Here is a 40,884-nt window from a genome sequence, read left to right as displayed (position 1 = left end):
ACAAAAATGCCCCGTATCTTTCGATGCGGGGCATTTTCTTAAACCGCGATGCAGATTGCTAGGTTTTCACACAGTCTGTTCGGCGGGTTTTTTTTGGCCTGCGATTTGAGCGCAACGGTCATGTTTACTGACACATCCGGTGATTGCTGCATGGCGGTTAGCTGCCTAGGCTGAGTGCATCGCACAAGGAGTTCGCCCATGTCCGCACCGCTGGCCTCACTTAAAATTCTGGATTTCTCGACATTGTTGCCGGGGCCGTTCGCCTCGCTGCTGCTGGCGGACATGGGCGCCGACGTGCTGCGCATCGAATCGCCCTCGCGCATGGATCTGTTGCGGGTGCTGCCGCCCCATGACAGCGGGGTATCAGCCAGTCACGCGTATCTCAATCGCAACAAGCGCAGCCTGGCGCTGGACCTCAAACAGCCCGCAGCGCTGGACGTGATCAAACAGTTGCTGGGCGATTACGACATCGTGCTTGAGCAGTTTCGCCCCGGTGTGATGGAGCGTTTGGGGCTGGGTTACGAGGCGTTGAAAGCAATCAATCCGAAGCTGATTTACGTGTCGATCACCGGTTACGGCCAGACCGGGCCTTACAGGGATCGCGCCGGCCACGACATTAACTATCTGGCCCTGGCCGGGCTGTCCAGTTACACCGGCCGCGCCGACAGCGGGCCTTTGCCGCTGGGCATGCAGGTGGCAGACGTCGCCGGCGGCTCGCTGCATGGAGTGATTGGTCTGTTGGCGGCGGTGATCGCGCGTCAGCAAACCGGGCAGGGCACGCATCTGGACGTGAGCATGACGGACTGCGCCTTCAGCCTGAATGCCATGGCCGGCGCCGGCTATCTGGCTTGCGGCGAGGAGCCGGGATGGGAAGACCAGATGCTCAATGGCGGCAGCTTCTACGACTATTACCGTTCCCGCGATGGGCGCTGGATGTCGGTGGGCAGTTTGGAGCCGGGTTTCATGCAGCCACTGTGTACGGCGCTGGGCCGGCCGGAGCTGGCGGCGCACGGATTGTCCCCCAAGCCTGAGCAACAGCAGGCGCTCAAGGAGGCGTTGAAGGTTGAATTTGAGAAGCATGACTTTGCCGAACTGTGCGCGTTGTTCGCCGGGATCGATGCCTGTGTCGAACCGGTGTTGAGCCTGGGTGAGGCGGTGCAGCATCCACAGTTGCAGGCGCGGGAACTGGTGACGCAGGTGCCGCGGGGGGATGGCACGACGCAGACGCAGATGGCTTGTCCGCTGAAGTTTTCCGAGGCTTTACCAGCGCCGCGGCATGTCGGGGCGGTGTTGGGGCAGCATACGGATCAGGTGTTGGGGGCGTTGGGGTTTAGTGCTGAGCGGATTACCGAATTGCGTGTAGCCAAGGTAATTCTTTAGTGCCTGTGCAGGCTCTATCGCTGGCAGGCTAGCTTTCACACTGGATGTGTCTGCGGCGCAGTCAATGTGGGAGCCAGCCTGCTAGCGGTGGGGCCAGTTCTAACAACACTTATTCCACCCGCATCTCACCACTGAACACCAACGTGTTGCGGCATCTGCGGCACAAATACCGCCGCCCCTGCCGTACCAGGCTATGACGCTGCGCCGAAAACGGAAAATCGCTGTCTGCACACGGGCATTTATAGATATAGCGCGTCACGCTGCGGCGTTTGACTTGATAGGTATGGCAGCGATCCGGCGGCAGTTCATAAACGCCGCGCATGATCAGTTGCCACTCCTCGCCGTGGGGCTGAATGCGGTCGCCAAACAGTTGATGGGCGATCAGGTGCGCGACTTCATGGGCCACGGTCTGCTTGAGGAAATGCTCGGTGTTTTCCCGGTACAGCTGTGGGTTGAAGCGCAGCAGGTTCTCGTGCAGATGCGCGACCCCGGCTTTTTGCCCGCGCAGCTTGAGGCTCACCACAGGGCGTTGGAAGTGACGTTTGAAAAAGGATTCAGCGAGTTGGTAACAGTCTTCGACGCGGGTATTGAGTTGCTCGGGCATGCTTGATGGATCTCCAGAGGTGTCGAGTATGCCGCAACCCTTGGGACTTGCGAATCGCCGAACTGCCGAATGGTCGTCACCCTCACGAGAAGGCCGCCTTGCGGCGGCCTCTATTGGCAGGTCTGGTTTTTCTCAGGCAGGACGCTTTTCTAGTTGGTATAGACCGGGCCGACGCCCAGCCCCCAGACGATCACGGTGAAAGCCATGATGGCCACGAGCACCACCAGGCCCACCGCCAGCACCGAGCTGGAAAACAGAAAACCCTCGTCGGATGGAATATTCATGAAGGTCGGAAGACCGACATAGAGCAGATACACCGTGTAGCAGATGGCCGCCGTACCGACGATCATCCCCAGCCACATATGCGGATACAACGCCGCCAACCCGCCGACGAACAGCGGTGTCGCGGTGTAAGTGGCGAATGCAACACAACGGGCCAGGCTCGGGTTGGCGTCATAGGTGCGCGCCATCCAGTGCACGAAGGCCCCCATGACCGCGACGCCGCCAAGCATTGCCAGGTATGACATGACCGTCATCCAGATCGCGCTTTCGACCGTGAGCATCACGGGGGCGCGGTTGCCGATCACCCAGCCGACCTGGGTGGTGCCGATGAAGGCCGAAACAGCCGGGATGGCCGCCAGGATCAGCGTGTGCGTCAGATACATGTGGCTGATGCTTTCCTCTTGGTCGCCACGGATTTCTTTCCATTCCTGATCGGGGTGGGTAAAAAGTCCCACTACGTGATGGATCATGCCAGTCACTCCTCTTGTTATTGCCATCGCCCCCCAGCGGAGCGCCTACGGGCCAATGAGGCCGAGCAAGTTCAGGTCTTCAAATGTGTGCGACCTTACGACGCAGTATAGAAAGGTCTTAACCGCACCGGGACTAGGGGCTTAGAGCAAATCGCGCTGTAAACACAGGGGTTAATCGCCGTGGGGTCTGTAAAGGACGAATCGGCCAATGGCGACAACCTGTGACCACAAACTCAGGGTTTTTGCGTAAAATGCCGGCCTTTCGTCACACCTCACGGATTTCGCGTCATGGGCACTCTTACGGTCAACCAGAACAAACTGCAAAAGCGCCTGCGCCGCCTGGCCGGCGAAGCGGTCGCCGATTTCAACATGATCGAAGATGGCGACAAGGTCATGGTCTGCCTGTCCGGGGGCAAGGACAGCTACACCATGCTCGACGTACTGATGCACCTGCAGAAGGTTGCACCGATCAAGTTCGAGATCGTCGCCGTGAACATGGACCAGAAGCAGCCGGGGTTCCCCGAGCACGTGCTGCCGGCCTACCTCAAAGAACTGGGCATCGAGTACCACATCGTCGAGAAAGACACTTACTCGGTGGTGAAAGAACTGATCCCGGAAGGCAAGACCACGTGCTCGCTGTGCTCGCGCCTGCGTCGTGGCACGCTGTACACCTTCGCCGATGAAATCGGTGCGACCAAAATGGCCCTCGGTCATCACCGCGACGACATCGTCGAAACGTTCTTCCTCAATATGTTCTTCAACGGCTCGCTCAAGGCGATGCCGCCCAAGCTGCGCGCCGACGACGGTCGCAACGTGGTGATCCGCCCGCTGGCGTACTGCAACGAGAAAGACATTCAGGCTTACTCGGACTTGAAGGAATTCCCGATCATCCCGTGCAACCTCTGCGGTTCGCAGGAAAACCTGCAGCGTCAGGTGGTCAAGGAAATGCTTCAGGACTGGGATCGCAAGACCCCGGGCCGCACCGAAAGCATCTTTCGCAGTTTGCAGAACGTGGTGCCGTCGCAACTGGCTGACCGCAACCTGTTCGACTTCACCAGTCTGAAGATCGACGAGACGGCGGCTTCGCGCTTCGTCAATATCGTCAACCTGTAAACATCATCCCTGTGGGAGCGGGCTTGCTCGCGAAGGCGTCGTCTCAGTCGACATATGTGCTGAATGACACAACGCCTTCGCGAGCATGCCTGCACACATTGGTTTCTTCGCTTCATTCAATAGGAGAGGGCATGCGCGATTACAAGTGGCTGCACGAATACTGTCTGAACCGCTTTGGTTCAGCGGCTGAACTGGAAGCCCATCTGCCCGTTCCCAAGACCCCGGCGCAACTGCGCAAGATCAGCGACGACCGCTACCTCTCGACCATGGCGCTGCGCGTGTTTCGCGCCGGGCTCAAGCACAGCTTGGTCGACGCCAAGTGGCCGGCGTTTGAAGAGGTGTTCTTCAAGTTTGACCCGGAGAAAGTCGTGCTGATGAGCGCCGAGCACCTTGAGCGGCTGATGCAGGACGCGCGGATCATCCGCCACTTGGGCAAGCTCAAGAGTGTGCCGCGCAATGCGCAGTTCATTCTGGATGTGGAGAAGGAGAAGGGCAGTTTCGGCGCGTTGATTGCCGAGTGGCCGGTAACCGATATTGTCGGTCTGTGGACCTACCTGAAAAAGCACGGCCATCAGTTGGGCGGACTGTCGGCGCCGCGCTTTTTGCGCATGGTCGGCAAGGATACGTTTGTGCCGAGCTACGACGTGGTCGCGGCTCTGAATGCACAGAAGATCGTCGACAAGGCGCCGACCAGTCTGCGCGATCTGGCCATTGTGCAGAATGTGTTCAACCAGTGGCATGAAGAGAGTGGCGGCCGGCCGATGAGCCAGATTTCGATGATGCTGGCTTATACCGTCAATCACTGACACCGAGTCCGCCCCTTCGCGAGCAGGCCCGCTCCCACAAAGGATCTGTGGCGTTCACAAATCCCCTGTGGGAGCGGGCTTGCTCGCGATGGCGCCGGCTCAGGCGACGGAAATCTCGCCTTCACCCGCCAGCTTGCGATTCAACTGATACCGCCACCGCACATACAGCAGCGCCGAGCAGAACACCGCCAGGCTCGCGAGCATCTCCAGAATGCCGAACAACTGCCGGTTCGGGTCATACGCCGCCAGCGCGCCTTTGATGAAATAAAGATTCACCACAAAGCACATCCACGAATGGCCGCGAGCGCTGCCCATGATCATGGCCGGTGCGAGGACGATCCACGGGATCAGCTCGACCAGCAGAATCACCCACGGTCGCGCACCGTGCAGGTCGGCAAAGATCAGGTAGTAAGCGGCGAGCAATCCGGCCAGGCCGAAAAAGCACAACAGACTGATAATCCGCATCGCTTTGACGCGCGGCTCGAGCCACGCGACGGAGGGCAGAATCTTCGGCTTCCTGGCCATGTCAGTCCTCCAGTTTTTGGGCAGTCTTGGCCAGACGCAGGCCGAGTGCGCGACACAGTGCCACTTCGTGCTGATCGAGACCGCTTTTACCATCAGCCCCGGCATGATGGCTGGCGCCGTAAGGCGTGCCGCCGCCCTGGGTTTCCAGCAGCGCCGATTCGCTGTACGGCAGGCCGGTGATCAGCATGCCGTGGTGCAACAGGGGCAGCATCATCGACAGCAACGTGGTTTCCTGACCGCCGTGCAGGCTGGCGGTGGAAGTGAACACGCCGGCTGGTTTGCCGACCAGTGCGCCGGTCAGCCACAGATTGCTGGTGCCATCGAGGAAGTACTTGAGCGGTGCGGCCATGTTGCCAAAACGGGTCGGACTGCCCAGCGCCAGACCGGCGCAGTTCTTCAGGTCATCGAGGGTGGCGTAGAGCGCGCCTTCATCAGGGATGTCCGAGGCCACGGCTTCGCATTCGGTGGAGATCGCCGGCACGGTACGCAGGCGTGCTTCAAGACCGGCCTGCTCGACGCCGCGGGCAATCTGCCGGGCCATCTCGTTGGTCGAGCCGCTGCGGCTGTAATACAACACCAGAATGTAAGGCGCGCTCACGGCAGCAACTCCAGGATCTGTTCCGGTGGACGGCCGATGACGGCTTTGTCGCCGACTTCGAGAATCGGTCGCTCCATCAGTTTTGGATGCTGGGCGATGGCGGCGATCAGTTGATCTTCGCTGAGGCTACTGTCGGCGAGTTGAAGCATTTTGTATTCATCTTCCCCGGTGCGCAGCAGTTGCCGTGCGCTGATCCCCAGCTTGCCGAGCAACGCCTTGATGTGCGCCGCGTCCAGCGGGGTTTCGAGGTAACGCACGACGTTCGGGGTCAGGCCGCGGGCTTCCAGCAGTTCCAGTGCGCCGCGGGATTTCGAGCAGCGCGGATTGTGATAAAGCGTCAGATCGGTCATGGCGGGTCGCTTCTGGCGTAAAGTGGCGGCTATTCTAACTGTGCAGCGCACAATCCAGAACCTTCAGAGACGATGGGTCGCAGGCGCATTCAAATTTTCACAAGGAACACGACATGACACGGCGATTGGCAGCGGCATTGACCATAATCGGGGCGTTGATGCTGGGGGGCTGCGGCAATGATTACGGCATCGACCAGAATGGTCAGAAGGTGGCGTCCCAGCGCCTGGACAAACAATGGGTGGTGCTCAACTACTGGGCCGAATGGTGCGGGCCGTGCCGGACCGAAATCCCGGAGCTCAACCATCTGGCAGACGAGCTCAAGAGCAAGAACGTCGGCGTGTTCGGGGTCAACTTCGACAACGTGCAGGGGGAAGAGTTGAAGAGCGCCAGCGAAAAACTGGGCATCAAGTTCACCGTGCTGGCGCAGGATCCGGCGGAGTTGTTCGAGTTGCCGCGCAGCGAGGCGTTGCCGGTGACTTACATCATCGACAACAAAGGCAAGGTGCGGGAGCAGTTGCTGGGTGAGCAGACGGCGGCCGGGGTGATGGCCAAGCTTGAGGCGTTGCAGGCCACCCAGTAGGCACGCCGAGCCTCTGTGGCCAGTGAGCTTCTGTGGTGAGGGGGTAAATCCCCTCACCACAAATGATCAACCCTCTTCCAGCCACCAGCGCAGCGGTTTGCCTTGCGCCGGCCAGAAGCGCATCTGCTCGATGGGCGAGATGTCCCAGCGCTGCACGCCTTCCAATGCCTGCAGGAAACGCTGCTCCTGCTCCATCAGTGCCGGCGCGCACAGTTTGCGGGTCTTACCGATCTTGCCGAAGCTCAGCTTGTCGCCATCAAGCGTGTAAGGCGCGAACCAATGGTTGCAGCCGCCGTTGCCATAGGCGCGACCATCATCGCCAAGGGTCACGGTCAGATGGCTGTAATCCATCAATGGCCGCTCGCCGATCCACTCCAGAATGTAGCTGCGGTTCTGTTGCAACTGCACAGGCTCCGCGGCGCAGCCCATCAGGCCAACACCGACCAGAGCGGTCAGGGCAAGGCGTTTCATCACGCAGGCTCCTGGCATTTCGGGCACAGGTGCTTGTCGCCAACGGCTTTCCAGCCCAGATCGGCGATGCGCGCGGTGGCGGCCGGTTTTTCTGCGGTTTTGCCCAGCTTGGCGTCGACGGCGAATTCAAAGCTCAGCTCTTTGGCGCAGCTGTCGCAGTTGACCTGCCAGGTGTGAATCGCCAGTTCGCCGAACACCGGGCCTGTGGTCATCGCGGTCCATTGTCCCGGCGGATTGATCAGGTGGCGGACGGTTTCGACGGTCAGGCGCATGGACAAGTCCTTGCTGCCTTTGAGGGTGACCAACAGGGCATCACCGATGCGGATCGAGCCACCATTGCCGGTGACCTGATAGCGGCCCGGAACGAGGGCGCGGCATTCGGTGAGGGTGTGTTGCGGGTTCATCAGGTTGTAGCGGAAATCGTGTTCGACCATGGGTCCTCCAAATATGCGCGACATGCTAGCACGGGCCACGTTGCAGAATGACGCACGCATGTGACCTTCGATCAGGTTCAAATCGGCTTGCACACATGGCAAACTGCCGCCCTCGACTCTGAAGGAACGGAACATGGCGCTTATCGAATGTTATGAATGCAAGCGCAGCATCAGCTCAGAAGCCTCGGCGTGCATTCATTGCGGGGCTCCGATGGCAGAGCAGCCAACCCACGCACAAGCGCAGACCGCAGCGGCACCCGTTCAGCCTTCGACGATTTCATTCGGCAGTCTGCCGCGCAACCAGGCTGTGCCCGAGGCATTTGTCCCTCCCGCGCCTGAGCCTTTGCCAAAAGTCATGCCGGCCGCAGCGGGGCGTCGGCGGCGTCAACAGGCTGAACAAACGGTTGCGCCGCCCATCAATGAAGATGGCAGCCGTCCGGTGGAAAGCTGGCTGAAGATCATGGTGTTCCTGTTGCCGATGGTTTTCGTCTGGTTCCTGCTGCGCAGCGGGCACTCGGCGAAGCAGCGGTTTTTCGGCTTCGGCTGGCTGGCGCTATTGATTTTGGCGTCCTCGCTATCACCGAAATAAAACGTTAAACCCTCAACCCTCGACCTGGTTTTGCGGCGATCCTGCCGCCCAGCTCGCGATGTTGTGCAGGGTCGTTGCGGCAATCGCGCCCAGCGCCTCGTGCGTCAGAAACGCCTGATGCGCGGTGATGATCACGTTCGGGAAGGTCAGCAATCGCGCCAGCACGTCGTCCTGCAACGGCAGGTCGGAGCGATCCTCGAAAAACAACTGCGCTTCTTCCTCATACACATCCAGCCCCAGATAGCCGAGCTGGCCGTCCTTCAAGGCGTCGATCAACGCTGGAGTGTCGACCAAAGCGCCGCGTCCGGTGTTGATCAGCATGGCGCCGGCTTGCATGTGCGCCAGTGAATCACGGTTGATCAGGTGTTTGCTCTGCTCGTTGAGCGGGCAGTGCAGGCTGACGATTCGCGATTGCGCAAGCAACTCCGGCAGGCTCAGATAGCGTGCGCCGAGCGCCAGGACGTCGGGGTTTGGATACGGATCGCAGGCCAGCAATTCACAGCCGAAACCGTGCATGATTTTAGCGAACGTGGCGCCGATCTGCCCGGTGCCGACGATGCCGACCGTCTTGCCGACCAGATCAAATCCGGTCAGCCCATGCAGGCTGAAATCGCCCTCGCGGGTGCGGTTGTACGCGCGGTGCAAGCGCCGGTTGAGGGCCAGGATCAGCGCGACAGCATGTTCGGCCACGGCATGGGGCGAGTAGGCCGGGACACGCACGACGGTCAGGCCGAGACGTTTGGCTGCGGCCAGATCGACATGGTTGTAACCGGCCGAGCGCAAGGCAATCAATCGAGTGCCGCCGGCGGCCAGTCGCTCCAGCACCGCGTCGCTGAGATCGTCATTGATGAACGCGCAAACCACGTCGTGTCTGTCGGCCAACGCGGCGGTGTCGAGGCTGAGCCGGGCAGGTTGAAAATGCAGTTCGATGTCCGCCGGGCAGTCGGCCGCGAGAAAGCTGTCGCGGTCGTAGGCCTGGCTGCTGAAAACGATCGTGCGCATGAAATCCTCCTGGAACATCGACTCGGGTTGAAGCACCCGAGTCCACTTTAGCCGGGGCTGCATCGAACGGCATTGCGCTGGATCAGGCGCTGATCCTCGCTTGCGCTGCCAGTCGGTTCATCGCTCGCTCCAGTTCATCGAGGGCCTGCGCGGCTTTCGGGTCGTCCTGTTTGAGCAGGGTTTCGCTGCGCTGACAGGCGGCGCGCAATTGCGGTACGCCGCAGTAACGTGTGGCGCCGTGCAGGCGATGGACACGTTCGATCAGTGCATTCTGGTCGTGGCTGTCGCGTGCATTGCGGATGGCTTCGCGGTCGGCCTCCAGCGAGGCCAGCAACATCGCCAGCATGTCTGCCGCCAGATCGGCTTTACCGGCAGCCAGACGCAAACCTTCCTCGTGATCGAGTACCGGCAGTTCGTTTTGGCCGGCAGTGTTTTCGCTGGCCCGCTCCGGCCCCTGATTGCGCAGGGCCAGACCGGTCCACTTCAACACGACCTGCGCCAGTTGCCGTTCGCTGATCGGTTTGGTCAGGTAGTCGTCCATGCCGCTTTGCAGCAACGCACGTTTTTCGTTGGCCATGGCGTGGGCGGTGAGGGCGACGATCGGCAGCGGCGTGCAATGCCGCTCACTTTCCCACTGGCGGATGGTTTCGGTGCTCTGGCGACCGTCCATACCCGGCATCTGCACGTCCATCAATACCAGGTCGAAGGATTCGGTCTGCACCGCTTTGACAGCGGCGTAACCGCTTTCCACGGCGAGGACCTTGGCGCCCATGTCTTCGAGCAAGGTTTGCACCAGCAAGAGGTTGGCCGGGTTGTCATCGACGCAAAGCACTCGCGGCGCGCGACTCGACAGCGGCTCGCCGGGTTCGGTGCGCGGTTGGCGCGGGTTGGCCAGATCCGACAGCGCCCGGCGCAGTTTGCGCGTGCAGGCCGGTTTGGCTTGCAACTGGCTGTGCGGATTGGGCACCGACAGATGGAACAGCGTCTGCTCGGTGGTCGGGCACAGTACCAGCACTTTGCAACCCAGGTGTTCGAGGTCCCAGATATGCTGGTTCAGACGTTCCGGCAACATGTCGTTGCTGGTGATGCCGATCACCGCCAGATCAATCGCCTGATCGGTCTGATGCGCGCCGGTGACGCCATTGGTCAGGCTTTCCAGGGTATTGAACGGTGTGACGTTGAGGCCGCAGTCTTCCAGTTGATGCTGCAAGGCCTGACGCGCCAGTTCGTGGTTTTCCAGTACCGCCACCCGACGTCCGAGCAGCGGCGCCGAGGGCAGGTCTTCGGCATCGTCGCGGGCCTTGGGCAGGCTCAGGCTGATCCAGAATTCCGAGCCTTCGCCCGGCGTGCTCTCGACGCCGATTTCGCCGCCCATCTGTTCGATCAGTCGCTTGGAAATCACCAGACCCAAACCGGTGCCTCCGGGTTGGCGCGACAACGAGTTGTCAGCCTGACTGAAGGCCTGGAACAACGCCCGTACGTCCTGGCTCGACAAGCCGATGCCAGTGTCCTGAATGCTGATGCGCAGTTGCACGCTGTCCTCGTGCTCTTCCTCAAGCATGGCCCGGGCGACGATGGTGCCTTCGCGGGTGAACTTGATCGCGTTGCTGACCAGGTTGGTGAGGATCTGCTTCAGGCGCAACGGGTCGCCGACCAGCGACAGAGGCGTGTCGCGGTACACCAGGCTGACCAGTTCAAGCTGTTTGGCGTGGGCGGCCGGGGCAAGAATCGTCAGGGTGTCCTGCAACAGATCGCGCAGGTTGAACGGGATATGGTCGAGCACCAGTTTGCCGGCCTCGATTTTCGAGAAATCGAGGATCTCGTTAATGATGCCCAAGAGGCTGTCGGCGGACTTTTCAATGGTGCCCAGATAGTCGAGCTGACGCGGCGTCAGTTCGCTTTTCTGCAATAGGTGAGTGAAGCCGAGAATGCCATTGAGCGGCGTGCGAATCTCGTGGCTCATGTTGGCGAGGAACTCGGATTTGATCCGGCTCGCCTCCAGCGCCTCTTTGCGGGCCAGGTCCAGTTCGATGTTCTGGATTTCGATGGTTTCCAGGTTCTGGCGCACGTCTTCGGTGGCTTGATCGACGCTGTGCTGCAATTCTTCGCGGGCGTTTTGCAGGGTACCGGCCATGCGGTTGATGCCCGACGCCAGTTCATCGAGCTCCTGGCTGCCAAGGGGGGGCAGGCGGGTTTCCAGATGACCGTCCTTGAGTTGCGCGACGGCTTGTTTGATTTGGCCCAGCGGGCGGTTGATGGTGCGCCCCATGCGCAACGCGAGCAAAGCCGCGCCGGCGAGGCCTGCGGCGATCAGCAGCAGGCTGGCGAACAGGCTGCGATAACCGCGCAGCAGCATGCCGTTGTGGGACAGCTCCAGTTCGACCCAGCCCAGCAGGCGGTCGGACTCTTCGGGGATCACCTCGCCGGCAAGGTTGCGGTGTTTGCCGAAGACCGGCATCAGGTAACGAGTTGCGTCATTGCCGCTGCGCCGTTGCAGGTGGGCGCTGTCGCCGCTCGGCGCCTGATTGAGCATGGTGGGGCCGGCGTGGGCCAGCGGCGTGCGATCCGGCGCGAGGAAGGTCACCGCGCGCATGTCCGGTTGTTCGAGGGACTGGGTGGCAATGCGTTCGAGCAATTCGTTGTTGCCATGGCCCATGGCGGGAGCTACCAGCGGCGCCAGTTGCTCGGCGATCATTTCGCCACGCTGCATCAATTGGGTCTGCAAGTCGGACTGCTGCGTCCAGGTGAAATAACCACCCAGCACCAGCGCCATCAGGCTGGTCGGCAACAAGGTCAGCAGCATCACGCGACCTTTGATTCCCAGTTTCTTGAGCACACCTGTCTCCCGCATCCCGCTGATCTGTTGACTCATGCGTGCATCCGGCACGCGGCATGGGCGCAGTGTAGCGATTTGCTCGCGGGCAATCTCCGGAAAAATGGTGTCGTGGTCGGTCTGTGCATCGGTGCGCGTTTGTCCGGCAGGTCAAGCTTGGGTTGCCCGATGTCCCTCAATCTTGAATAATTGCGCTCAACTGAGAATTATTTGCAGATAGTCATGAATCCTGTTTCCGTCGTTCAGCCACGCATTCTTTCCATCGAAGACGATCCGGTCCTGGGTGCCTACGTTCACGAACACCTGGGCCGCAGCGGCTTTCAGGTGACGTGGTGCCAGAACGGCCAGGAAGGTCTGAACATCGCTCAGCATCAACCGTTTGACGTGGTGCTGATGGATATTCTGCTGCCCGGGCTGGACGGTCTCAAGGTGCTGACCCAGTTGCGCCAGAGTCATTCGACACCGGTGTTGCTGATGTCGGCGCTGGGAGCCGAGGCTGATCGCATCAGTGGTTTCCGCTTGGGCGCCGATGACTATTTGCCCAAGCCGTTCAGCATGGCCGAGTTGCATGTGCGCATCGAAGCGATTCTGCGGCGGGTGGCCCTGGATCGTCGCCCGGCGGCTGTCGCGGTGCCCATGGCGCTGGGTACGCTGCGTTTCGCCGATGAACAAAGCGATGTGTTCTTTCGCGAACAACCGGCGGGGCTGACCCGCAGCGAATTCCGTCTGCTGGAAACCCTCGATCGCAATGATGAGGAGGTGCTGAGCAAGGCCTTCCTTTATCAACATGTTTTGCAACGCGGTTACGCGGCCCATGACCGCAGCCTCGACATGCACATCAGCCAGATCCGCCGCAAACTCAAGGCCATCGGTTATACCGAGCGCGAAGTGCGCACGGTCTGGGGCAAGGGCTATGTGTTGAGTGCCGCTGATGAGAGTGTCTGAGCTGCCGGGGCGTCATTCGCTGTTCTGGAAGCTGGCCTTTCTGTTGGTGGCGTTCTGTTTGCTGATGATCTGGCTGAGCTGGTCATGGGGCCGGTACATGGAGCAACGCAATCAGTTTCTCTCCAACGAGGCGCGTGGCACCTTGATGCGTTATGCCAGCGAAGCCGAGCAGGCGTGGCAGCGGAGCCGGCGCGAAGGCGTCGATAGCTGGTTGCAGAGCATGGAGTTGCGCGAAGCCGCCTGGGTCGGCGTCATAGGCAGCAACTTGCAGTCGTTGAGCAATGAGCCGCTCAATGATCAGGAAATCCAGCACCTGACCTTTCTGCGCGGGCTCGACTGGCCGATACATAAGCAGGGCCGGCCGTGGCTGCGCATACCGTTTCCCCAAGAACCCTCCGTTGGCAGTCTGGTGATTGAACTCCCCGAGCGTTTTCTGCCGGGCAAATATCGAGTGTTCTGGCGGGTGATCACCAACGGCGTGATTCCCGGTCTGTTCACTTTATTACTGTGCGTTGGCTTATATCGCTTGCTGGTGGTGCCGCTGAACAACCTGCGTGAACAGGCCAACGCCTGGCGTGCCGATCAATTGAATGTGCGGCTGTCGAGCGGTATCACCCAGCGACCGGACGAACTCGGCGAGCTGGCCCGAGCCTTCGACTCGATGTCCGAACGTTTGCAATCGAGCGTCGCCCTGCAACAGCAATTGCTGCGCGACCTCTCCCATGAACTGCGTACACCGCTGAGTCGACTGCGCGTGGCCAGCGAAAGCGAGCAAAGCCTGGTGCAATTGCGCGAGCGCATCGGCCGTGAAGTCGACGGCATGCAACGGCTGGTCGAAGACACGCTGCAACTGGCCTGGCTCGACACTGATCGGTCGCCATTGCCGGATGAGGCCATCCAGATCCAGGCACTGTGGGAAATGCTCACCGATAACGCCTGTTATGAAAGCGGCTGGTCGAGTCTGCAATTGCAGTGCTCCGTCGAAGCGTCGTGCTGGGTGCGCGGCAATCTCAATACGCTGGCGCAGGCGCTGGAAAACATTTTGCGTAATGCCATTCGTCACTCGCCTGAGGGCGGGATCGTGCGCCTGGATGGGCGGCGGGAGGGGAATTATTGGCATCTGTGGCTGGAGGATCAGGGTGGCGGGGTGGCTGACGGGGATCTGCAGCGGATTTTTGATCCGTTCATTCGACTGGATGGGGCGCGGCCGGGCAATGGCGGGTTCGGGTTGGGGTTGAGCATTGCCAGGAATGCGGTGCAGCGCCAGGGCGGGACGTTGTGGGCGGAGAACAGCGGGACGGGGTTGCGGCTGAATTTGCGGTTGGTTGCTGATGAGGGGGTTGCTTCGACTGACGCTTTCGCGAGCAGGCTCGCTCCTGCATTGGGGTTGTGTTCGCCGCTGACTGTGTGAAGGAAACGGTTCTCTTGTAGGAGTGAGCCTGCTCGCGATGTAGTCCCATGGAATGTCCATTTCCGCCGACTTTGCGGGAGTGCTCTCGTATTTTTGTACGATATTTCCCAAGCAGGATCGGCGGTCATTTGAAGGTTCGTTGAGCGTTTAAGCTCGCGCTTCACCTCATCTTCAAGGAATTGCGCATGAATGCCTCCAGCGTTACCGGTATCTCGGATGGCGATCGTTTTAACGAAGTGTTAGCGCTGATCAACAGTGCCAGGCACCAGGCCTGCAGACCGTCAATACACAACTGATTGAGCTGTATTGGCAGGTCGGTGCACATATCAGTCGCAAGATTGAGCGGGCGGAGTGGGGGGATTCAGTGGTTGGTCAATTGGCTGAACATTTGGCTCTGACCCAACCGGGACTGCGAGGTTTTACCCGGTCCAATCTATTTCGTATGCGCCAGTTTTATGAAATTTATCGCTGCGAAGAAAAAGTCGCGCCACTGGCGCGACTATTATCCTGGTCGCACAACGTGATCATTTTCGGCCAAAGCAAACGCCCGGAAGAGCGGGAGTTCTACCTGAAAATGGCGGTTCAGGAAAAATGGTCGAAGCGCGAACTGGAGCGCCAATTCAAGGCAGCGCTGTTCGAACGAAGTGTCACCGATCCGGCGAAGGCATCTGCTGCTTTAAAGCAAGCTCACCCAGCAGCACTGGAGATATTTCGCGACGCCTACATGGTCGAATTTCTCGACTTGCCCGGCGTCCATGCCGAGACCGATCTGCACCTGGGATTGCTGAGGCGACTGAAGGCGTTCCTGACCGAGCTTGGTCGCGACTTCTGCTTTGTTGGCTCTCAATACCCCCTGCAAGTCGGCAGTCGGGATTTCGCGCTCGATTTGCTCTTCTTTCACCGTGGGCTCAACTGTTTGGTGGCCATCGAACTCAAGGTTGGGCGCTTTGAACCAGAGTACCTCGGCAAGCTGGATTTTTATCTGGAGGCGCTGGATCGCACTGTCCGCAAGCCCCACGAAAACCCGGCCATCGGTGTGCTGCTCTGTGCCAGCAAAGAGGACGAGGTCGTCGAGTACGCCCTTAATCGCAGCCTTTCGCCTGCCTTGATTGCTGAATACCAAACGTGCTTGCCGGATAAACAATTGTTGCAAGCCAAACTGCACGAGTTTTATGTATTGGATACGGCGCACGCAGAAAACACGGACTAGCGTTTCCTTATTCCCATAAACCATAAGCACCGCACTTTGCGTGATATGGCCTGCGCGGGTTTGCCGGTATGATAGGCGCCCCCGCACGTCTGGATTGCGAATACGCCATGACCTTGCAGTACCCAACCATCGCCGATTGCGTCGGCAACACTCCGCTGGTGCGTTTGCAGCGCCTGCCCGGAGCCACCAGCAACACCCTATTGCTCAAGCTCGAAGGGAATAACCCGGCGGGTTCGGTCAAGGACCGTCCGGCGCTGTCGATGATCACCCGTGCCGAGTTGCGCGGGCAGATCCACGCCGGCGACACGCTGATCGAAGCGACCTCGGGCAACACCGGGATCGCTCTGGCCATGGCTGCAGCGATCAAGGGTTACAAAATGATCCTGATCATGCCGGACAATTCCAGCGCCGAGCGCAAAGCGGCCATGACCGCCTACGGTGCCGAGCTGATTCTGGTCAGCCAGGAAGAAGGCATGGAAGGTGCTCGCGATCTCGCCCAGCGCATGGAAGCCGAAGGCCGTGGCAAGGTGCTCGATCAGTTCGCCAACGGTGACAATCCTGAAGCCCACTACACCACCACCGGTCCGGAAATCTGGCGTCAGACCCAGGGCAGCATCACTCATTTCGTCAGCTCTATGGGCACAACCGGCACCATCATGGGCGTGTCGCGCTACTTGAAAGAGCAGAACGACAACGTGCAGATCGTCGGTCTGCAACCGATGGAAGGCTCGGCCATTCCCGGCATCCGTCGCTGGCCGCAGGAATACCTGCCGAAGATCTATCAGGCTGACCGCGTCGACCGCATCGTCGACATGGCACAAAGCGAAGCCGAGGACGTGACCCGTCGTCTGGCCCGCGAAGAAGGCATCTTCTGTGGCGTGTCCTCGGGTGGCGCGGTGGCAGCGATGCTGCGTCTGTCCCAAGAAGTTGAAAACGCGGTGATCGTCGCGATCATCTGTGACCGTGGCGACCGTTACCTGTCGACCGGCATTTTCGACGCGCCCAACTGATGGCCAAACACGAGAGAGGCCTGCGCTTCCAGCCCACGGGTGGCAGCAAGGCCCCGCAAATCCCGACCGGCAAAAAACAGCGCTTGAACATCGAGCGTCTGGCCAATGACGGTCGCGGCATCGCGTTTTTCGAAGGCCGCACCTGGTTCGTCCTCGGCGCCCTCGCCGGTGAAGAGGTCGAGGCGCGGGTGCTCGGCGCCCACGGTAAAGTGGTCGAGGCGCGTACCGAACGCGTGTTCAAGGCCAGCGAGTTGCGCCGCCCGGCGCCGTGTCAGCACGCGGGCCGTTGTGGCGGTTGCAGCGTCCAGCATTTGCCCCACAGCGAACAGCTTGCCCTGAAACAGCGCATGCTCGCCGAGCAATTATCGAAGGTCGCCGGTGTCGAACCGCAAGAGTGGGCGATCCCGTTGACCGGCCCCGAGTTCGGCTATCGCCGTCGCGCCCGTATTGCCGTGCGCTGGGACATCAAAGCGAAGCAACTTGAGGTGGGTTTCCGTGCTGCCGGCAGTCAGGACATTGTCGCGATCAGTGAATGCCCGGTGCTGGTACAGCCCTTGCAGCCGATCATGACTTCTTTGCCGCAGATGCTCCGTCGTTTGAGCAAACCGCAAGCGCTGGGCCATATCGAGTTGTTCAGCGGTTCATCGCTGGCGGTGTTGCTGCGGCACATGGCGCCGCTGTCGGAAGCGGATATGACGATCCTCAAGGATTTCTGCCAATTCCATGAAGCGCAATTGTGGCTGCATGGCGAAGGCGGGCCGCAACCGATTGATGCGAACCAGTCGCTGGGTTATCGCCTGGCACAATGGGGGCTTGATCTGGCTTACCGGCCGGGGGATTTCATTCAGGTCAACGCCGGTGTTAACGAAGCGATGGTTGCGCAGGCGCTGGATTGGCTGAAACCGACGAGCGAAGAGCGTGTGCTGGATCTGTTCTGCGGCTTGGGCAACTTCGCTTTGCCGCTGGCCAGAACCGTGCGCGAAGTGGTGGCGGTCGAAGGCGTGCAGACCATGGTCGAGCGTGCCGCCGCGAACGCCGCTAGTAACAATTTGCATAACACAAAGTTTTTTCAAGCCGATTTATCCCAGCCTTTGACCGATGCTCAGTGGATCGGAAGCGGCTTTTCTGCGGTACTCTTGGACCCACCGCGTGACGGTGCTTTCGAGGTGGTGCGCAAGCTCGCGACCCTGGGTGCCAAGCGGTTGGTGTATGTGTCGTGCAACCCGGCAACGCTGGCGCGCGATACGGTCGAATTGATCAAGCAGGGCTACCGGTTAAAACGTGCCGGGATTCTCGATATGTTTCCTCAGACGGCACATGTCGAAGCCATGGCGTTATTTGAAGCGAGCCAGGATGGCTCGTCTGATCCGTCCGGTCTGTCCGTGACGCGCTCGCGTTAGCCCCGCGAGTGCCCAGGGGCATAGAAGACCAGCGATTTGACGCATTGAATCTGCGTCGTAGGGAAGGTAAAGCAAGATGGTACAGGTGAGAGCACACCAGCCGATCAACAATGACGGCAGTATCAATCTCGAGGCTTGGCTCGATCACGCGGTCAGTGTCGATCTGGCACTGGATCGCGAAGCCTTGAAAGAAGCCTGCGAGTTCGCTCGCGAGGCTGAACAACAGTCCAACGCCGCCAAGAATCTGTGGGCCGAGGGCTCCGGCAGTTTCCGCACCGGGCTTGAGATCGCCGAGATCCTTGCCGACCTCAAGCTCGATCAGGATTCGCTGGTCGCTGCGGTCTTGTATCGCGGTGTGCGCGAAGGCCAGATCGAACTCGCAGCCGTCAGCCAGCGCTTCGGTCCGGTGGTCGCCAAACTGATTGACGGCGTGCAGCGCATGGCCGCCATCAGCGCCAGTCTGAGCCCGCGCCAGTCGATGGTCATGGGGGCGCAAGGTCAGGTGGAAAACCTGCGCAAGATGCTCGTGGCAATGGTCGACGACGTGCGCGTTGCCCTGATCAAACTGGCCGAACGGACCTGCGCAATCCGCGCGGTGAAAACCGCCGACGATGAGAAGCGTAACCGTGTCGCCCGGGAAGTCTTCGACATCTATGCGCCGCTCGCGCACCGGCTCGGCATCGGTCATATCAAATGGGAGCTGGAGGACTTGTCCTTCCGCTACCTGGAACCCGATCAATACAAACAGATCGCCAAGTTGCTCCACGAGCGACGGCTGGATCGCGAGCGTTTCATCGCCGACGTGATGACCCAGCTCAAAGACGAATTGCAGGCCACGGGTGTCGACGCCGACATCAGCGGCCGAGCCAAACACATCTATTCGATCTGGCGCAAAATGCAGCGCAAGGGTCTGGAATTCAGCCAGATCTACGACGTGCGTGCGGTGCGCGTGCTGGTACCGGAAATGCGCGATTGCTATACCGCGCTCGGCATCGTCCACACCCTGTGGCGGCACATTCCGAAAGAGTTCGACGACTACATCGCCAACCCGAAAGAGAACGGCTACCGCTCGTTGCACACCGCAGTGATCGGCCCGGAAGGCAAGGTGCTGGAGGTGCAGATCCGCACCCATTCCATGCACGAAGAAGCCGAACTCGGCGTCTGCGCGCATTGGCGCTACAAGGGCACCGACGTCAAATCCGGCTCCAATCACTACGAAGAGAAGATCTCCTGGCTGCGTCAGGTGCTCGAGTGGCATGAAGAACTGGGCGATATCGGGGGCTTGGCCGAACAACTGCGCGTCGATATCGAGCCGGACCGGGTCTACATCTTCACCCCCGACGGTCACGCCATCGACTTGCCCAAAGGCGCGACGCCGCTGGACTTCGCTTACCGCGTGCACACGGAAATCGGTCACAACTGCCGTGGCGCGAAGATCAACGGGCGCATCGTACCGCTCAACTACAGCCTGCAAACCGGTGAGCAGGTCGAGATCATCACCAGCAAGCACGGGACGCCGAGTCGCGACTGGCTGAACTCGAACCTGGGGTACGTCACCACTTCCCGTGCTCGGGCCAAGATTGTTCACTGGTTCAAGTTGCAGGCCCGTGATCAGAACGTTGCGGCGGGCAAAACCCTGATCGAGCGCGAACTCGCGCGTCTGGGGCTGCCTGCGGTGGATTTCGACAAGTTGGCGGACAAGGCCAACATGAAAACCGCCGAAGACATGTTCGCCGCCCTCGGTGCTGGCGATTTGCGTTTGGCGCAACTGGTCAACCTGGCGCAGCAACTGGTCGAGCCGGAACGCGGCAACGAACAACTGGAGCTGATCCCGCGCAAAGCCACTGGCTACAAGCCGGGCAAGCGCGGCGACATACAGATCCAGGGCGTCGGCAACCTGATGACGCAGATGGCCGGTTGCTGCCAGCCGCTGCCGGGCGATGCGATTGTCGGTTACATCACTCAGGGCCGTGGCGTGAGCATTCACCGCCAGGACTGCGCCTCGGTGCTGCAACTGGGCGGGCGCGAGCCTGAGCGGATCATCCAGGTCAGTTGGGGGCCGGTGCCGGTGCTCACCTATCCGGTGGACATCGTCATCCGTGCCTACGACCGGTCCGGTCTGCTGCGAGACGTTTCGCAGATATTGCTCAACGAGCGGATCAACGTGCTGGCGGTCAACACCCGCTCGAACAAGGAGGACAACACCGCACTGATGTCCCTGACCATCGAGATTCCGGGTCTGGATGCGTTGGGGCGGTTGCTGGGGCGGATTTCGCAGTTGCCGAACATCATCGAAACGCGGCGTAACCGTACTCCGTGAAGACCAACGCCGATCAACTGTGGGAGCGGGTTGGCTCGCGAAAAGGGCGTCTCAGTCGACATCATTGTTGCTGACACACCGTATTCGTGAGCAAGCCCGCTCCCACATGGGTTTTGTGGTGAGAGATAAATGATGTACAGCCTTGAAGACCTGCTCCACCTGATGAGTCGCCTGCGCGATCCGCAGTACGGCTGCCCGTGGGACATCAAGCAAACCTATGCAACCATCGTCCCGCACACCCTCGAAGAAGCCTACGAAGTGGCCGACGCCATCGAGCGTGGCGACTTCGATCACTTGCAGGGCGAGTTGGGCGATCTGTTGTTCCAAGTGGTGTATTACAGCCAGCTTGCACGGGAGGAGGGGCGATTCGAGTTTGCCGGGGTGATCGACAGCATCACCCGCAAGCTGATCCGCCGTCATCCCCACGTCTTCCCCACCGGCGATCTATATGCGCCGCTCGACGTACCGCGTTTGAGTGAAGAGCAAGTCAAGCAGCGCTGGGAGGAGATCAAGGCGCAAGAGCGCGCCGAGAAATCCGCTGCGCCAGAGCAACTGTCGCTGCTTGATGACGTACCGGCGACGCTGCCTGCGCTGTCACGCTCAGCCAAATTGCAAAAGCGTGCGGGGCAGGTCGGCTTCGACTGGCCAGACGCCTTGCCGGTGCTCGACAAGGTGCGTGAAGAGCTCGATGAAGTGCTTGAAGCCATGTCTGAAAACGATCCCGCCGCGGTGGCTGACGAGATCGGTGATCTACTGTTTTCCGTGGTCAATCTGGCCCGGCATCTGAAGGTCGATCCGGAAACCGCACTGCGTGGTGCCAACGGCAAGTTTGAAAGACGTTTCCGTTTTATCGAACAGGCATTGCGCGACACCCACCGTCCCATGGAAGATTGCACCCTCGAAGAGTTGGACGCCCTCTGGGGTGAAGCCAAACGCCAGGAAAAGAATTTGCCCAGCTGCGGCTGAGCAACTGCCCAAGTGAGTAAGCACCATGAGTATTTCCCTTCGCGATCAGTTGCTCAAAGCAGGGCTGGTCAACCAAAAGCAGGCCAAGCAGGTCAGCAAGGACAAGCAGAAGCAGCAGCGTCTGGCCCACAAAGGTCAGGTCGAGCTGGATGACTCGCAGCAGCGTGCCGCTCAGGAAGCCATGGCCGAGAAGGTCAAGCGTGACCAGGAGCTGAATCGTCAGCAGAAAGAAAAAGCCGAGGCCAAGGCGCGTGCGGCACAGGTCAAGCAGTTGATCGAAGTCTCGCGTCTGCCGAAGCTGACCACCGAGGACTACTACAACTTCGTCGACGACAAGAAGGTCAAGCGCCTCTCGGTCAACACGCTGATGCGCAACAAGCTCAGCAGCGGTTCGCTGGCGATCGTGCACCATGCCGGCGGCTATGAAGTGATCCCTCGTGAAGCGGCCCTGAAGATCCAGGAGCGCGATCCGCAGCGCATCGTTCAGCTCAACGTACAGACCGAAGAGGTCATTACCGAGGACGATCCGTACGCGGCCTACCAGATCCCTGATGATCTGATGTGGTAAATCGGTAAAGCTGTCACTACGACAAACCCCGCCATGGCGGGGTTTGTCGTTTTCAATGCTGTGGGTGGTTCAGGCGGTTCGCAAATCCCGTTGCTGTTCTTGCAGTTCCAGTTCGGCCTTGTAGTTGTGGGCATCGATTTCGTTGTGGAACATGCCGACCAGCAAGTCTTGTTGATGCACATCCCAGATTCGTACACCGGCGGCTACGCCTTCATGGGACATGTGTGAATCGTCGCGTTCAGTTACTTTTACAGTCATCTGCTAGCTCCAAATCTCAAGTTATCTGCAGCAAGGCGTGTGCAGGACTCTTTTATATGATTTGTTAGTTTGCTAAGTAAACGGCTGATTCGTGCAAGGTATAGTTGCGAATTCTGCAACAGTGCTGGAGGCCGCTAAAACCGCGACATTCGGTCGCAGGGTGGGAAGTTGCATGACAGAAGTTTCATTTTCAGAAGCTCCGCAAGCCCACTTGTGGGAGCGAGCAGGCTCGCTCCCACCGGGTTTTACGGTGTAACTGCCATTTCCTTCAGGCCAAAAAAAACGCCCCGAACCAGTCGGGGCGTTTTCATGTGTGGCTCAGCAGCGGGGAATTACTTGCCTTCCCAGCGCTTCAGTACCAGCGTGGCATTGGTGCCGCCGAAGCCGAAGCTGTTGCTCATCACGGTGTTGATGGTGGCGTTCTCACGGGTCTTGGTCAGCACCGGCATATCGGCCACTTCTGGGTCCAGCTCGTCGATGTTGGCGGAACCGGCAATGAAGTTGCCTTCCATCATCAGCATGCAGTAGATCGCTTCGTGAACGCCGGCGGCGCCCAGGGAGTGACCGGACAGGCTCTTGGTCGAGCTGATGGCAGGTGCCTTGTCGCCGAACACTTCACGCACACCTTTCATTTCCGCGACGTCACCGACCGGAGTCGAAGTGCCGTGGGTGTTCAGGTAGTCGATCGGGGTATCAACGGTGGACATCGCCATTTGCATGCAGCGGATCGCGCCTTCGCCGCTTGGAGCGACCATGTCGTAGCCGTCGGACGTCGCGCCGTAGCCAACGATTTCGGCGTAGATTTTCGCGCCACGGGCCAGAGCGTGTTCCAGCTCTTCAACCACGACCATGCCACCACCGCCAGCGATGACGAAACCGTCACGGTCAGCGTCGTACGCACGGGAGGCTTGTTGCGGGGTGTCGTTGCGCTTGCTGGACAGGGCGCCCATCGCGTCGAACAGGAACGACTGGCTCCAATGCTCTTCTTCACCGCCACCGGCGAAGACGATGTCTTGCTTGCCCATCTGGATCTGTTCCATGGCGGTACCGATGCAGTGAGCACTGGTGGCGCAGGCAGAAGCGATGGAGTAGTTCAGGCCCTTGATCTTGAAGGGCGTGGCCAGGCAAGCGGAAACGGTGCTGCTCATGGTCCTCGTGACGCGGTATGGGCCAACGCGCTTAACGCCTTTCTCGCGCAGGATGTCCAGCGCTTCCATCTGGTTCAGCGTGGAAGCACCACCGGAACCGGCGATCAGACCGGTACGCGGGTTGGACACTTGCTCTTCGGTCAGGCCAGAGTCAGCGATAGCGTCTTTCATGGCCAGGTAGGCGTATGCCGCTGCGTGGCCGACGAAGCGATAGATCTTGCGATCGATCAGCTCTTCAAGGTTGAGGTCGATGGAGCCGGAAACCTGGCTACGCAGACCCATTTCGGCATATTCCGGGTTGAACCGGATGCCAGGGCGGCTTGCACGCAGGTTAGCGGAGACGGTCTCTTTGTCATTGCCCAGGCACGAAACAATGCCCAGACCAGTGATAACGACGCGGCGCATGCGGATAACCCTTAGAAGTTTTCAGTGGAAGTGAACACGCCGACCCGGAGGCCTTCGGCGGTGTAGATTTCGCGGCCATCGACACTGACCGAACCATCGGCAATGGCCAGGTTCAGCTTGCCCTTGAGGACGCGTTTGATATGAATGTTGTAGGTGACTTTCTTGGCGGTCGGCAGCACCTGGCCGAAGAATTTCACTTCGCCCGAACCCAGCGCACGGCCGCGGCCCGGCAGGCCTTGCCAGCCCAGGAAGAAACCGACCAGTTGCCACATGGCATCCAGACCGAGGCAGCCCGGCATCACCGGATCACCTTCGAAGTGGCAAGCGAAGAACCACAGGTCAGGATTGATATCCAGTTCGGCGACCAATTCACCTTTGCCGTACTTGCCGCCTTCTTCGCTGATCAGGGTGATTCGATCCACCATCAGCATGTTCGGGGCGGGCAGTTGCGCGTTACCTGGGCCGAACAGCTCACCGCGACTGCAGCGCAGCAGATCTTCCAGAGTAAAGGCGTTTTGTTTGGTCATGCGAGCTCCTCAATAATCCCATGCGGCAGGTGGGGCAAATCTTCCCGACCGTTCGAAGCGTTCATGCCTCGAACCGGCAGCCTACTCATAGACTATTGCGTTGTGGTGAAAGTCACAGCACCAAGGACATGAATGTACACTTGTGCACTGAAATTTTTATTCAAGCCCCTTTTGAGGCTCGTTCGGGTGCCTAAGACTGCCGCACTTTCGCTTTTCACGCCAGTCGCAGATGGTCGAAAAGCCGTCACTACGACACCCAGCGCTGCAGAATCTGCTGTAGGTCATTGCGTTTGAACGGCTTCGCCAGATAATCGTTCATGCCCGCCGACAGGCAGGCCTCCCGGTCACCCTGCAAGGCGTTGGCGGTCAATGCGATGATCGGCACCGCGTTGCGTCCGGGCAAGCGGCGAATCTGCCGGGTCGCTTCGTAGCCATCAATGATCGGCAGACGGCAATCCATGAGAATCATTTCGAAATCGCTTGCTTCGGCATTTTGCACCGCTTGTGCGCCATCGGTGGCAACACTGACAGTAAAGCCCAAACTGCGCAGCATCGCTTCAATCACGGTTTGGTTAACCGGATTGTCTTCCACGAGCAACACATGACGCCCCTCGCCGTGACCGCTGCTGTTCAATGCGCGTGGCGCGGTCAGTTGAGGCAACGCCTGCTTATAAAGAGCCAGCGGAATTTCCAGGGTGAACACCGAGCCACGACCTTCCTCGCTCTGCGCGCGCAATGTCCCGCCCATGCGCTCGGCGAGGGTACGGGCAATCGGCAGGCCGAGGCCGGTGCCGCCGTAACGCCTTGAAATAGAACTGTCGGCCTGCTGGAAGGCGTTGAACATCAACTCCAGGCTCTCGGACGAAATGCCGATGCCGCTGTCGCGCACCGAACAGGTGAACCACAGCAGTTCGTGATCCAGTGACTGCCACTGCGCCTCGATGCTGACCCGACCCTGTTCAGTGAATTTCAAGGCGTTGCCGACCAGGTTGACCAGAATCTGCCGGATCCGCGTCGGATCGCCCTGTACCTGCAAACCGCGCATGTCTTCGGGAACCCGCAGGTTGAGCGCCAGGCCACGCTGCACCGCGCTGTGCTGGAACGACTGGGCGCAGGCTGCGATGAGTTCGGCGAGATTGAACGGGATGTGCTCCAGTTCCAGTTCCGAACGCTCGATGCGCGAGAAGTCGAGAATGTCGTTGATGACCTTGAGCAGGTGTTCGGTGGACTCCGAGGCAAGCGCGGCGTACTCGACCTGCTCCTCGGTCATGTCGGTGGTTTCGAGCAATTGCAACATGCCCAGCACGCCGTTCATGGGGGTGCGCAGTTCATGGCTCATCATCGCCAGGAAATCGGATTTGGCGCTGTTGGCCTTTTCCGCTTCCTCACGGGTCTGGATCAGTTGGGCCATGGCTTGATGCTGTTCACGACTGGCCTGTTCCAGCGCCTGAGCGAGGTTGTTGATGTGCTGCGACAGGGCGCCCAGTTCGGTGTCGTCGACAATCGGTAGCGGCGTTTTATAGTCGCCTTCCTGAATCGCCTTGACCGCATTGCCGATATCGCGAATCGGCCGCGACAGGCTGCCCGCCAGGCGCCGCGCGACGATGAAGGTGAAGAGCAGGGCAAACAGCGCCAGAATCCCGGCCTTGAGCAGGATTTCCTGCTGACGCTGACTGAAGGCATCGTTGGACAGACCGACGATCACTCGCCCCAGATAATCCTCGTTGGCCGCGCCATTGCTGACTTTGGTGTCCTGGAAAAAATCATTGTGCAGGGCGATCCGTTGCAGCCTTACCGGCGCTTGAAAAACTTCGACCTGATGCGCACGGCTATGGACATTCGCCGGTTGCTCGACGTAGACCAGAATCCGGTTGGCACTGTCCTGCACTTCGATAAAGCGCACGTTGGGGGTTGCCAGCGAGGCTTTGAGCAGGCTCTCCAACACTTCGTTATTGCCGGAAATCACCCCGTACTCGGTGGCGGGCGCCAGTTGGTTGGCGATCAATTGGCCGGTGTGGTTCAGCTCCTGGCGCAAATCCTGAATGCGCACGAAGGTAAAAAAGCTGATCAACAACAAGGTCAGCAACAGCGCCGGGCCCAGGCTGATCAACTGGGTGCGGGTGTTGATGTCCCAACGGCGACGGAAACTCATGGGCGGCTTTCTCCTTCAGCCAACGCTCTGGCGACTGACGCGTCATTTAACGGTTCGATCCCAAGGGAACGAGCCACCTGCGCATTACTTGAGACTTTAAAACGTTTGGGGTAGAGCGTTCGCGGCCAATTGCCCGGCGGCTGGTCGAGCAGTTGGTCGAGCACCGCCAGCCAGTCGCTCTGATCGCTGTAGGTGCTGACCAGGCTGCCGGCGCGGACGAACGCAACGTTGGGTCCCACCAGCGCCACTTGCTGCGAGTAACTGCTGAGCAGCAGGTTTTTCGCGGTTTTCGGGTTGTACAGATCAGGATCGTCGAGGCCCAGCAGCACGTCGCTGTTTTTCAGTACTGCTTGCAGGGGGCGGTTGTCGTGGGTGTTGTCCCAGCGTTGGCTGACGATTTGCAGATTCAGCGACTGAGCGGTCAGGCGCAGTTCCTTGAGCAGGAATTCGCTGTGCGGGTTGAACAATACGCCGACCCTGCGCGCCTGCGGCAGCATCCGCCGGATCAACTGCAATTGACGGCCTAGTGGCGGATCACTCCACAGCAGACTCAGTTGCGACGGTTGTGCCGAGCCGAAACGCTGATGTGCTTGCACGCGGCTTATACGCAGCACCAGCGTTGGCGGGCCCTTTGAGTCTTGCAGGCGCCAGTCGAGGCTTGGCAGATCGAGCAGAATCAGGCGCAGGCTGGTAGGTAATTTTCCCGGTACCGGCAGACTGACCAGCGGCTGGAAACGCACACTGTCGGTTGGACGCAACTCGCTGAGTGCCTGAACGAAAGCCTGCACGCCGGGACTTTCTTCAGCCCCCGTGAGCAGAATATCGGCCGCTTGCACTGCCATGCCGTGCAGCCACAGGGCCAGAAACAGGCACAGCCCGGCCAGGCAGTGGCCAAGGGTTGGCGTCTTCCGTGACAGGCCGTGGCGCATCCTAGAACTCCAACTCGGCGCTGAAGTACATCACCCGGCGTTCGTCGTATTGGTTGTCGACGAACGTAGTTGGCTCGTGATCAAGGCGCTGTTGCAGCACGCCGGCCAGTTGCAGTTGGGCTTTGCCCAGTGGGATGCGTTTGGCGATCCGCGTGTCGACCCGTTCAAAGCGATAGCCGTTGAGCGAGTTGTCGCCGTAATAGAAGAGGGCGCTGTTCCAGCCTTGGCCCCAGTCGCGCAGCCAACCGGCCGAACCGCTGTTGCGCGAGGTGAATTGCTGATCCAGCGGATTGCTCGCTTGGGCGTCGACGTAGGCGTAAGTGAAACGCAAGCGGTCGACCCTGCTCACGCGCCAGTCGAGTTGGGTTTCGGTGCCGCGAAAACGTGAGCTGTTGGCATTGCTGGCGATGTATTGGTTGTTGCGCAACGGCTCGCTGATCATCCCGGTGATTTCGTCGTAGAACAGCTTCACATCCAGTGCCAGTCCCCACTCTGCGAAATAGCCGTTGTAGCCCAGTTCACGCGAGCGCATGTGTTCCTGATCGAGATCGCCGGGGCCACGGGTCTTGACGAAATAACGCGCTGACGACTGACCGTACGCCGAGGGCCGCAGGTTGGTCACCTGATAGCTCCAGTTGACGTTGTTCTCGAACATGTCCGGCGAGCGGATCGCCTCCGAGTAGACCGCACGCAGACCATGGCGCGGGTTGATCAGGTAGTTGATCGCGAAGCGCGGGGTCAGCGAACTGCCGATCAGTTGCGTGTCTTCGAACATTGCACCGCCCTGCAACAGCCAGTGTTCGGTCGCGCGCCATTCCAGTTGGCCGAAGGCGCGCCAAGTGGTGTCATCCAGCGTGCCGTTGAAGTAGGTCTCGGAATCGGCCCGGTCGTAACGATAGTTCATGCCGCTGACCAGGCGCAGGCTGTCGGACAGGCTGAGGGTGTCCTGCAATTCGAGGTCGTAACGCGATTCCCGGGCACTCTGGTCGATGTCACCGCACAGGGTTCGACTGGCGCCGTTGCGCCACTGATCGAGTGCCCGATTGGCCAGCGCCATTTTCTGCGGGCTGCCGGGCTCGGCGCCGGGGCCGGTGAACCGGGTGATGTTGCGCGCCAGGCGCTCGGTGTAATTGGGGTCAAGTTGCCACAGCTGCGTCAATTCCGGGCTGAACGATACTTCGGCGTCGCAAGCGCGCCAGGTTTGCTGACGATCCCAGTGCTGCGCCGATCCTTGTACATAAAGGCTGTGTTCGGGATTGATGTCGAGATTCCAGCGCACCGACCCGGCGTAGTCCTTGGCCACCACGTCGGAGTTGTTCCCCGCGTCCGTAATCCCTGAGAACACCGGTCGGTAGGTATAGGGCCGCTGGTTGGTGCCGTCCTTCGCGTTGACCTGCCAGTCGAGGCTCTGGCTGTCGTTGAGGGTATGACTGACCGCGAGACTGAAACGGCTCAAGCGGCGGCTGTCACGATAGTCCGCACCCGTGCGATCGCTGTCGAAGCCGTCGTCTTCTTGACCTGACAGCGACAGGCGCAGGTCGCCGCCATTCCAGTTCGTGCCCTGGCGGGCATAGAAATCGTTGATACCGCGCTGGCCTCGACTGATCTTCAGCCGTGTGCCGTGGCTGTTCGCCGGGTGGCGCGTGATGATGTTGACGACCGCCATCAGTGCATTGGCGCCGTAGCTGACAGTGTTCGGGCCTCGGAAGACTTCGATGCGCTCAATGTCTTCCATGGCCACCGGAATATCGCTCCAGTCCACCGTGGCCAGCCCCGCGCGGTAAACCGAGCGGCCGTCGATCAACACCTGCATGCGCCGTGCTTCGCTGGCGTTGGTGCCATGGTAATTGACCACAGCCTGATTGCCGCTGACGTTGCCGACCATCATCCCGGGCACCAGGCGCAGCAGTTCGCTGATGTCGCGGGCGCCGCTGGCGTTGATCAATTCGCTGTCGAGAACGGTCATGCTTCCCGGCACTTGCGCCGGTGTCTGTTTAAGGCGTGTGGCCGTCAGCACCTGCGGTAGCGACTCGCTGTCCATGAACAGGTCATCTGCCTGCACGACCGGGCTGAACAACAGCGCGAGCAACAGGGACGAGCGCGATGAGGGAGAAGCAAAGAGCACGACACAGCCTATAGAGCGAAGAATTGGCGGGCATGTTAACCGAGGGCAGCGACTTTTCCAGTCACGTTATAGGCATTTTCCTAGGTTTTGTTGGTCTTCTTCCTACAAGTATCGGTAATTGACGCGGGGGCTGGCCGCGACGGGGTCGCCCCGTATAATGCCGACATCGCCACTGGTATGGATTAACGGATTGCATATGACTGAACAGCGCCCGATTGCGGTCCTGGGAGGCGGAAGTTTTGGTACCGCCGTGGCCAATCTTCTGGCCGAGAACGGCCATCAAGTCTTGCAGTGGATGCGTGACCCCGAGCAGGCCGAGGCCATCCGGGTCAATCGCGAAAACCCGCGTTACCTCAAAGGCATCAAGATTCTGCCGGGCGTGACCGCCGTCACCGACCTGCAAGCCACCCTCGATGCCTGTGATTTGTGCTTTGTCGCCCTGCCGTCCAGCGCGTTGCGCACGGTTCTGGCTGCCCACGCCGAGCGCTTGAGCGGCAAAATGCTGGTCAGCCTGACCAAGGGTATCGAAGCCCACACCTTCAAACTGATGAGCCAGATCCTCGAAGAGATCGCTGCGCAAGCGCGCATCGGCGTGTTGTCCGGGCCGAATCTGGCGCGGGAAATCGCCGAGCACGCACTGACCGCCACCGTGGTCGCCAGTGAAGACGAAGACCTGTGCAAACAAGTGCAAGCCGCGCTGCATGGCCGCACCTTCCGCGTGTACGCCAGCGCCGACCGTTTCGGTGTCGAGCTGGGCGGGGCGTTGAAAAACGTTTATGCGATCATCGCCGGCATGGCGGTGGCTCTTGAGATGGGCGAGAACACCAAGAGCATGCTGATCACCCGGGCCCTGGCCGAGATGACCCGGTTTGCGGTGAATCAGGGTGCCAACCCCATGACCTTCCTCGGTCTGGCCGGCGTCGGTGACCTGATCGTGACCTGTTCGTCGCCCAAGAGCCGCAACTATCAGGTCGGTTTCGCCCTCGGCCAGGGGCTGAGCCTCGACGAAGCCGTGTCGCGCCTCGGTGAAGTTGCCGAAGGGGTAAATACCTTGAAAGTGCTCAAGGCCAAATCCCAGGAGGTGGGTGTGTACATGCCGCTGGTCGCCGGGCTGCACGCCATTCTGTTCGAAGGGCGCACGCTGGATCAGGTCATCGCGTTGTTGATGCGGGCCGAGCCGAAAACCGACGTCGACTTTATTTCCACCAGTGGTTTTAACTGAATCAGCAGGGAACGACCTATGAACGATCCAAAAACCGACACAAAGTACGAGTCCATCCTCCTGCGGGTGTTGTGGATGATTATTTACGTGCTGGTCTGGCAAGTGGCGCAGTTCATCCTTGGCGCAGTGGTGCTGGTGCAACTGATCTATCGTTTGATCTATGGCGCTCCGAGCGCCGGCCTGATGAATTTCGGCGACAGCCTGAGCCAGTTTCTGGCACAGATCGGCCGTTTCGGCAGCTTTCACAGCGACCAGAAACCATGGCCGTTCGCCGATTGGCCTGCACCGCGCACCCCCGAAGGTGAAGCGCCGCACGCCGTGCCGCCAGCCCCGCATCCGGCCAGAGATGAGGAACCCAAACTATGAAGCTCTGGGTATTGCGTCACGGTGAAGCCGTGCCTTATGGCACGTGCCCCGATGCGGAGCGGGAGCTCACCGAGCATGGCCGCCAGGAAGCCTTGAGCAGTGCCGCCCGACTGATGGGCCAGCCGCTGACCGCGATCTACGCCAGCCCCTATCTGCGCGCGCAACAGACCGCGCAGATTGTCCGTGAGGCGCTGGGTTTCGAGCCGCCGATTCACACGGTCGAGTGGTTGACGCCGGAGGTCGACCCGGACAAGGTCACCGATCAACTGGTTTCGGTGAGCAATGTGCTGCTGGTCAGCCATAACCCGCTGGTGGGCAATTTGCTCAGCTATTTGCAGCACGGCGCCGGGTATCCGCCGGAGAAGGTCAGTACGGCGGGTTTGGCTGAGCTGGAGAGTCCTGAACTGCTGATCGGCTCGATGACCCTCAATAGCCTCAAGCATCCATAACGCTGATCCCTTTGTGGGAGCGAGCCTGCTCGCGAAAGCGGAGTGTCATTCACAACTTATGTGCCTGACACCCTGCATTCGCGAGCAGGCTGCTCCCATATTTTCTCTGTGTCGTTGGAAATTATTTGTGTGAACTTTCCAACCAAGCACTTGCTTGGTTGACTACGCTTGCTCCAGACCCAAAAAACAGGAGCGAGTCGCATGTCTGCCGCATTCCGTTTGCCGCTGGACGTGTTTTACGAACGCGAGGCACGGCATCCGCGCCAGCGCTTCCTTGTACAGCCAATCGGGGGCGGGCAGGTCGAAACGCTGACCTGGGCCGACGTCGGCCATCAGGCCCGCTGCGCCGCGCATTGGCTGCGAGCGCGCGAGTTGCCGCAGGGCAGCCACATCGCGCTGATCTCGAAAAACTGCGCGCACTGGATCATCGCCGATCTCGCCATCTGGATGGCCGGGCACGTCTCTGTGCCGCTGTATCCCAACCTGACCGCCGACTCCGTGGCTCAGGTGCTCAATCACTCGGAAAGTGTGTTGGCGTTTATCGGCAAACTCGATGACTGGTCGGGCATGTCCAAGGGCATGCCGGCGGGTCTGCCCACGATCAGCCTGCCGCTGCATCCGATCGGCGACTTCGATTTCAGATGGGCCGACCTGCAACGCCGCTCACCGATCCAGGACGACCCGCGTCCTGCCGCCGAGCAACTGGCGACCATCATCTACACCTCCGGCACCACCGGCCTGCCCAAAGGCGTGATGCACAGCTTCGCCAATCTCGGGTTTGCGACGACCCATGGCACGCAGTTATTCGGGCTTAACGAGCATGATCGATTGCTCTCCTACCTGCCGCTGTGCCACGTCGCCGAGCGGATGTTTGTAGAGTTGGCGTCGATCTACACCGGGCAGACGGTGTTCTTTGCCGAAAGCCTCGAGACTTTTATCACTGACTTGCAGCGTGCGCGCCCGACCGCAATGTTCGGTGTGCCGCGAATCTGGACCAAATTCCAGATGGGTGTCTACAGCAAGATCCCGGCAAAGCGTCTGGATTTGCTCCTCGGCCTGCCGTTCATCGGCAAGCGGGTCGGGCACAAAGTGCTCGCTGGCCTCGGGCTGGATGCCTTGCGCGTCGCCCTGTCGGGCGCCGCGCCAGTGCCGCAAACCTTGCTTACGTGGTATCAGAAGCTCGGGCTCGACGTACTGGAGGTCTACGGCATGACCGAGAGCTGCGGCTATTCGCACATCTGCCTGCCGGGTCAATACAAGCAGGGCTGGATCGGCAAACCGTGCCCGGATGTTGAAGTGCGTATCGATGAGTCCGGTGAAGTGCAGGTACGCAGTCAGGCGAACATGCTCGGCTATTTCAAGGAACCGCAGAAAACCGCCGAAACGATCACCGAGGACGGTTTTCTGCGCACCGGCGACAAGGGCGAGCAGGATGCCGAAGGGCGCCTGCGCCTGACCGGTCGACTCAAGGAGATCTTCAAGACCAGTAAAGGCAAATATGTGGCTCCGGCGCCGATCGAAAATCGGCTGGCGGTGCATTCGCGTATCGAACAGGTCTGCGTGGTGGGCGATGGTTTGAGCGCGCCGCTGGGCTTGTGCGTGCTCTCCATTGTCAATCAGGAAGAGGGGCGGGCGAGTCTGCATTCGAGCCTGGAAAAACTGCTGGAGGAGGTCAACGCGGTGCTCGACAAGCACGAGCGCCTGCGTCGACTGGTGGTGGTCAAGGACAGTTGGGCGGTGGAGAACGGGTTTCTCACGCCGACCCTGAAAATCAAACGCAACGTCATCGAAGACACCTACGGCGCGCGCTTCGAAGAATGGAGCGAGCGCAGCGAGGCGGTGCTGTGGCAGGATTGAGCGACCACTAAAACAACAAAGGAAGTCTGTGATGAGCCTGTGGCGCACCACTCCCGACATCGAGCAGTTGAACGCAATCCAGAAAAACACCATCGGCGAAGTGCTGGATATCCGTTTCGAGGCGTTCGACGAACAATCACTGACCGCGAGCATGGTCATCGACCATCGCACCCACCAGCCTTACGGCCTGCTGCACGGTGGCGCCTCGGTGGTGCTGGCTGAAACTGTCGGTTCTATGGCCAGTTATTTGTGTATCGATGCCAGCCAGTTTTATTGCGTGGGGCTTGAGATCAACGCCAACCATTTGCGTGGTTTGCGCAGTGGCCGGGTGACGGCTGTGGCCAAGCCGATTCATATCGGTCGCACCACGCATGTCTGGGATATTCGACTGACCAGCGATGAAGGCAAGGCCAGTTGTGTCTCGCGCTTGACCATGGCAGTGGTGCCGTTGGGGCAGACACCACCCTCGAGTTGAGTCATACGCTACGTCGTCTGATAACACTCATGGGCAGGTCGCCCACGTCCGGTGTTTCCGGGTGATAACCGGCGGGTGTCGCATCTCTCCAAATCCGGTTCGCTGGAGTGAAACGATCCAGAGTGAAGTCCCCATCGTCGTACCTGGCCAGCTCGAAGGCGCCACGCTGCACATGCTGGCCCAGGTATGTGCGGGCCTCGGTGGGGGTGGCCAGGCTTTCGACGACTGCTGATTGTAAATGGGCGTTTTCGATTGTGTTCGTTAGAGGTTCGGCGAGCAATGTCAGTGAGGCGGTTAAGGTTGAGCCGGCGGTGCGTGTCACGACGCCGTATAGCCATTGCGCGGCATTCGGCACAGAAAGCCGATTGCGTTCCGGGCTGCTGTAGTCACCTCCACGCAATGAGTTGATCGTGGTTGTGGACGCTCCATCCAGGCCTTCCACGGTAGCGGCGACAGTGATATCCACGCCAGGTGGCAGATTTGCCCCGAGCGCACCGTCAGCAAAAAGAACTGCTCCATAGAAGGCGGTGCGCCAAGCGGTCGTGGTACCGCTTGGCGCAATCGTGACGCTGGGGCCGACGCTGGCGAACGCGCGTTGGCCTGCTTCCCTTGTCATGCTCTTCGGCACACTGGCAAGTATGCTGATGGCTGTCATGTTCAAGGTTTCCCGCTCAGACAGGTACGCATACAGTGGAGCGGCGGCTCCCGCCGCAGCGCCCGCCAGCCCCAAGATACCGGCCATGACTTTCTGTGTGGTGCGGTTGTAGTTGCGGCTGCTGGCAATACGACTGCCTGCTCCTATCCCCATGGAGCCACCGGCCAACGCACCCGCCATGCTGCCTGCTAGGGTCAATCCCAGATTGACGCCCGGGTCTGGCGGTGTGTCCGGATCGCCGGTTGCCCATTGCTCCAACCCTCTTGCAGCAAAATATTTAACCGCTCCTGCGGCCAGTGCACTCACACTGTCCCGGCCAAAGGTTGCCAGAGCGGCGCCCACGCCTTCTTTCAGTGTGACCAGTCCCTGGAAGTCCACGTTCCCGACAGGGTTGCCGTGCACCATGGCAAACAGATTCAGTCCGTCCTGCACCCCCAGCGGGTCCGCATTGAGCCAGCGCTGAAGCCATGGCGTGTAGTAACGAAAACCGTAGTAATACAGGCCACTGGCATCCCGTTCCTTGCCCGAGTAGCGCAGGGTCTTGTAGCTCGCTTCGACCAGGCTTCGGCCCGCCCACCAACAGGTACCGCCAAACGGGTAATAGCTTTCCCGGGAGATCATCTGTGCCTGGGCGTCCAGTTCAATGGTGCTGGAGTTCAAATGATCGGTGAAGCTGTAGCGCTGCTGATGCTGGGGTATGCCGTGTGGTGGCGGTTTTTCAAAGTGCAGCACCTGGATTGTCGCGCGACCGGCCTTGACGGTGATGACGTGTACGGTCTGATTCGGATCGGTGCGAATTTCCAGACCGGGCAAGTAGCGGGTTTCACTGAGTCGTTGCACCGATGCGGTATAGGCCTGACGGATTTTTCGCTGGCGTTGACCGCTGCCGTCATAGATGTAGAACTCGCAATCATTCGGTTCACCCTCTCGAACCACCTGATCAACCTGTTGCAATTCATTGCGTCGATCCCACTGCAGCGTTTGCCCTTCGTCTTGGAGAAACACGCGGTTGCCATTGGCGTCGTAAGCGGCGGCAATCGCCTGCTCATCGGGCAGATGGCCGTCGGGGCTTTCCGGCAGGCTGCGATTGCTGGCGCGGGCCACAACCGTGCGTTCGGTGCGGTTTCCACTGGCGGCGCGGTGCTCCATCAACAGCAGATTGCCGGACGGATCATAGGTGTAAGTGCGCGTGTAGTTTTCCAACTGCCCTGGGTCGGCAGGAGAGGCAAATGCCGGCAGCTGTGGCCCGCCCGCAGCGTTGCGGATCTGCCGGCCACTGGCCTCGATCAAGCGCGAGAGGCTGTCGTAACGGTAGCGGCAGATCGCGTCTGTTCGCTGGTTACGGTGATAGACAGCCGCCTCTGCGCTATCGCTGATGCGAGTGATATTGCCGACCGCGTCGTACGCGTAGGACAGATCCTGGAGGATCGAGCCATGACTGGCCTGGCTCGTCAGACGTTGCAGGCGGCCATCGTCGAGGCTGAATGTCGCTTGGGAGATCACGTCATTTCCCGCGCGTTGCTGTTCAATAAGCCCAAAGGCGTTGTAGTGGATATCGCTGACCAGCGTCTGGCTGTCGTCGTTTGCGGCCAGTGTCAGACGGGTTTCTTTCACATGGCCCGCCACGTCTTGAAGCTGTATCTGCCGGTTTCCCAAGGCATCTGTCTGACCAACCGACTCGCCAAGGGCGTTGTAGCTGAAGTGGGTCGTGGCCGATCGGGTTTCCAGAAAAAAATCGCGATCGACTTCCACTTCCGGCCAGTCCACCGCCCACGCGGGATCGGCACTGAAGGTGCGACGAAGTTGCAGTGGTTGCCCGCTCATACTGAGTTCAGTGAAGTGCAGGGTGCCTGCGGTGTCGTCATGCCGAATCAATCGGCCACGGCGGTTATGGTGGACTTCAACCGCATCATCGAAATAGGTGAAGCGCTCCGTACAGTGTTCAGACTCGTCCGCAGACTGCTCGAAAGTGGCGCTCGGTCGTCGCAGAGCATCATGGTGGGTACGGCTGTGGTTGCGTTTCTGATCCCATCCGTCAATGTGAGCGCCGTCCTCTGCGAGCAAGCTCAAGCGCCAGCCGGCATCGCTGTTTTCACTCGACAGCATGGCGCCTGACAGGCTGAACACATTGCTCTGATTCGCCGGGCCGGGTTTTTCAGGTGTGTGCTCGCGGAACAGTCTGGGATCGCGACTGAATACCGTGCGCCCCGCGGCATCATGCGTCTGGTGAGTGATGTAACTCTCGGGCGCCAAAGTCTCATCGCGACGATGGTAATTCACGCTGCGTAATACCAGGCCTCGAGCGTCGAAGGCCTGGATGGCGGGTGTATTCGCGTGAGTCATGGGCGCCGGCAGCTTTAATGAGGGTGATCCTCTTATCAGCCTGAACACGGCGTGGGTCAACTGACAGAACTGACAGTTGACAAAAACACCCATACGGCGGTGCGTCGGATATAGCCATGGCGCGACTGTCATCATTCCTGGCCGTTACGGTCATTGCTGTGAGACGCACTCTTACGGACAATCAACGCCACGTTTCCCGCTCATGGATCTCCCCGCATGTCGCAACCGATCTTTTTCGCCCACGCCAACGGATTTCCTTCGGGTACCTATGGCAAGTTGTTCGCGGCGCTGGCGCCCGAGTACCGGGTCGCGCATCTGGAGCAGCATGCCCATGACCCGCGGTTTCCTGCGGACGATAACTGGTACAACCTTGTCGACGAGTTGATTCACCATTTGCAGCAGCAGGATCAACCGGTGTGGGGCGTCGGCCACTCGTTTGGCGGCGTGCTGCACCTGCATGCGGCGCTGCGTTGCCCTGAGTTGTATCGCGGCGTGGTCATGCTCGATTCCCCTGTGCTGACCCGTACCGATCAATGGGTGATCCGTGCGGCCAAGCGCTTCGGCTTCATCGACAGGCTGACTCCGGCTGGACGCACCTTGGGCCGGCGCGAAGAGTTTGCCGATCTCGACAGCGCACGCAGCTACTTTGCCGGCAAGACATTGTTTCGCGGTTTCGATCCCGAATGTTTCGATGCCTATCTGCAACACGGTTTGCATCAGGTGGGCGACAAGCTGCGGTTGCGCTTCGACCCGGCCACCGAGATCAGCATCTATCGCGGGGTGCCGCACACCAGTCCCGGCCTTACCCGACAGTTGCAAGTGCCGCTGGCGGTGGTGCGAGGGCACAAAAGTCGCGTGGTGATGCGTCATCACACCCGTTTCGTTTCGCGTCTTGCCCAGGGCGAGGCGCTGAGCATGCCCGGTGGCCATATGTTTCCGCTTGAACGCCCGCAAGACACGGCGCGGTTGCTCAAGAGCCTGTTCACTCGCTGGGAAAACCGTCAGGACAAGGATTGCGCATGAGCCCGACCTTCGAAGAAGTACGCCTGAGCCTGCCGCATATCGAGTTGGCCGCGCACTTGTTTGGGCCCGAGGACGGTTTGCCGGTCATCGCTCTGCATGGCTGGCTCGACAACGCCAACAGCTTTGCCCGCCTGGCGCCGAAGCTCAAAGGCTTGCGCATCATTGCCCTGGACATGGCCGGGCACGGGCACTCCGGGCATCGACCGAGTGGCGCCGGTTACGCGTTGTGGGACTACGCCCATGACGTGCTGCAGGTTGCCGAGCAGATGGGCTGGAAACGTTTCGGCCTGCTCGGGCATTCGATGGGTGCCATCGTGTCGCTGGTGCTGGCCGGTTCTTTGCCGGAGCGCATCACCCATCTGGCGTTGATCGACGGCGTGATTCCTCCTACAGACAAAGGCGAAAACGCTGCCGAACGCATGGGCATGGCCCTGCAAGCGCAACTGGAACTGCGCGAGAAACGCAAACCGGTCTACAACAGTCTCGACCGAGCCATCGAAGCGCGGATGAAAGGACTGGTGGCGGTCAGTCGTGAGGCGGCGGAACTGTTGGCGCAACGGGGATTGATGCCCGTGCCCGGCGGTTACACCTGGCGCACCGATAATCGCCTGACCCTGCCGTCGCCGCTGCGCCTGACCCAGGAGCAGGCGATGGCTTTCGTCCTGCGCATCGGCTGTCCTGCGCAATTGGTCGTCGCGGCCGACGGCATGCTGGCCAAACACCCAGAACTGCTGGAGCGTCTACCCTTTAACCGGGAACAGCTGCCTGGCGGACACCATTTGCACCTCAACGATGAGGCCGGTGCCGATCTTGTCGCAGACTGTTTCAATCGGTTCTTCGCCATTCCTTGACTTGCTGCGGGCAACTGTCGAGGCTGGGCGGGTTGAAATGGGAGATAACCATGATGGATCTTTACACCGCTACGACCCCGAATGGCCAAAGCGGCACCCAGGCCATGTCTATCCGATGAACCTATCCATGCGTTCACTCAGTCTCTTGGCACTGTGCTGTTTCAGTTCCTTTTCAATCGCGGACGATGTGCCGGGCAGTCAGGATCTACCGATCGTGCCGCGTCTGGCCGATGCACAAATCGTCGACTATCGTGCCCCGACCGAGCTGGAGCGTGTCTATCCGCTCGGATCGATCCGCAAAATCAGCGGCAAGCTGCGCTTCGAAGGGCAGGTCAGTGCCAGAGGCCAAACCACGTCAGTGACCTACGAACTGCCACCGGAACACTCCGCCAACGAAGCTTTCACTGCCGCCCGTGAAGCGCTGCAAAAAAAACAGGGCGCCGAGTTGCTGTATTGGTGCGAGTCCCGTGATTGTGGCGAAAGCAGCCTGTGGGCCAATGAGGTCTTTGGTAACTCGAAACTGTTTGGTTCCGATGAGCAGCAGGCCTATCTGTTGCTAAGGCTGGCGGCTCCAAGGGATAACACGCTGATAGCGCTCTACAGCATTACGCGCGGCAATCGCAGGGCTTATCTACATGTTGAACAGTTCGTTGCCGAAGCGCCGCTGGGCGAGTTGTTGCCGACGTCTGCGACCTTGTTGCGGCAGCTCAAAAGCACCGGTGAACTGGACTTTCCAAAGTTGGTTGGCGATCCGGACGACACCTGGCTGCGGCTGATTTCCCGTGGCTTGAACCTGGATATTACGCAACGGGTGACAGTGTCGGGCCCCAAGGCCGAGACTTGGCGACAAGCACTGATCGAGCAGGGCGTGCGCGCGAGGCGGCTGGAAGCCGGTAGTGTCGAAGGCCCTGGCTTGCACATTAATCTGTTGCGATAAGGTGTATCGGGCGGGCACGCTGTGTGTTCGCCTATTTTTTGTCTGACTGACTTTTTCGAGACCTTACATGCTCAATAACGATCGGCTGTTGGTGCAAATCCTTCTGCTGGTGCTGTTTGGTGCCAGCCTGTGGGTGATGGCGCCGTTCTGGTCGGCGTTGTTCTGGGGCGCAGTGCTGGCGTTTGCCAGTTGGCCGCTGATGCGTCTTCTGACCCGCTGGCTCAATGGCCGCGAATCGCTGGCCGCCGCCATTCTGACGTTGGGCTGGATGTTGCTGGTGGCGGCGCCGCTGGTCTGGCTGGGGTTCAACCTGGCGGATCACGTGCGCGACGCCACGGCATTCATCAAGGATGTGCAAGTCGATGGTTTGCCGGAGGCGCCGACGTGGCTGGGAGGTTTGCCGTTTGTGGGTGAGCGGCTGGTCGGGCTCTGGAACAGCATTGATGAGCAGGGCGCCGCGTTGATGGTGTCGATCAAACCTTATCTGGGGCAGGTCGGTAACTGGTTGCTGGCGCGCAGTGCGCAGATCGGTGGCGGGATTCTCGAACTGACGTTGAGCATTGTCTTTGTCTTCTTTTTCTATCGCGACGGGCCGAGGCTGGCGGCTTTTGCTCATCGTTTGCTGGAACGCTTGATTGGCGAACGCGCCGGGTACTACATCGAGTTGGTGGCGGGCACGGTTCAGCGGGTGGTCAACGGCGTGATCGGTACGGCGGCGGCGCAGGCGATTCTGGCGTTGATCGGCTTCCTGATTGCCGGCGTGCCGGGGGCGTTGGTATTGGGAATTGTGACGTTCCTGCTCAGCCTGATTCCGATGGGTCCACCGCTGGTATGGGTGCCGGCCACGGCTTGGCTGGCCTGGAAGGGTGAGTATGGGATGGCGGTCTTTCTCGGGATCTGGGGGACGTTCGTCATCAGTGGCGTGGACAACGTGCTCAAGCCGTACCTGATCAGTCGCGGGGGGAACCTGCCGTTGGTGATTGTGTTGCTGGGGGTCTTTGGCGGGTTGATTGCGTTTGGGTTTATCGGGTTGTTTATCGGACCCACGCTGTTGGCTGTTGCTTATAGTTTGCTGACGGACTGGAGCAAGAGTCAGGCTCGGGTTGAAGACCGCCGTTAGTTTATTGGGTGTGGCGGCATGCGCCGGCCTGACAACTGACCTGTTTCTGGCAGGTCTACCCAGTCCAGACTGTGCGAGCGGGCTTGCTCGCGAAGAGGCCTGTTCTGGCTGCTGATCTCGTCCAGATGTACTCAATTAATCGTTCCCACACCCCGGCATCACTAGTGTCCGGTA

At 60.0% G+C, this 40,884-nt stretch carries 37 protein-coding genes and 1 pseudogene; 22 read left to right on the top strand and 16 right to left on the bottom strand.

Annotated features, from left to right (window positions below; translation table 11 throughout):
* Nucleotides 1-198: 198 nt before the first annotated feature.
* The gene (locus ACIOU6_RS12560; RefSeq protein WP_401136593.1) at nucleotides 199-1,380 is read left to right on the top strand and encodes a CaiB/BaiF CoA transferase family protein; all 1,182 of its coding nucleotides are present in this window, start codon (nucleotides 199-201) and stop codon (nucleotides 1,378-1,380) included.
* Nucleotides 1,381-1,489: 109 nt separating this feature from the next.
* Here ACIOU6_RS12560 and ACIOU6_RS12555 read toward each other — a convergent pair whose 3' ends face one another.
* Both ACIOU6_RS12555 and ACIOU6_RS12550 read right to left on the bottom strand, forming a co-directional pair.
* Nucleotides 1,490-1,984, bottom strand: coding sequence for a SprT family zinc-dependent metalloprotease (locus ACIOU6_RS12555; protein ID WP_221733026.1), 495 nt, complete (start codon nucleotides 1,982-1,984; stop codon nucleotides 1,490-1,492).
* A 149-nt stretch (nucleotides 1,985-2,133) separates the two neighbouring features.
* Nucleotides 2,134-2,736 (bottom strand): Yip1 family protein, encoded by a 603-nt coding sequence (locus tag ACIOU6_RS12550; protein WP_007917515.1) that lies wholly within the window; start codon nucleotides 2,734-2,736, stop codon nucleotides 2,134-2,136.
* 288 nt (nucleotides 2,737-3,024) lie between these two features.
* Between ACIOU6_RS12550 and ttcA the strand changes: the two genes are divergently transcribed.
* On the top strand, nucleotides 3,025-3,849 hold the full coding sequence (gene ttcA, locus ACIOU6_RS12545) for a tRNA 2-thiocytidine(32) synthetase TtcA (protein ID WP_221733025.1): 825 nt from the start codon (nucleotides 3,025-3,027) through the stop codon (nucleotides 3,847-3,849).
* Nucleotides 3,850-3,980: 131 nt separating this feature from the next.
* Nucleotides 3,981-4,655, top strand: a complete 675-nt coding sequence (locus ACIOU6_RS12540; protein ID WP_221733024.1) for a DNA-3-methyladenine glycosylase I — start codon at nucleotides 3,981-3,983, stop codon at nucleotides 4,653-4,655.
* Between the two features lie 99 nt (nucleotides 4,656-4,754).
* Here the strand turns inward: ACIOU6_RS12540 and ACIOU6_RS12535 are convergent, their stop codons facing one another.
* The 3 genes from ACIOU6_RS12535 to arsC are packed head-to-tail and all read right to left on the bottom strand — an operon-like array spanning nucleotide 4,755 to nucleotide 6,128.
* Entirely contained in the window at nucleotides 4,755-5,180 is a 426-nt protein-coding gene (locus ACIOU6_RS12535; protein WP_221733023.1) for a DUF2069 domain-containing protein, read from the bottom strand.
* A gap of 1 nt (nucleotide 5,181) precedes the next feature.
* Nucleotides 5,182-5,778, bottom strand: a complete 597-nt coding sequence (gene wrbA / locus ACIOU6_RS12530) for an NAD(P)H:quinone oxidoreductase (RefSeq protein WP_221733022.1) — start codon at nucleotides 5,776-5,778, stop codon at nucleotides 5,182-5,184.
* Nucleotides 5,775-6,128 (bottom strand): arsenate reductase (glutaredoxin), encoded by a 354-nt coding sequence (arsC, locus tag ACIOU6_RS12525; protein ID WP_221733021.1) that lies wholly within the window; start codon nucleotides 6,126-6,128, stop codon nucleotides 5,775-5,777. Before arsC ends, wrbA begins: the two co-directional genes overlap by 4 nt.
* Before the next feature lie 113 nt (nucleotides 6,129-6,241).
* On the opposite strand from arsC, the gene ACIOU6_RS12520 reads away from it, so the two are divergent.
* Nucleotides 6,242-6,709 carry a TlpA disulfide reductase family protein gene (locus ACIOU6_RS12520; protein WP_401136587.1) on the top strand — a complete coding sequence of 156 codons (468 nt, stop codon included), beginning with the start codon at nucleotides 6,242-6,244 and terminating at the stop codon, nucleotides 6,707-6,709.
* A gap of 66 nt (nucleotides 6,710-6,775) precedes the next feature.
* Here ACIOU6_RS12520 and ACIOU6_RS12515 read toward each other — a convergent pair whose 3' ends face one another.
* Nucleotides 6,776-7,180: an META domain-containing protein gene (locus ACIOU6_RS12515; RefSeq protein ID WP_221733019.1), complete on the bottom strand. Its 405-nt coding sequence runs from the start codon at nucleotides 7,178-7,180 to the stop codon at nucleotides 6,776-6,778.
* Nucleotides 7,180-7,614 carry a hypothetical protein gene (locus tag ACIOU6_RS12510; protein ID WP_401136584.1) on the bottom strand — a complete coding sequence of 145 codons (435 nt, stop codon included), beginning with the start codon at nucleotides 7,612-7,614 and terminating at the stop codon, nucleotides 7,180-7,182. The genes ACIOU6_RS12515 and ACIOU6_RS12510 overlap by 1 nt, the downstream gene beginning before the upstream one ends.
* Before the next feature lie 133 nt (nucleotides 7,615-7,747).
* Here ACIOU6_RS12510 and ACIOU6_RS12505 point away from each other — a divergent pair, with 133 nt between their 5' ends.
* Entirely contained in the window at nucleotides 7,748-8,203 is a 456-nt protein-coding gene (locus ACIOU6_RS12505; RefSeq protein WP_401136582.1) for a hypothetical protein, read from the top strand.
* A 12-nt stretch (nucleotides 8,204-8,215) separates the two neighbouring features.
* On the opposite strand, the gene ACIOU6_RS12500 is transcribed toward ACIOU6_RS12505, so the two are convergent.
* Both ACIOU6_RS12500 and ACIOU6_RS12495 read right to left on the bottom strand, forming a co-directional pair.
* Nucleotides 8,216-9,205: a 2-hydroxyacid dehydrogenase gene (locus ACIOU6_RS12500; protein ID WP_221733016.1), complete on the bottom strand. Its 990-nt coding sequence runs from the start codon at nucleotides 9,203-9,205 to the stop codon at nucleotides 8,216-8,218.
* Between the two features lie 82 nt (nucleotides 9,206-9,287).
* A complete protein-coding gene (locus ACIOU6_RS12495; RefSeq protein WP_221733058.1) occupies nucleotides 9,288-12,041 on the bottom strand; it encodes a response regulator in 2,754 nt (917 codons plus the stop codon).
* 219 nt (nucleotides 12,042-12,260) lie between these two features.
* Between ACIOU6_RS12495 and ACIOU6_RS12490 the strand changes: the two genes are divergently transcribed.
* The 8 genes and pseudogenes from ACIOU6_RS12490 (at nucleotide 12,261) to ACIOU6_RS12455 (ending at nucleotide 21,868) form a co-directional block, all read left to right on the top strand.
* A complete protein-coding gene (locus ACIOU6_RS12490) occupies nucleotides 12,261-12,983 on the top strand; it encodes a response regulator transcription factor (protein ID WP_401136579.1) in 723 nt (240 codons plus the stop codon).
* Entirely contained in the window at nucleotides 12,970-14,394 is a 1,425-nt protein-coding gene (locus tag ACIOU6_RS12485; RefSeq protein ID WP_401136577.1) for a histidine kinase sensor domain-containing protein, read from the top strand. The genes ACIOU6_RS12490 and ACIOU6_RS12485 overlap by 14 nt, the downstream gene beginning before the upstream one ends.
* Before the next feature lie 185 nt (nucleotides 14,395-14,579).
* A pseudogene (locus ACIOU6_RS12480) lies at nucleotides 14,580-15,604 on the top strand (YhcG family protein).
* Between the two features lie 107 nt (nucleotides 15,605-15,711).
* Nucleotides 15,712-16,614: a cysteine synthase CysM gene (gene cysM, locus ACIOU6_RS12475; RefSeq protein ID WP_221733057.1), complete on the top strand. Its 903-nt coding sequence runs from the start codon at nucleotides 15,712-15,714 to the stop codon at nucleotides 16,612-16,614.
* The gene (gene rlmD / locus ACIOU6_RS12470; protein WP_401136574.1) at nucleotides 16,614-18,014 is read left to right on the top strand and encodes a 23S rRNA (uracil(1939)-C(5))-methyltransferase RlmD; all 1,401 of its coding nucleotides are present in this window, start codon (nucleotides 16,614-16,616) and stop codon (nucleotides 18,012-18,014) included. The genes cysM and rlmD overlap by 1 nt, the downstream gene beginning before the upstream one ends.
* Nucleotides 18,015-18,090: 76 nt before the next feature.
* Entirely contained in the window at nucleotides 18,091-20,334 is a 2,244-nt protein-coding gene (gene relA, locus ACIOU6_RS12465; RefSeq protein WP_221733011.1) for a GTP diphosphokinase, read from the top strand.
* A gap of 132 nt (nucleotides 20,335-20,466) precedes the next feature.
* Nucleotides 20,467-21,300, top strand: coding sequence for a nucleoside triphosphate pyrophosphohydrolase (gene mazG / locus ACIOU6_RS12460; protein WP_401136607.1), 834 nt, complete (start codon nucleotides 20,467-20,469; stop codon nucleotides 21,298-21,300).
* Nucleotides 21,301-21,325: 25 nt separating this feature from the next.
* Nucleotides 21,326-21,868, top strand: a complete 543-nt coding sequence (locus ACIOU6_RS12455) for a DUF2058 domain-containing protein (RefSeq protein WP_221733010.1) — start codon at nucleotides 21,326-21,328, stop codon at nucleotides 21,866-21,868.
* A gap of 69 nt (nucleotides 21,869-21,937) precedes the next feature.
* Here the strand turns inward: ACIOU6_RS12455 and ACIOU6_RS12450 are convergent, their stop codons facing one another.
* From ACIOU6_RS12450 to ACIOU6_RS12425, 6 genes are all read right to left on the bottom strand, one after another.
* Nucleotides 21,938-22,126 carry a hypothetical protein gene (locus ACIOU6_RS12450; protein WP_221733009.1) on the bottom strand — a complete coding sequence of 63 codons (189 nt, stop codon included), beginning with the start codon at nucleotides 22,124-22,126 and terminating at the stop codon, nucleotides 21,938-21,940.
* 332 nt (nucleotides 22,127-22,458) lie between these two features.
* Nucleotides 22,459-23,679 (bottom strand): beta-ketoacyl-ACP synthase I, encoded by a 1,221-nt coding sequence (gene fabB / locus ACIOU6_RS12445; protein ID WP_221733008.1) that lies wholly within the window; start codon nucleotides 23,677-23,679, stop codon nucleotides 22,459-22,461.
* Between the two features lie 11 nt (nucleotides 23,680-23,690).
* Entirely contained in the window at nucleotides 23,691-24,206 is a 516-nt protein-coding gene (gene fabA, locus ACIOU6_RS12440) for a 3-hydroxyacyl-[acyl-carrier-protein] dehydratase FabA (protein ID WP_401136570.1), read from the bottom strand.
* 247 nt (nucleotides 24,207-24,453) lie between these two features.
* Nucleotides 24,454-26,358, bottom strand: a complete 1,905-nt coding sequence (locus ACIOU6_RS12435; RefSeq protein WP_401136567.1) for a response regulator — start codon at nucleotides 26,356-26,358, stop codon at nucleotides 24,454-24,456.
* Entirely contained in the window at nucleotides 26,355-27,287 is a 933-nt protein-coding gene (locus ACIOU6_RS12430; RefSeq protein WP_221733005.1) for an ABC transporter substrate-binding protein, read from the bottom strand. The genes ACIOU6_RS12435 and ACIOU6_RS12430 overlap by 4 nt, the downstream gene beginning before the upstream one ends.
* Before the next feature lies 1 nt (nucleotide 27,288).
* Complete coding sequence (locus ACIOU6_RS12425; protein ID WP_401136564.1) at nucleotides 27,289-29,412, bottom strand: TonB-dependent receptor plug domain-containing protein; 2,124 nt, start codon at nucleotides 29,410-29,412, stop codon at nucleotides 27,289-27,291.
* A gap of 196 nt (nucleotides 29,413-29,608) precedes the next feature.
* On the opposite strand from ACIOU6_RS12425, the gene ACIOU6_RS12420 reads away from it, so the two are divergent.
* From ACIOU6_RS12420 to ACIOU6_RS12400, 5 genes are all read left to right on the top strand, one after another.
* On the top strand, nucleotides 29,609-30,634 hold the full coding sequence (locus tag ACIOU6_RS12420) for an NAD(P)H-dependent glycerol-3-phosphate dehydrogenase (RefSeq protein WP_221733003.1): 1,026 nt from the start codon (nucleotides 29,609-29,611) through the stop codon (nucleotides 30,632-30,634).
* Nucleotides 30,635-30,652: 18 nt separating this feature from the next.
* Entirely contained in the window at nucleotides 30,653-31,000 is a 348-nt protein-coding gene (locus ACIOU6_RS12415) for a DUF4389 domain-containing protein (protein ID WP_221733002.1), read from the top strand.
* Nucleotides 30,997-31,449 (top strand): phosphohistidine phosphatase SixA, encoded by a 453-nt coding sequence (sixA, locus tag ACIOU6_RS12410; protein WP_401136561.1) that lies wholly within the window; start codon nucleotides 30,997-30,999, stop codon nucleotides 31,447-31,449. Before ACIOU6_RS12415 ends, sixA begins: the two co-directional genes overlap by 4 nt.
* Before the next feature lie 201 nt (nucleotides 31,450-31,650).
* Nucleotides 31,651-33,306, top strand: a complete 1,656-nt coding sequence (locus tag ACIOU6_RS12405) for an AMP-binding protein (protein WP_401136558.1) — start codon at nucleotides 31,651-31,653, stop codon at nucleotides 33,304-33,306.
* 31 nt (nucleotides 33,307-33,337) lie between these two features.
* Complete coding sequence (locus tag ACIOU6_RS12400) at nucleotides 33,338-33,781, top strand: hotdog fold thioesterase (RefSeq protein ID WP_221732999.1); 444 nt, start codon at nucleotides 33,338-33,340, stop codon at nucleotides 33,779-33,781.
* A 1-nt stretch (nucleotide 33,782) separates the two neighbouring features.
* On the opposite strand, the gene ACIOU6_RS12395 is transcribed toward ACIOU6_RS12400, so the two are convergent.
* A complete protein-coding gene (locus ACIOU6_RS12395) occupies nucleotides 33,783-36,779 on the bottom strand; it encodes an RHS repeat-associated core domain-containing protein (RefSeq protein WP_401136555.1) in 2,997 nt (998 codons plus the stop codon).
* A gap of 216 nt (nucleotides 36,780-36,995) precedes the next feature.
* On the opposite strand from ACIOU6_RS12395, the gene ACIOU6_RS12390 reads away from it, so the two are divergent.
* The 4 genes from ACIOU6_RS12390 to ACIOU6_RS12375 all read left to right on the top strand — a co-directional run bounded on the left by ACIOU6_RS12390 (nucleotide 36,996) and on the right by ACIOU6_RS12375 (nucleotide 40,710).
* Nucleotides 36,996-37,802: an alpha/beta fold hydrolase gene (locus ACIOU6_RS12390; RefSeq protein ID WP_221732997.1), complete on the top strand. Its 807-nt coding sequence runs from the start codon at nucleotides 36,996-36,998 to the stop codon at nucleotides 37,800-37,802.
* The gene (locus ACIOU6_RS12385; RefSeq protein WP_221732996.1) at nucleotides 37,799-38,653 is read left to right on the top strand and encodes an alpha/beta hydrolase; all 855 of its coding nucleotides are present in this window, start codon (nucleotides 37,799-37,801) and stop codon (nucleotides 38,651-38,653) included. The genes ACIOU6_RS12390 and ACIOU6_RS12385 overlap by 4 nt, the downstream gene beginning before the upstream one ends.
* A gap of 127 nt (nucleotides 38,654-38,780) precedes the next feature.
* Nucleotides 38,781-39,590 (top strand): DUF4892 domain-containing protein, encoded by an 810-nt coding sequence (locus ACIOU6_RS12380; protein WP_401136552.1) that lies wholly within the window; start codon nucleotides 38,781-38,783, stop codon nucleotides 39,588-39,590.
* Nucleotides 39,591-39,657: 67 nt separating this feature from the next.
* Nucleotides 39,658-40,710 carry an AI-2E family transporter gene (locus tag ACIOU6_RS12375; RefSeq protein WP_221732994.1) on the top strand — a complete coding sequence of 351 codons (1,053 nt, stop codon included), beginning with the start codon at nucleotides 39,658-39,660 and terminating at the stop codon, nucleotides 40,708-40,710.
* The last annotated feature ends 174 nt before the right edge of the window (nucleotides 40,711-40,884 follow it).

The sequence above is a fragment of the Pseudomonas sp. NPDC087615 genome, from assembly GCF_044743445.1.
GTDB lineage: Bacteria > Pseudomonadota > Gammaproteobacteria > Pseudomonadales > Pseudomonadaceae > Aquipseudomonas > Aquipseudomonas baetica_A.
This window is presented reverse-complemented; position numbering and strand designations above follow the sequence as displayed.

Coding starts and splice junctions, on each gene's coding strand:
- ACIOU6_RS12385 (WP_221732996.1), top strand. CDS start 37,799: ATGAGCCCGACCTTCGAAGAAGTACGCCTGAGCCTGCCGCATATCGAG.
- ACIOU6_RS12405 (WP_401136558.1), top strand. CDS start 31,651: ATGTCTGCCGCATTCCGTTTGCCGCTGGACGTGTTTTACGAACGCGAG.
- mazG (WP_401136607.1), top strand. CDS start 20,467: ATGTACAGCCTTGAAGACCTGCTCCACCTGATGAGTCGCCTGCGCGAT.
- ACIOU6_RS12535 (WP_221733023.1), bottom strand. CDS start 5,180: ATGGCCAGGAAGCCGAAGATTCTGCCCTCCGTCGCGTGGCTCGAGCCG.
- ACIOU6_RS12390 (WP_221732997.1), top strand. CDS start 36,996: ATGTCGCAACCGATCTTTTTCGCCCACGCCAACGGATTTCCTTCGGGT.
- ACIOU6_RS12490 (WP_401136579.1), top strand. CDS start 12,261: ATGAATCCTGTTTCCGTCGTTCAGCCACGCATTCTTTCCATCGAAGAC.
- ACIOU6_RS12380 (WP_401136552.1), top strand. CDS start 38,781: ATGCGTTCACTCAGTCTCTTGGCACTGTGCTGTTTCAGTTCCTTTTCA.
- ACIOU6_RS12510 (WP_401136584.1), bottom strand. CDS start 7,614: ATGGTCGAACACGATTTCCGCTACAACCTGATGAACCCGCAACACACC.
- rlmD (WP_401136574.1), top strand. CDS start 16,614: ATGGCCAAACACGAGAGAGGCCTGCGCTTCCAGCCCACGGGTGGCAGC.
- ACIOU6_RS12520 (WP_401136587.1), top strand. CDS start 6,242: ATGACACGGCGATTGGCAGCGGCATTGACCATAATCGGGGCGTTGATG.
- ACIOU6_RS12550 (WP_007917515.1), bottom strand. CDS start 2,736: ATGATCCATCACGTAGTGGGACTTTTTACCCACCCCGATCAGGAATGG.
- ACIOU6_RS12560 (WP_401136593.1), top strand. CDS start 199: ATGTCCGCACCGCTGGCCTCACTTAAAATTCTGGATTTCTCGACATTG.
- relA (WP_221733011.1), top strand. CDS start 18,091: ATGGTACAGGTGAGAGCACACCAGCCGATCAACAATGACGGCAGTATC.
- ACIOU6_RS12485 (WP_401136577.1), top strand. CDS start 12,970: ATGAGAGTGTCTGAGCTGCCGGGGCGTCATTCGCTGTTCTGGAAGCTG.
- ACIOU6_RS12430 (WP_221733005.1), bottom strand. CDS start 27,287: ATGCGCCACGGCCTGTCACGGAAGACGCCAACCCTTGGCCACTGCCTG.
- arsC (WP_221733021.1), bottom strand. CDS start 6,128: ATGACCGATCTGACGCTTTATCACAATCCGCGCTGCTCGAAATCCCGC.
- ACIOU6_RS12420 (WP_221733003.1), top strand. CDS start 29,609: ATGACTGAACAGCGCCCGATTGCGGTCCTGGGAGGCGGAAGTTTTGGT.
- ACIOU6_RS12435 (WP_401136567.1), bottom strand. CDS start 26,358: ATGAGTTTCCGTCGCCGTTGGGACATCAACACCCGCACCCAGTTGATC.
- ACIOU6_RS12455 (WP_221733010.1), top strand. CDS start 21,326: ATGAGTATTTCCCTTCGCGATCAGTTGCTCAAAGCAGGGCTGGTCAAC.
- ACIOU6_RS12515 (WP_221733019.1), bottom strand. CDS start 7,180: ATGAAACGCCTTGCCCTGACCGCTCTGGTCGGTGTTGGCCTGATGGGC.
- ACIOU6_RS12400 (WP_221732999.1), top strand. CDS start 33,338: ATGAGCCTGTGGCGCACCACTCCCGACATCGAGCAGTTGAACGCAATC.
- cysM (WP_221733057.1), top strand. CDS start 15,712: ATGACCTTGCAGTACCCAACCATCGCCGATTGCGTCGGCAACACTCCG.
- ACIOU6_RS12555 (WP_221733026.1), bottom strand. CDS start 1,984: ATGCCCGAGCAACTCAATACCCGCGTCGAAGACTGTTACCAACTCGCT.
- ACIOU6_RS12415 (WP_221733002.1), top strand. CDS start 30,653: ATGAACGATCCAAAAACCGACACAAAGTACGAGTCCATCCTCCTGCGG.
- ACIOU6_RS12540 (WP_221733024.1), top strand. CDS start 3,981: ATGCGCGATTACAAGTGGCTGCACGAATACTGTCTGAACCGCTTTGGT.
- ACIOU6_RS12375 (WP_221732994.1), top strand. CDS start 39,658: ATGCTCAATAACGATCGGCTGTTGGTGCAAATCCTTCTGCTGGTGCTG.
- ACIOU6_RS12450 (WP_221733009.1), bottom strand. CDS start 22,126: ATGACTGTAAAAGTAACTGAACGCGACGATTCACACATGTCCCATGAA.
- ACIOU6_RS12395 (WP_401136555.1), bottom strand. CDS start 36,779: ATGACTCACGCGAATACACCCGCCATCCAGGCCTTCGACGCTCGAGGC.
- ttcA (WP_221733025.1), top strand. CDS start 3,025: ATGGGCACTCTTACGGTCAACCAGAACAAACTGCAAAAGCGCCTGCGC.
- sixA (WP_401136561.1), top strand. CDS start 30,997: ATGAAGCTCTGGGTATTGCGTCACGGTGAAGCCGTGCCTTATGGCACG.
- ACIOU6_RS12500 (WP_221733016.1), bottom strand. CDS start 9,205: ATGCGCACGATCGTTTTCAGCAGCCAGGCCTACGACCGCGACAGCTTT.
- fabB (WP_221733008.1), bottom strand. CDS start 23,679: ATGCGCCGCGTCGTTATCACTGGTCTGGGCATTGTTTCGTGCCTGGGC.
- ACIOU6_RS12505 (WP_401136582.1), top strand. CDS start 7,748: ATGGCGCTTATCGAATGTTATGAATGCAAGCGCAGCATCAGCTCAGAA.
- fabA (WP_401136570.1), bottom strand. CDS start 24,206: ATGACCAAACAAAACGCCTTTACTCTGGAAGATCTGCTGCGCTGCAGT.